Here is a 50,328-nt window from a genome sequence, read left to right on the forward strand (position 1 = left end):
CTGTGCTGTGGTGCGGGTGGGGCACGGATGTGGATGGAGGAACGGGTCGGCAAACGCATCAACCTGGAACGGGTGGACGAGGCGTTGGGCACCGGCCCGTCCAAGATCGCCACGGGGTGCCCGTTCTGCCGGGTCATGATGACCGACGGACTCACCACACGACAGAACGAACGCGTGGCGCCCGGCCACGTCGAGATCCTGGACGTCGCGCAGGTGCTGCTCCGGGCGGTGCGCCGGAGCGGTGACGGGCGGGTTCCGGCGTCCGGGTGATCCCTCGCCCGAGGACGTGACGTCCCACGAAAGGGCTAGGGTGCCCGCGTGGCGCGCGCGGAGGTCGGGGCACGAGGCCGGGGCACCGGCCGCCGGCAGATGAGCGCCCGCCGCGTCGTCGACGCGGCCGAGCGGCTCACCGCGGACCGGGGGCTCCAGGGCTGGACCATCCGCCAGCTCGCCGCGGAGCTCGACGTGTGGCCGACGGTGATCTACCACCACGTGGGCGACCGCGAGGCGGTCATGGACGCCGTCACCGAGCGGGTCGTCGGCCGCATCCCCTGCCCGGACGTCGACACGCCGTGGCGGGACTGGTTCCGGACCGTGCTCGTCGAGGGCCGCCGGGTCGCCCGGTGCTTCCCCGGCGTGGCGAACCGCCTGGTCCGCCGGGGCCCGGTCGTCGCGTCCGCGCTGCACTTCATCGACCGCGGGGTGGAGGTGCTGCGCCGCGCAGGGTTCGGCGCCGACGCCCCCGCCGTCTTCAGCCTCCTGCTGAACGGCGGGTTCTTCCTCGTGGCCTGGGAGGACGAGAACCACCGGGACCCGGCGTCCTACTTCCGGGTCATGGAGGTCCTGTGCTCCTTCCGCGGCGACCTCGCCCGACCGGGGCTGGCCGCGATGGGGGAGTACGCCCGGCACGCGCTGCCCGAGGAGCTGGCCGCCTTCCACGGCCCCTACCACGACCTGTTCGTCGAGCTCCTCCTCGACGGCGCCGCCGCCCGGCTCGCCGGCAGGGACCGTGGGTAGGACCCCCGTTCAGGGGATGGTCCGCAGCGGCCACAGCTCGCCCGTCGCGCTGTTGATCAGCGCCGCCCGCACGACCTCGGTGTGCAGCGGGAGGATGTCGTACACCGACGCCGCGACCACCGGGAGCTGCCCGAGCCGCGCGCGGGGAGCCAGCGAGCAGTGCGGGAGCCACCGGCCCGGCTCGTAGTGCTGGTGCACGAACGCGCCGGTGCCGCGCACGGCCTCCACGACCGCCTGCTGTCGTGCCACCAGGTCCTGGGGCACCGCGGGCACCAGCGAGATCCGGCCCCGGCGGAACGCGCCCATGGCGTCGAACGTGATCGCGAACGGGCCCCGGTCGGGAAGCGCCTCGACCGCGGCCCGCACCTCGTCGACGTCCCACTCCAGCAGCACCACGTAGGACATGTGCGGGTGGTGCTGGCCGTGCGTGTGGGTGCGCAGCGTCGGCACACCCCGGCTCTCCAACCGGTCCCACAGCCCCCGCAGGGCGCGCTCGGCCCGTCGGTCGAACAGCAGGCAGACCCCGAGCGCCACGCCCCGACGGTAACCGGCTTCCCGGCCGTCCTCAGCGCGACCGCTCCACCGCCCCGACGTGCCTGAGGTACTCGTGGTACCGCACCTCCAGGGCCTCCCGGTTGGGCCGGTCGCGCGGCGAGCGAGGAACCGTCAACCGCGTGTCGTGCAGGTCGCGAAGCCCGTACCGAGCCATCAGGTTGTCGCTCCGGTCCGCCCGTACCCAGGGCGCGACTTCGATCCGGAGGTCCGGGCGAATCCCGATGAGCTTCCGGTCGAACGCGGCGTGGTGGAGCTTGCAGAGAGCGATTCCGTTCGGGACGACCGGGCGGCCGTCCGGGTGCCCGTCGGGAAGGATGTGCGCGCCGTCGAGCAGGTCGGGGTAGTGGAGGCCGCAGACCGCGCAGGCGGCTCCGTAGGCCAGCAACACCCGTGCGCTGAAGACCTTCTGGTGAAGCCTGGACCTGACGAGCCGCTCCCCGTAGCGGCGTTCGTCGCTGTCGTTCTCTTCGGGGCTCTCGCCGGAGAGCGCGAGGACGACCCGTCGCTCGGCCGGTTCGTCGGCGACCACCCGGACCGGGAAATGAGGCAGGTAAAGGTCCTGGTCGACCTCCACGAACCAGACGAGCGGCGCGTTCCGCTCCAGGGCGCGGCGAATCGCCTCCTCCGCCGAAGGCTCCTCTCCGTCGTACCCGAAGCGCGCCAAGCCGTCGTCGGCTTCTGACTCGGGAACTGGGCCGCGAATCGACAGGGCCGCGTCGAGCGGGGGCGGTGCCCAGACCCTCCTGCCGTCTCCGACGAGTGGGATCCGCTGGCCCTCGAACCGGAACTCGGTGAGTTGCTTGGCGGTGACTGTCTCCTGTCCCTGGTCGGCGAGCTCCTGGAGCCATTCCATGGCGGCGGTACGCAGTCTGCGGTCGAAGTCTTCGCCGCGGTGGCGCTTTTCCGGGTGGTGAGTCCCGGTGTACTCCAGCGACGCGGCAGGGGTGCGCCCGCCGATGTCGATGACGACCCGTTCCGCGGTGTCGGGGTCGAAGTGAGTCAGGAGAGTCTTCTGCGCGGCGGCGTGGATCTCGGGGTCGCGCAGCAGGTGTTCCACGCTGTCGTGGAGCCGACCGTGGGCCTCGCGTTCGCGGAGCCACGAACCGCGCTCGGGCACGCTCGTGTCGATCGGCTCGTCCGCGCCGTCCCGAACGTCCCACAGCTCCCGCTCCAGGTGGACGAAGGGCATCGCGGCGCGGTCCGGCAGCGGCTTCACCGTCGGCTTGCCGTACCGGTCGATGAGCTCACCGACCGGTTTCTCCACGTCGGCGTAGCGCACCCAGGTGGAACCGGTTGTGGTGAACCGCCGCAACAGCCACAGCAGAAGCAGCGGCTTGTGGGGCGCCGTGTTGTTCGCCTTGCGCAGTGTCCGCAGGTGCTCGAGGAGCTGGGTCTCGTCCATGCCTCTCCGCCACAGGAATGACGTGCCGGCTCCGGGCCCTTCCGGGGGGAGTCGGCGTCCGGGTCGGGTTCTCGCCGCTGATCATGCCCTCGGGGGGTGACAGGTCCGGGGGTCAGGCCGGCGCGTTGTCGCCGCGCAGGAGGTGCCGGAGCTGGGTGAGGAGCTCGCTGCGGTTCGCGCAGCCGAGGCGGGTGCGGATGCGGGCCATGTGGTGCTCGACCGTCTTGGCGGAGATGAACAGGCGGTCGGCGACCTGCTTGTAGGTCAGGCCGGACAGCACGAGGGTGGCGACCTCGCGCTCCCGGTCGCTGAGCTGCGCCCCGTCGCCGCGCCCGGCGCCGCCCCGGTGCGGGACGGCCTGGCCGGCGACGGTCCGGGCGCCGGCGGCCCTGCCCTGGAGCATCCGCGCGCACTCCAGCAGGCCCACCATGGCCTTGCGGTCGGAGGTCCGGATCGCGGCCTGGCCGGCGAGCCGGGCCCCGTCCCAGCACAGCCCGGCGTCCCGCAGCCCGCGGGCGGCGGCCTCGGTCCTCGCCGGGTCGATCACGCCGGAGGCGACGCCCAACCAGCACTCGGCGGCGGCGGCGAGCACCGCGCAGTACCGGTTGTGGTGGCGGTTGGCCACCAACGCGGTGGCGTGCTCCTCCGCGACCGCGTGCTGGTCCGCCACCAGCGCGGCGTGCAGGCCGGCCCAGTGCAGCGGCGTCACCCACAGCGGCGGGTCGCCGAGCCGCCGGGCCAGCGCGGCGGCCTCCCGCAGGTGCGGGATGATCCGGTCCTGCTCCCGCAGCCGGGCGGCGGCCACGGCCAGCTCGCCCATGGGCAGGAACGTGAACAGGTCGACCGGGTGGCGCAGCACGGCCTCGCCGGCGTGCGACCAGGTCTCCCGCAGCGCGGGCAGGTCGCTGCCCCGTCGGGCCAGCCCCACGTCGAGCGCGACCGCGAACAACCAGTCCCGGGGTTCGAGCGCCCGGGTGTCCTTGCGGATCTGGCCCAACCGCTCCGCCGCGAGCGCGGTCTTCCCCCTGGCCATGAGGATCCACGCCTGGAGCAGCCGGTGCCGGGGGGTCATGAGGGCGCCGCCCATGCCGGCGGCGAGGGCGCGGGCGAGCACGGAGTCGGCGACGTCCAGTTCGCCGCAGTGCAGCGCGACGAGCGCCGCCAGCGCGGCCGGGCTGTCCGGCAGGGGCACCGCCCGGCCGGCCGGCTCCAACAGGGAGGAGGCCCGGACCAGGGTGGCCAGCGCGCCGGTCCAGCAGCCGGTCACCGACTCGTGGACGCCGAGCGCCATCAGCGACGCGGCCCCGGCGAGCAGGGTGGGCGGCTCGCCGGACGGGGTCTCGGCGAGCAGCGGCTCGGCCGGCCCGAGCTGGCCGGTCCCGACCAGGCCGACGGCCGCGAAGGCCGGCGCCGAGCCGGAGCCGGCCCACCGGTACAGCTCCGCGCTGCGGCCGAGCTGACCGCGGTGGGCCAGGGCGGCGGCGGCCACCCGCGCGGCGTCCGCGCGGTCCGCCGAGTCGTCCGCCCCGATCACCTGGTCCGCCAGGCGCAGCGCCGGGTCGAGGTCACCGGCCAACGCCGCCGCGCGCGCCCAGCCGGTGGCCAGCGCGGAGACCGGTCGCCCGGCCGCGGCCGCCGCCGCGAACAGCTGCGCCGACAGCGCGGGCTCGGCGGTCAGCGCCTCCCCCGCGGCGGCCTCGAACGCGGCGGCGACGCTCTCCCCGCCGATGCCGGTGCCCAGCAGCGACCGGGCCAGCGGCAGGACCGGGCCGCCCCGCGCCAACTGGAGCTCGGCCAACCGCTGGCGCACTCCCACCCGCTGCTCGGCGGGCAGCAGCGACCGGACGGCGGCGCGGCTGATCGGCAGCAGCGCGCCGTCCGCGGCCAGCAGGCCGGTCGCGCGCGCAGCGGCCATGACCTCGCCGACCTCGTCGGCCGCCCGGCCCAACAGGGCGCCCAGCAGGTCCATCCGCAGTCCGACCCCCGCCTCCAGGGCGAGCAGGAGCCGGCGCACGTCGGGGTCCAGCCGGTCCAGGTCGTGCCGGAAGCGGGCCACCGCCGCCGGGGGGACCTCGGCCGGGAGGTCCCGGTCGCCCCGGCGGCGCTGGTCGGCCAGCGCCTCGGCCACCCGCCGCACGAACCGGGGAACCCCCCCGGTCTGGGCGTGGACGTGCTCGACCAGGCCGGGCGGCGGGGTGGCGTCGAGGGACTCGGCGAGCAGCCCGGCGGTCCGCTCGTGGTCCAGCGGGCCCAGCGTCAGCGGGGGAGTGCCCAGGTCGAGCGTCTCCAGCAGGTCGGTGAGCGCCGTGGGTCTCGGCCAGGGACGGCAGGCGACGACGACGCCCTGCCGCCCGCGTTCCACGCGGCGGCGTAGGTCGCGCAGCTGCGGGTCGCTCAGGTGGTGCGCGTCGTCGACGAGCAGCACGGGGTCGTCCCCGGTGTCGGGCAGGTCCCGCCGCTGGGGCGCCACGTCGACGCCCGCGCGGCGGCACGCCTCGGCCAGCGCGCGCAGGAGCGTGGTCTTCCCGTGGCCGCCGGGGGCGACGACCGCGAGGCGCGGTGTGGGGTCGGGGACGGAGGCGAACGTGTCGAGGAGGTGTCTGGTCCGCGGGTCCAGGAGGGGCTGGGGGCGGGTCACGGGGTGAGTCAACGGCCGTCCTTGGCGGGCTGGGGCTTGCTCGACGGGGGGCGGGACGAGGGACTCGGAGCGGTGGGGGTGCCGGTGGCGGTGGAGGTGGCGGGGCCGACGGAGGCGGCGGGGCCGGCCCCCGCTCCCGGCGGGGGAGTGGCGTCGCCGGGGAAGCCGAAGGTCAGGGCCGCGCCGCCCATGAGCAGCAGGACCACGGCCGCCGCGACCACGCCGGGTTTGCCGATGCGGTCGGCGCGGACTCCGGGCACGCGCTCCAGCAGGGAGCGGCGCCGGGGCAGCTCGATCGGGATGACCGCCACCGGGGGCCGGGGAGGTGGCTCGCCGAGGTCGTCGAGCCGGTCGTCGACGGGGTGGAGGACCACCGGCGCGCTGACCGCCGGTTCGAGGACCGAGGTCCGCTCCGCGGGGGGCGCCGGGGGGGCCACCGGGGGACGTGCGGGCGGGCGGGGCCGGCCGTCCACCAGCCACCGCGCGGCGACCGCGGCGCCCCTGGCGAGGACCGTCCCGGGGTCCTGGTCGACCGCGACCCGGCACCGGAGCGCCGACCCGACCAGGCTCGCGACCCGTGGCGCCCGCGCGGCCTCGCCGGCGAGTACCGCGGCCTCGGGGGGACGGGCGTCCGCCGTGGACCGGGCGACGCGGGCCAGGGCGTCGGCGACGTGCTCCCACGCGGGGCGGGCCAGGTCCTCCACGGCCGCGCGCGACACCCGGACGTGGGTGGCCACGGTGGGCAACCGCACGGGGACCACCGCCTCGGGCGCCCCGGCCAGCGCCTCCGCCGCGTGGGCGCAGTCGGCGCGCAGTCGCCACAGCGCGTGGCGGATCCGGGGATCACCGTGGTCGAGGCCGTCCAGGTGGCGGCCCAACTCGGCGCGCACCCGGCCGAGGACCAGGTCCGCGAGGTGGTCGCCGCCCACCCCGGGGAGGCGGTCCGCCCGTCCGGCGAGGTCGAACCCGCCGTCCTCGGTCCGGCGGACCAGCGCGCAGTCCACGTCGTCGCTGTTCACGACCAGGACGGCGAGTGCGGCCGCGCCCGGGTCCCTGACGGCGTGCTGCTCGGCGACGGCGACGGGCCGGGGGACCAGGGTGACCTCGGTCAGCCCGGCCGCCCGCAACTCGCCGAGCACCACCTGGCGGCGGTGCGCCCCCCAGTCGCCGGGGTGGGTGAGGGCGACGTGTCGGGCTGGGCCGCCCTCCTGCTCCGCGACCTGGTCGGCGACCCACCGGACGAGCACCGCCGTGAGCACCTCCGCCAGGTAGGGCTCGCCCCCCACGACCATGGGCTCGGGGTCACCCACCCGACGGGGGAAACCCCGGGCGATGAGCGCGGGTTCGGCGGGGGCGCGCTCCTCGGCGTCCTCACCCACCAGGGCCGTCCCGTCGGGGGACAGGTGCAGCGCCGTGGGGACGGCCGTCGCCGCGGCGCCGAGGCGGACCGGCTGGCCGCCCCCGTCCGGCGGGCTGTCGAGGCGACAGACCGCGGCCGTGGTCCGGGCCGTGCCCACGTCGACGCCCAGGACGTAGGGCATGCGTGTCGCCTCCTCCGTCGGCGGTGCGGGGCGCCGGGCCGCCGCTCCGCTCGGCTCACCTGTTCGTATCAAGGGGGACTCCCCCGGGTGGCAGCCCCGATCCGTCACAACGGCAACCCCCGAATCCCCTAAAAGGTGACGGCCGAGGTGGGTGCACCCGGGGCCAACATCTAACCAGGAGTGATCCCCGATGTGCACAGGGTGATGGCGGGCCTAGCGTCGTCCACACCGCCCTGGCCGGCTGTCCGGCCGTGTCCTGGCTGGTCAACTGATGGTCGCCGATGGTTTTCACGGAGAGAGACTCCCGATGACGCACTCGCAGACGCTGCACGACTTCGTCCTCGACCTGCTGAGCGATCCGCAGGCGCGGGCCGCCTTCGAGCACGACCCGGAGGGCGTCCTGCGGGACGCGGGCCTGAGTGACATCCGCGCCGAGGACGTGCAGGAGGTCGTGCCGCTGGTGCTCGACTACGCCCCCGCCCGGCTCGCCGGGATGGACCCGACCGACGCGGCCGCCGCCGAGGGCTCCGCCGGCGCGATCCAGCAGCTCCAGGCCGTGACCCAGCAGTTCACGGCCACCGAGCCCGCGGTCGACCCGGCGGTCGCGACCGGTGCCGGTGCCGGTGCCGGTGCCGGCCTCGGCGTGGGCGCTGGTGCCGGGGTCGCGGGCGACTTCACCGCCTGCGGCGACGTCGATGGCTCGCTGGACGTGGTGGGCGGTGTCGGCGCCGGTCTCGGTGTGGTGGCCGGCGTCGGAGCCGGCCTCGGTCTGGGTGCCGGTGTTGGCCTGGGTGCTGGTGTTGGTGCCGGAGTCGGCGTTGGTGCCGGCGTGGGCGCGGGTGTCGGTGCCGGGGTTGGCGCCGGCGTCGGTGCCGGTGTCGGGGCTGGCGTGGGTGCTGGTGTTGGCGCTGGAGTCGGCGTTGGTGCCGGCGTGGGCACGGGTGTCGGTGCCGGGGTTGGCACTGGCGTGGGTGTCGGCGCGGGCATCGGTGCCGGCGTTGGCGTCGACGCCGGCCTCGGCCTCGGTGCCGGTGTTGGCCTGGGTGCTGGCGCGGGTCTCGGTGTGGGTGCCGGTGTCGGTGCTGGGGTTGGCGCCGGTGTCGGGGCTGGTGTGGGCATCGGTGCGGACGCCGGCGCGGGTGTTGGCGCTGGGATTGGTGTCGGGATCGGCGCTGACGCTGGTGTGGGTGCTGGAGTCGGCGTTGGTGCCGGCGTGGGCGCGGGTGTCGGTGCCGGGGTTGGCGCCGGCGTCGGTGTTGACGCTGGTGTGGGCGTCGGCGCTGGTGTCGGGGTCGGCGCGGGAGTTGGCGTCGACGCCGGTGCCGGTGTGGGTGTCGGAGCCGGCGTGGGCGCTGGAGTCGGTGTCGGGGCTGGCGTGGGTGCCGGTGTTGACGCTGGTGTGGGCGTCGGTGCCGGGGTTGGCGCTGGGGTCGGCGTGGGTGTGGGTGCTGACGCCGGCGTGGGCGCTGGGGTTGGTGCCGGTGTCGGGGCTGGCGTGGGCGCTGGTGTGGGCGCGGGCGTCGGCGTCGACGCGGGTCTCGGTGTGGGTGCCGGTGTGGGTGCGGGCGTCGGGGTCGGTGCTGGGGTTGGCGCCGGCCTCGGGGTCGACGCGGGTGTCGGTGCCGGCGTCGGCGCCGGCGTGGGTGTGGGCACCCAGCACCCCGCCACCGCCGACCTGGCCGGCGGCGCGGACACGCACTCCCACCACCAGGTCAGCGCTTCGCACACGGGGCTGGGCGACACCGTGGGCGGCCTGACCCAGCCGGTGGGCGGGCTGTCCGACGCCGTGGGCGCGGGCGACCTGGGACACCACGACCTGGGCGTCGGTCTCTGAGACCCGGGGAGTTGGCCGGACCCGTCGCCTCGACGGGTCCGGCCCTGCGCGCCGCCGACCCGCCGGCCACGACACCGGCCGCCGGGTCGGCGTCTCCGTGGCTCGCGGTGCTCGACGAGACGATCGGGGTCTGCGAGGCCCACCGCCGCCAGGACCTCGCCCACGGCCTGCGCCGCCGGCGGGCCGGGCTGCTCGCCCCCCACCTGCGGGTGGTGGTCGTCGGGATGGCCAAGCAGGGCAAGAGCCAGTTGGTGAACGCGCTGGTCAACGCGCCGGTCTGCGCCGTGGGCGACGACGTCTCCCCCTCGGCGGCCACCGTCGTCCAGCACGCCGAGACACCGTCGGCGGTCCTCGTCGCGCGTCCCGCTGCGGCCGGCGCGCCCCCGGCACGGGTGCCGGTCCCGGTCGACCAGGTCGCCAGGGAGGTTGGCGCGCGGGCCGGTCTGCTCCGCGCCGAGGTGGGCATCCCGCGCGCGCTGCTCGCGTCCGGTCTGTCCTTTGTGGACACTCCACCGCTCGGGGACCCGACCACCGAGCGCGGCGGCGCCGTCCACGCCGCGCTGGCCGACGCCGACGCCGTGGTGCTGGTCTCCGACGCGACCGGCGAGCTCACCGGGGCCGAGCTCGACCTGCTGCGCCAGGTCGCGGCGTCCTGCCCGGCCGTGCTCGTCGCCCTCACCAAGATCGACCTGGTCACGGGGTGGCGGCAGGTGCTGGAGCGGAACCGGGCGCGGCTGGCCGGGGCCGGGCTGGCGGTGCCCCAGCTCCCGGTCTCGGCGGCCCTCCGGCTGCGCGCGGCCGACGCCGGGGACCGGGCGCTCAACGGCGAGTCCGGGTTCCCCGAGCTGCTCGACCACCTGCGGCGGTCGGTGGTCGCCCGCCGCGACCAGCTCGCCAGGTGGACCGTGGCCGTGGCGACCACCGCCGCCCTGGAGCCGGTCGTCGCCAGGGTGCGGGCCGAGGTCGCGCTGCCCAGCCGGACGGGCGTCGCGGCGTCCCGCCTGGAGGAGGCGCAGCGGCAACTGGAGGAGCTGCGCCGTCGGTCGGGCCGCTGCCACCAGGTCCTCGCGGACGAGATGGCGGACCTGACCGCCGACATCGACCACGACCTGCGGGAGCGGACCCGCGGCGTGCTCCGCGAGGTGGACCGGGTCCTCGACGAGGCCGACCCGCTCGCGGTGTGGGAGATCCTGGAGGACTGGCTCGGCCGCAACCTGTCCGAGGTGGCGGAGGCCAGCTCCACCTGGCTCGTCGAGCGCTGTGAGTGGATCGCGGAGAAGGTGGCGCTGGGCTTCCCGGCCGCGGACGCGCGGGCGCCGGCGCCGCTGACCGCGCTCGGGCTGCCCGCCGACGAGGTGTCCGCGGTGGACATGCCGAAGATCGAGCGGTTCACCGCGGCGCAGAAGGCGTTCATCGGCCTGAAGGGCTCCTACGGCGGGGTGCTGATGTTCGGCCTGGTCACCAGCCTGGCCGGGCTGCCGATGATCAACCCGCTCTCGCTCGGCGCGGGCGCGGCCTTCGCCGGCAAGAGCGTGCGCGACGAGTCCAGGAACCGGCTGCAACGCCGGCAGACGGTCGCGAAGGCCGCGGTGCAGCGCCACGTCGACGACTTCTTCCTGCGGTTCGGCAAGGAGTGCCGGGACGCGGCCCGCCACGTGCACCGCGTGCTCCGGGACCACCTCACCGCCCTCACCGAGGAGCTGCAGGAGCGCATCGTCGAGGGGGTGCGCCGGACCAAGGAGGCGGCCAACGCCGAGGCCGTCGAGCGGGACCGCAGGAACCAGGAGCTGCAACGGCTCCTCGCCCTGGACCGGCGGGCCCGGGCGTTGGCCGTCGCCACCAGGGCAACCCCGTTGGAGATCACCGCGTGAGCACCGACCTCGCCACCGCCGTCCGCGCCCTCTTCGGCGGCGCCTTCTCGGTCTACCGGGACAACCCCCGCGCCGGCCGCTGGCTCCAGGACCACCTGCGCCGACTGGACGAGCCGCTGCGGATCGCCGTCGTGGGGCCGCCCGGTTCGGGGAAGTCCACAGTGGTCAGTGCCGTCACCGGGCGGGGGCTGCGCGACGCGACGCTCGTGGAGCGGTCGCTGTCCGAGGCGGCAGGGGAGGGCGGGGGCGTCGGTCTGTCCGACGTCGACGCCGCCCTCCACCTCACCCGCCACCCCGACGAGGGCGACCTGCGGCTGCTCCGGTCCACTCAGGACAGTCCGGTGGCGTCGGCCCTGCCGGCGAACGCGGTCGTGGTGCTCTCGCGCGCGGACGAGACCAACGCCGGCCGGATCGACGCCCTCACCACCGCCCGGCAGATCGCCCGCCGGCACCGGACCGACGTCCGGCTGCGCGCGGTGTGCGCGAACGTCGTCGCGCTGTCCGGGCTGCTGGCCCACGCCGGACGCACCCTGCGGGAACCGGAGTTCGCCGACCTCGCGGCGCTGGCCGCCGTGCCCAGGCCCGACCTGGAGGGCTTCCTGCTGTCCGTGGACCGGTTCGCCGGCGCGGCCGTCCCCGTCCTGGGACAGCGCGAGCGGCACGCGCTTCTCGACCGGTTCGGGCTCTTCGGGGTCCGCCTCACCGTCACCCTGATCCGGACCGGCTGCGACACGCGGACCAAGTTGTCCACGCAGCTCGTGCGGCGCAGCGGATTGGCCGAACTGCGGGAGACGGTGACGCGGTGCCTCACCGACCGGCACCACGTCCTCAAGGCGCGCTCCGCCCTGCTCGCCCTGGACCTGGTGCTCCGCAGGGAACCGCGCCCCACCGCCGGACGCCTCGCCGCCGACCTGGAGCGCCTTCTGGTCTCCACACACGACTTCCGCGAACTCCGCGCCCTGGCGGCGCTGACCTCGGGCCGCACCACCCTGCCCGGAGACCTCGCCACCGAGGCCGAGCGGTTGCTCGGCGGCCAGGGCCTCGACCCGGCCGCGAGGCTCGGAACGCCCGACGAGCTGCCCGACCGGGAACTCCACTCGGCGACGACCGACGCCCTGCTCCGGTGGCAGGTCCAGACCGAGAATCCCCTGCTGGACCAACACCAACGCGACCTCGCCCGCACTGTCGTCCGCACCTGCGAGGGACTTCTCACCCAGCTCCCCGGATAACCCGCGACTCGACGGGATCTCGCCGGTGAACTGGGAAACCAGCGCCTTCGGCAGAGCGAGCCCGGCGGTCGGGGTGGCGTGGCGTAGATTGGTCGTCACCGTCCGCAGCGCTGGCCGGGTGGACGGCGCGGGTCGGACGCGGGCGGGGAGCGGCGCATGGACGGCGAGAAGCACCAGGACCCACCGCACGACGCGCCGGCGCACGCCAACGTCGTCCACGACGTCTCGGGCACCGTGGTGCAGATCGGCCGCGTGGACCGGGCCTCCTTCCAGATCTCCGAGCCGCCGCCCGAGGTCGTGCCACGACAACTCCCGCCGAAGCCGGTCTGGTTCGTGAACCGCGACGCCGAGCTGGCAGTGTTGGGCGCCGGCCTGGAGCGCGGGCGGACCCGGGGGCGGCCGGCGGTGGCCGTGCTCAGCGGACCCGAGGGCATCGGCCGGACGAGGCTCGGGCTGCACTGGGCGCACCAGGTGCGCGACCGGTTCGCCGACGGCCAGCTGTGGACCGACCTGGGCTCGGTCCGGCGCCGGGGCGGCAGCGGGATCAGCGACGTCGTCGGCGACTTCCTCCGGGCGCTGGGCACCGACGAGAAGTGGATTCCCCCGGACCTGGCGGGCCGGGTCAACCTGTTCCGGACCAGGACGGCCAACCGGAGCGTCCTCGTCGTGATCGACAACGCCGCCAACTCGGCGGAGATCACGCCGTTGCTGCCGAGTTCGGGGAACAGCGCCGTCGTCGTCACCACCCACTGGGAGCTGGACGAGCTGGTGGCCGACGGCGCCGAGGCGTTGCGCCTCGCGCCCTTGGGCGACGAGGACGGCGTGCGGTTGCTCGCCAAGTTCGTCGGCGAGGATCGGACGTCGGCCGAACGCGAGGCGGCGGCGGATCTGGTGCGGCTGTGCGGCGGCCTTCCCCTGGCGCTCCGCGTGATCGGCGCGCGGTTGCGCCGTCGCCGCACCCAGTCCATCGCGGCGCTGGTGCGGGAACTCCGCGCCGATCCCTCGTTGCTGGACCGGCTGTCGATGGAGGGCAAAGCGGTGGTCAGCGCTGCCTGCGACACCTCCTACCGAGACCTGCCCGAGCCCGCGCGGCGGCTGTACCGGGTGCTCGGTCTCCATCCAGGACCGCGTTTCTGCCGCGAAGTCGTCGTCGCGGCGGTGGACCTGCCGGCGGAGACGGTCGACGAACTCCTGGACACCCTCTACCGCAGCCACCTCGTTGAGGAGGACCGGTCCGGCCGCTTTCGCTTCCACCACGAGCTGATCCGGGTTCACGCGGCGGGACGCGCCCGCGACGAGGAATCACTCGACGAGCGGAATCGGATCACCGAACGCATCGTGCGGTGGTACCTCCGTGCCGCCGCGGCAGCGGATCTGCTGGTGATGAAGAAGCGGATGCGGCGCGCCGACCACAGTTCGCTCGTCGCCGACTGGATGCCACCGTTCGACTCCGCCACCGCGCTCCAGTGGATGGACGACGAGCGGGCCAACCTGGTGGACGCCGTGCGGGTCGCCGCGAAGCAGGGCTGGGACGAACTGGTCTGGCAGCTCACCGAGGCGTTGTGGGTGTTGTTCCTGCACCGCAAGCACTACCACGACTGGGAGGAGACGCACCGACTGGCCATCGAGGCCGCAAGCCGCTGCGGAAACCGCTGGGCGGAGGCCCGGATGCGCAGCCAACTCGCCCGGGCGTTGCGAGAGCAGAAGAAGTGGGCGAAGGCCCACGAGGAGCTGTCGCAGGCGCGGAGCGCCGCGGAGGAGGCGGGAGATCGCCAACTCCTCGCCTCCGTCGTGGAGTTCATCGGGCTGACCCACTACGACCAGGGCGACTACCCGAGCGCCCTCGCCGCGTTCGAGTGGTCCCTCGCGGTGAACGAGGAGCTGGTGCGGGAAAAGCTGACGAACGCACGCGGCGTCGCCTTGCAGACCCAGTTCATCGGACGAACGCTGAACCAGCTCGGCGAGTACGCCGCGGCGGTGGAGAAGTTCGAGCGCGCCAGGGACCTGCTGACGGAGCTGCGTGACGACCGAACCCGGGCCCGGGTCCTCACCGGACTCGGCGAGGTCTACCGGAACCTCGGCCGCGACAGGGACGCGCGGGTCGTGCTGTCCGAGGCGGCGGAGACCATGCGTCGACTCGGGGCGTGGGGCTACGAGTCGGAAGCCCTGGAACTCCTGGTGGACCTGCCAGGAGACGACGAGGGGCGTGTGGACAACCTGCGCCGACTGGTGGAAATCCACGCGAGTACGGGAAGCCCTCGAACCGAGGAGTACCAGGCGCGGCTGGCGAAGATCACGGGTTAGGGCAGGCGGGCTCAGGGAGAAGAGGCCAGGACCACGCTGACTTCCGCCGGGCCCAGCCGCAGGCGGAACTCCGGACCCAGGTCGTTCGGAGATCTCCCACCGGCGACCCAGGCGTGGACCGCCGAGGCAAGAGCCTCGCCGGGAACCGACCAGCTACTCCGTCCATTGTGGATGAATGTCAGCAGGGAAGTGCCGTCCCGCAACCGGAGAAGGCACCGGTGCGCGTCGTCCACTCCCGCGACGACGCGACAGCCGGGATAACGCCGGAAGATCTCCTCCGCATCTGCTCCCCGCGCCCAGTCGCGTTCGTCCACGTCCCGGCGGAACAACACCGAGGCGCTCTCCAGCAACCGCTCGTCCGGCTCGTCGAGGTCGACCGCGAGGTGCTGACGGCGCAGACCCGTGCCGCGATCGGTGTCGTCGTCGAGCACGGCCGCGAAGCGGTGGAGCCGCACCACCGGGGTGGGCGCGTCCTGGACCTCGGTGAAGACCTGGAAAGCCGTCACGGCGGGCAGCCGCGTCGACGGCACGGGCACCGGGTCCGTCCGGGGTGGACGCGAGGGCGGGGTCAGGTCCATCAGGTGGTACATGAGGTCGCGCAGCAAGTGCGCCGAGCGACCGGGTTCGGCGAACGCCGCCGCTGCCAGACCGGCGTAGCGGGCGGGTTGTGGTTCGTCCGCCGCCTCCGCGAGTTGGGCGCGCAGACCACGGCCGAGATCCAGGCGCGGCGCGAGGGACTGGAGCGCGGCCAGGGGCGTGTCCGGCACGACCTGGCCGCCCCCGTCACTGGCCAACAGCACCGGGACACCCAGAGTGGCGGCGTAGAACGTGACCGATCCGTGGTCGCCGATCACGCAGTCCGCGGCCACGAGCGCCGCGCGCCAGCCCTCCGTCGGTGGGACCAGGATCAGCCCGGCCTCCTGCGCCGTCGCCAGCCAGGACCGCGTCTGCCACCGGCTGTGCCCGTGCCAGACGTTCGGGTGCAGGACCGCCGCCACGGCGTACTCGTCCACCGGCAGCTCCGCGAGCAACCGCTCGGGAAGCCGGGGATGCCGCCCGAGCAACGACTCTGTGCTCCAGGTCGAGGTCAGCACCACGAGCTTGCGGTCCCCGACGCCGAACGCCCGCCGATACCGCTCGCGCAGCCGACGGCTCGCGGTGATCCGGTCGTAACAGGGGTCCCCGGCGACCACGGCGCGCGGCGCGACCTCCGGGCACACCTGCTCCAGCAACGCGAGCTGGTCCGGGTGCGACAGGGCCAGCGCCGAGGGCACCGCGCGTCCGCGCCGCACCAGCTGTTTCCTCGCCAGCCCGGAGATCGCCGGACCACTGTCCGAACCGGACATGACGAACTTGTGGAACCCGGCGCCGTGCGGGAGGAGCAGCAGCGGTGCCCTGATCTGGTGCAGGGCCCCGTTCTCGCTCGCCGAGATCGCCAGGTCGAATCGGGTTCTCCTGACCTGGCGCCAGGGCACGAGGCGGGCCTGCATCGCCGCGAGGAACTCGTGGACGCCGTCGTCGAACGCGGACCGGCCGGCGACCGTGAACAACACCTCGACCCGGAAGTCGTCCCGCAGGACCGGCAGCACGTCCAGCAGTCGGCCGGTCGAGGTCACCGTGCGCGCGACCGCCAGGACCCTACGCCGCGCGGGAACCGTGACCCACCGGTCGGCCGAGGGGCCGATCGGCGTCTCCAACCACCTCTCACCACGCATCGTGGCTCCGGGGGAGCGGGTCGCGGCCGATCCGGGAGGGGCCGCGGACCGCCGGCTGTCCGGCTACGGCGCCCGGTTTCCGGTTTCCGGTTTCCGGTTTCCGGTTTCCGGTTTCCGGTTTCCGGTTTCCGGTTTCCGGTTTCCGGTTATCCAGTGATTCTATCCCGCGACGGTGGGCGTGGCGGGCGCGTTTCACCCGAAAGTGACGGGCTCGTCTACCGCGGGGACTCGTCTCCCCGTCCGCCGTCCGTGCCGTCACGGTGATCAATCGTACGGCCTGGAACGTGAGCGGTCCGCGTGTCGGCCACCCCGGGCCATCTGTCCATAGTGGACTTGATCTCACGTGCGGAGGTAGGAGGCGCCGTTGACGTCGATGACCGTGCCACTGGCGAACTCGGCCTGGGGCGAGGCCAGGTAGAGCACGGCGTGCGCCACCTCCTCCGCCGTGGCGACCCGGCCGAACGGGCTCTGCGCGCGCACCGAGTCGCCGGCCGGGCCGTTGAGGAGGTCCTCGGCCATCCCCGTGTCGACCACGCCGGGCGCGACGGCGGTGACCGAGATGCCGTGCTCGGCGAGCGTCAGCGCGAGGGTCTGCCCGAAGGCGTGGAGCCCGGCCTTGGTCGCGGCGTAGGCCGGCATCAGCGGGGTGCCCCGGAAAGCGCCCCGGGAGCCCACGTTGACGATCCGCCCGCCCCGGCCGCGCATGTGGCGGACGGCGCAGAAGGTGACGTTGGCCGGGCCGGTCAGGTTGACCGCGACCATGCGCTGCCAGGCCGCCTGCCAGTCCTCGTAGGAGGAGTCGAGGACCGGGTGGTAGGGCTCGGCGACGCCGGCGTTGTTCACCAGGACGTCGAGCCGGCCCACCGCCGCCACCGCGGTCTCCACGAGCCGCCGCGCCTCCTCCGGATCGGCGATGTCCGCGCCGACGGCGTGGTGGCCGTCGCCGGGCAGCGCGGCGAGCAGGTCCTCGGCCCGCTTCCTGCCGCTGGCGTAGTGCAGGACGACCTGGTCGCCGGCGGCGGCGAACGCCGTCGCGATGGCCGTGCCGATGCCGCCCGAGGCGCCGGTGACGAGTACCGCCCGCCGTGTCATCAACGAGGTCCTTTCCCGGTCGGGGTTCTGCTGGGCCGTCCCACGCGCCGTCGCCGCTACGCCACCCGAGCCCTGGCGGCGAAGTCCCGCACGAGCGGGGACCGGTAGGCGCGACTGAGCTGGCGGAGGAACTGGACCTCCGCGTCGAGCTGGGTGCCGCCCTGGCTGGCGAGGTTCGGCGGTTCCGGCTGCGGCTCCTCGCCGCGGCGTCGGCCGTCGAGGGCGGCGGCCAGCCAGCAGGCCGTCACCGTGGCGTCGACCAGCTCCTCGGCGACGCCGCTCGCCACGACGTGCTCCCTGGCCGCCCGCACCGTCGCCGGCGCCACGTAGTTGCGCAGGAACAACAGGCCGTCGCGGATCTCGATGATGGTCCGGTAGACCCGCAGGCTGGGCGCGGTGAGCATGGTGACGCCCCGGTGCGCCTCCACCATCACCACCGTGGGGACCGCGGCCGTGACGTCCCGCCACAGCGGCCGGAGCTCCAGCAACGCCACCAGCGAGAGGAGCGGCCGGAACAACGCCGCCGAGGACGCCACGAGCACGCCGCCGGCCAGGAACAACGCCTCGATCCCGGTGACCGGCGACAGCAGCGCCAGCGCGACCGGTGACTCGGTGGCCAGGTAGAGGAGGAACAGGATCCACAGCAGGCACGCCAGGCCCATGCCGATGCCGAACATGAGCAGCCCGACGCGCAGGGGGCGGTGGTCGGCGCGTCGGCCGTGGTAGCAGCACACCACCGCGCACACGAAGTCCGCGACGAAGAGGAAGGCGAAGTAGAGGGCCCAGTACGCGGGGGAGGGGCCGGGGTCGGCGTCGACCACGTTGCGGACGTGCGGCGGGGACGTCGCGTCGATCCACAGCAGCGCCACGAGCACACTCCCGCCGATGACCAGCACCGGGGGAATCATCCGCGGCCGGCCGGCGGCGAGGAGGACGAAGCAGAGCAGCGCGGCGGCGTCGGCCGTCGCGAAGACCTGCCGGGCCAGGTCGATCGTGTGCGGGTCGCGGACCAGGCCGTGCAGGACGCGGTCGATGCCGTCCAGGCGCAACGTCATTGCCGCCGCGATCGTGGTGATCGCCAGCCACAGGGCGCGCTGCTGGGGGTGCCGCATCGCCTGGGGCGCCTTGACGAACGCCACCAGCCACATGCTGGCGACGCCGACGAGTTCCAGCACCATGCCGGCTACTCCGCGCTGCGGTGGTAGCCGATACCGGCCTCCAGGCCGGCGATGAAGCCCGTCAGCGGCGACGGCGCCGGGATCCGTCCGATGTCCTCCAGGATCAGGGTCGCGATCATCTCGGCCTGCTGCTCCTCGTACTGGTTGTACCGGATGCGCGGCAGGAGACTCCTGACCCGCGCCGGGTCCACGGAACCGATGGCGCGGAACGCGGTCCGCGCCTCGTCCAACGCGAGCTGGTTGTGCTCGCAGAGCATGTGGCCGACCTCGTGCAGGATGATGTGGTCGTGGTGGAGCGGGCTGGTGTCCTGCTCGAAGAAGATGTGGTCCGCCGTGTCGGTGGCCAGCCACATCCCGCTGGGCGCGCCCGGCGACGTGAGGCCGCTGATCGGCTGGAGGTGCAGCGGCCGGCCGCGCTGCCTGGCCAGGTCGGCGCAGAAGACCCCGATGTCGAACGGCAGGGGGATGTTCAGGTCGCGGATGCGGGACCGGCAGTCTCGGCGGAGCCTGCGGAGCCGCACGGCGACCTCCTCCCGATCCTCGACCAGCCGGGCGCGTGGGGGCGTGCTCATTCTCTCAGCCGCCCTCCCCGGAGGGAATGCTGTTCGCTGTTCCCCGACCACTCCCCGTGACTCTCCCCTCGGGCCGACGCCGGCCCCGTGCGCACGGGAAACGGACTGACCGACACCCGTCCTGCCTCGCCACCCTTGGCTCACAGTCGGATGCTGCCCGCTGCTGATCGCCCGGCTCGACCCCCAGTCGAGTGGTTGCGTGCAGGCGCAGCGGAGCGAGCCGTCAGTAGGTGAAGTAGGGAGTGGGCCGGTCCTGGAAGCCGTGTTCGATCCGGAGGCGGATCGACGGGTGGATGGTCAGCTCGGCCAGGCGTTCTCGTTCCACCCAGTGCACCTGCTTGGACTCGCCGCTGGTGGCGAGCTGGCCTCCGACGGGCGTGGCGCGGAAGCAGAGGGAGAACTCCTGTCGGACCTCGCCGTCGCTGGTGTACTCGATGACGTGCCGTGGGTCGGTGTAGACCCCGATGATCTCGGTCGGTTCGACCTCGATGCCGGTTTCTTCCTGGACCTCGCGCACGACGGTCCGTCCGATGGTCTCGCCGAAGTCCTGTGCTCCGCCGGGGATGGACCAGAGGTTGTTGTCGGTGCGTTGGATCATGAGCAGGCGGTCGTGCTCGTCCTGGACGAACGCGGTGACCGCGACGACGATGCTGTTGGGGGCTGGGGCGTTGGGGTCGTTGTAGTAGTCGTTCCGCGCCATGCCCCATCCCTACCGTCCGATGTCTTCCCCGCATGGGGAAGGGCACGCCGGTCAGCGCGGTAGTTGCGGTAGGTAGCCACCGCCGCCCATGTGGTGGCGGTTTCCGTCACCCTGTCCCTCACGAGGAAGGGGGCGGACCAAGCATCCGCCCCTTCTCTACTCAAGATCTGGTGTCACCAGCTCGGCCATGCTCACCACGACAGCGTCAGCCCCCGCTTGACGAAGTCGTTCACCCTTACCCGGCTTGTCGGCGTAGCCGATGGCGGGCACACCCGCGGTGTGGGCGGCCTGAACGTCCGTCGCGGAATCCCCAACGAGCACGCAGTCGCCTGACTCGACCCGAAGGCGTTGGCACGCTTGGTGGACGAGGTGCGGATTCGGCTTCAGGCGCGCTTCGTCGCCTGGCTCGCGAGCGGAGACGACGTCGACCAGACGGAGCAGGTCGTGGTGTCGCAGGTAGGCCACGACGGCTGCCGCCGAGTTGTTGCTGACGACGGCGACTTTCCGGCCGGTGTCCCCGCAACACCGCATGACCTCAGCAGCGTGAGGCGTCGGCGCGGCGGACATGACGGCTTCCACCTCGACAACGCGCAGTGCTTCCTCAACCTCGCGTGCGAGGGCCGGAAGTTCGTCGGTGACGTGGCGGAGCACGTCGAAGGGGTCGCGGGTGCGCGCCAGGTCGCCGGGCACCTGCTCGCTGTGACGGGCAAGAACCGCGACGAGGCGCTGCGCCGCTTCGCGGTCGCTGAGCCCGGTGAAGACACCGCAGATGGGTCCGTCGAAGTCGAGCAGAACGGCGACAGCCCGGCCGAAGACGCCCCGAAGGCCGCCAGCGGGCGAAGGAAGCGCTGACATCGCTGACTCCGCTACGTCGGTGGAAGTGCGCGGCGGGCGATCTTGCCGTGCCGTTGACGAAGTTCGGAAGCCACCTCCCCGATCAACACGGCGAGATGCATGACGGAACCCCAGCCAGCGCTCAACGCGACCTCGGCGTCATGCGCCGCTTGCTGCTCTGAGCCGGCGAAACTGGGAACGGAACCGCAACCGGCCCTGCGCGAGCGCGAACCAAACGCTCAACTCATGGACCACGCCACAATCTCGCCACGCCCGATTTCACGACCGAGCTGGAAGATGCGTTGCGGCTGATCTCGACTGGTCACTTGAGCCCATGTCGTACTCCAGGCCGCCAATCAGAAGCGCGAGCCAGCCGGCGGCCACCAACAGCTCGCGGTCATACGACTGCCGAGCAGCTCGGCCGTGTCCTCGGAGCTGTTCCAGGCTTTGCGACCCGATGTCGCTGACAACCCACGGCTCGTCGCCGGGCAGAACCAGGTCAGGTGCTCGCTCCGCCAGCTTGAGCGACACGCGCACGCCACGGCGTGTTGTTGCCTTGGCCTCCGGAGCGCCTGACCAAAGGTCTCCATGCAGCGCATCACCCGAACTCATGGCTCATGCGCGCCCATGGGGCCGCCTAGTTCGTCACCGCCAGGCGGGTGCTCTTGCCCATGGAGGACACCACCGGCGTCATTGAGCGTCACGAGTGGTGCGGCCGAAATGGCCGGGCTGGTTGTGGGAGATCGTGGCCACACGCCGTGTTGATGACGGCGTGGGTTTCCCCTTCCACCAGAAGCTCGAACCCAACAGGGTTGTTGATCGACAGTTCGTCACGGTGAAGGCGAGAAGCACGTCGGCTTCCTGGCAGGCTCCGCGACGCCCGTGGAAAGGGGCTTGAGCGTGGTCAGCATCAGCCGCGCGTTGTGACAGGCGGGTGGTGATGTAGCTCAAGCAAAGTGGCGTCGGTGTGAGGGGCGGGGCGTCTCTCCGGTGATGCCCGAAAGGCCGCGCCGGCGTCAGCCGTGCGCGGTGAAGAGAGTGGTGTGGCTGCCGCGAAGCGGCGTCGGTGTGAAGGGCGTGATGCCTCTGCGGGGTGATGCCCTGGAGGGGGAGCGCCGGCGTCAGCCGCGCGGTGTGATGCGGCGCCGGCGGAGCAAGGCGCCCCCAGCGGGGGTCCGGGGGCGTGCCCCCGGGGTGGGGTGTGGGGGCTCCGCCCCCACAAAACACGACGAGCGAGGCACGTTCGCGCTCTCCGCGAACATACCTCGCCCATCGAGTGAGTGCGCCGCCAGGGACTCGAACCCCGAACCCGCTGATTAAGAGTCAGCTGCTCTGCCAGTTGAGCTAGCGGCGCTCGCTCCGTCCGGTGTGTTTCCGTCCGGCGCGACGGGAGAAAAGTTAGCACAGGGTTCGTGTGGACAACGAATCGCCTGGTCAAGCGGGGTGTTGTAGGCCGATCGGGTGGTGGTGGAGGGGTGGTGAGGGCCCTGGGCGGCGAGGGATCGGGTGAGGGTGTGTCATCGGACGGTGGGCAAGGTCACATGCGCAGCACTGACGGTGGTCCTGGTCGCGCTCGCCGGCTGCTCCGGACCGGACGCGCCGGCGCCGACCAGCTCGGCGCCCCCGCCGGTGTCGTTCGCCTTCGACCCGGCGGACAGGGCGGCGGACGTGCCGCCGCTCCAGCCCGTGAGCGTCACGGCCAGCAACGGGCGTCTCCTCCGCGTGGTGATGACGAACGAGGCGGGCCACCAGGTGTCCGGCGAGCTCGCCCCGGACGGACGGAGCTGGCGGGTGACCGAGCCGCTGGGCTTCGGGCGGAACTACACCCTGTCCGCGACCGGTGAGGGGAGCGACAACCGGCAGGTGACCGGCGAGGCGCGGTTCACCACGGTCCGGCCGGCGTCGATGCTCACGGTGGAGACGGACCCCGCCGAGGGGGAGGTCGTGGGGATCGGCCAGCCGATCGTGTTGGTGTTCGACGGGCCGGTGGCGCGCAAGGACGTGGTCGAGCAGTCCGTGCGGATCACCACCACCCCGGCGGTCGACGGGGCGTTCCACTGGTTCGCCGACAACCAGCTCCACTGGCGTCCCCGCGAGTTCTGGGCGCCGGGCACCCGGGTCGCCGTCGAGGCGCGGGTGTACGGCAGAGACTTCGGCAACGGCGCCTACGGGGCGGAGGACCGCCGGACGAGCTTCGTCGTGGGCAACGCGTTCGTGGCCAGGGCGGACGGCGCTGCCCACCAGATGACGGTCACGATCAACGGCGAGGTCGCGAACACGATGGCGATCTCCATGGGGAGCCCGGAGTTCCCGTCGAACAACGGGGTCCACGTGGTCACCGAGCGCCATCCGCAGTTCCTGATGGACTCGACCACCTACGGCCTGCCGCTGGAGCGGGGCGGCTACCGGCTCCTGGTCGACTGGGCGACGCGGATCTCCAACGGCGGCGAGTTCGTGCACTCCGCGCCCTGGTCGGTCGGCGACCAGGGGGTGCGCAACGTCAGCCACGGCTGCATCAACCTCGCGCCGGGCAACGCCAAGTGGTTCCACGACACCGTGAAGAAGGGCGACGTGGTCATCGTCACCAGCAGCGGGGGGCCGCAGCTCCAGTGGTGGGACGGCTACGGCGACTGGCAGATCCCGTGGGAGACCTGGGTGCTGGGCGGCCAGCGGTAGCAGCCGGAGCCGGGCGCGGGAACGGAGCCGGGGGCAGTCGAGGGGGATGGCGGGGAGGAGCGGACAAAGCGAAAGGGCCCCGGAAAACCGGGGCCCTTTCGCCGTTGGGGTGAGTGACGGGATTTGAACCCGCGACACCTGGGACCACAACCCAGTGCTCTACCGACTGAGCTACACCCACCACGCTCTCCGCGGCTCCTCGCCGTGGCGCCGGCATATCGTAGCGCGTCGGGTCGCGAGATCAGAAATCGCCCCGCCGCTCAGGCCGTCGTGGCGGCCTCACCAGGCGTTTCCCGCTCCCGGGCGCGGTCGCGCTCCAGCAGCTCGGCCGCCACCGCCTGGGCCTCGTCGCTGGACGGGCCGGGCTGCGGGACGAACGCGGTGCGCCGGTAGTAGGCCAGCTCCCGGATGGACTCCTTGATGTCGGCCAGCGCGCGGTGCGCCAGCCCCTTCTCCGGCTGCGCGTAGTAGATGCGCGGGTACCAGCGCCGGCACAGCTCCTTGATCGAGGAGACGTCCACCATGCGGTAGTGCAGGTGGGCGTCCAGCTTCGGCATGTCGCGGGCGATGAACCCGCGGTCGGTCGCGATCGAGTTGCCTGCCAGCGGCGCGGTGCGGGAGTCGGGGACGTGTCGCCGGATGTAGTCGAGGACGAGTCGCTCGGCCTCGGCGAGGGTCACCGAGGAGCGGCGCACCTCCTCGGTCAGGCCCGAGCGGGCGTGCATGTCGCGCACCACGTCCGGCATGGTGCCCAGCACCGCGTCGTCGGCGTGGATCACGACGTCGACCCCGTCTCCCAGGACGTTGAGGTCCGCGTCGGTCACCAGCGCGGCGATCTCGATCAGGGCGTCCTTGGTCAGGTCCAGCCCCGTCATCTCGCAGTCGATCCACACCAGACGGTCGTTCACCCGCGCGAGCCTAGCCCGCCATCCTGGTGCGGGCTTCGGGCACGTTGTCAGTTGGTGTGCCCGGCGTCACGGTTCACTGTGCCCGGGCGAGGCGCGCCGGCCGTTCGGAAGGCCGGGCCGGGCGCGTCCTCCCGGGCGCCTACCAGGTCACGGGCAGCGACCGCACGCTGTAGAACGGCGTCTCGAAGTGGAACGGGAGTTCGTCGAGCGGCACCGTCGCCCGCAGGTCGGGCGCCCGCCGCGCCAGCGCGCGCAGCGCCAGGGTCATCTCCAGCCGGGCCAGGTGCTGGCCGATGCACTGGTGCACACCCCACCCGAACGTGAGGTGCCCCTTCGCCGCCCGGCAGACGTCCAGCCGGTCGGCGTCGGCGAACCGGTCGGCGTCCCGGTTCGCCGACGACAGCGCGACGACCACGCCCTCGCCCGCCCTGATCGTCCGCCCGCCCAGCTCCACGTCCTCGGTGACCGCGCGCACCAACCCGTGCTGGATGAGCCCGAGGTAGCGGAGCAGCTCCTCCACCACGTCGTCGACCCGGTCGGGGTCGGTGACCAGCGCCACCCACTCGTCCCGGTGCTCCAGCAGCGCCAGCACGGACAACGCGATGGCGTTCGCGGTCGTCTCGTACCCGCCCACCAGCAGCAGCAGCGTCATGCCGACCAGCTCGTCCCGCGTCACCCCGCCCGACCGCAGGTGCCGCACGACCATCCGGCTGATCAGGTCGTCGCCCGGGTCCCGGTCCTTGGCGTCGACCAGCCCGGCCAGGTAGGACTCCAGCTCGCCGAGCGCCGCGCCAACCTCCTCCGCCGGCAGCGACCGGTCCAGGTGCCGGCGGCTGCGGCTGGTGAAGAACTCCCGGTCCGCGTAGGGCACGCCGAGCAGCATGGCGGTCACCTGGGTGGGGATCGGCAGCGCGAACCCCTCCACCAGGTCGGCCGGTCGGTCCGAGGCGAGGAACGCCGCCAGGCACTCCTCCACGACGCGCTCCACCCGCGGGCGCAACGCGGCCATCCGGCCCGCGGTGAAGTCGTGGGCCAGCATCCGCCGGTACCGGGTGTGCAGGGGCGGGTCGGTCACCAGGAAGCTGCCCGGCGCCGCCTTCCGGTCGACCACCGGCCGCAGCTGCGGGTAGCCCGGCCGGCTCGGGTCGGAGCTGAACCGGGCCGGGTCGCTGAGCACCCGGCGGACGTCCGCGTAGCGGGTCACCAGCCAGGCGCGCTGGCCGTGGCGCAGCCGGACCGGCGTCACCGGGTCCTCCGCCCGCAACCGCTCGTACTCGCCTGGCGGGTCGAAACCGGGGCAGCGGGTCATCGGGAAGCGGGGCAGGTCGTCGGCGGGGTCAGCCGGCTGGGCCATCGGATCGCCTCTCCCTAGCGTCGCGGGGGCACCCTCACGACGTTTCCAGGAACGGCCGGAGCAGACCAGGGACCGCCTCGTCGGCCAGCGCGACTCCGTCACCGAGATCCACGTCGGTGACCGCGTAGGCGCCCTCGCCGGCCGCGGTCACCGCGCTGACCGTGGCCAGCCCGGCCATCCGCTGGAACGGCGACTGCCGCACCCGCCAGCCGACGATCCCCGTGCGCTGCAACGCCACCGTCTCCCGCACCAGGGAACCCGACCGCACCACCAGGTACCGCTCGGTCAGCGCGTGGCCGAGGTTGCGGTACCGGTCGACGCCCAGCAGCACCGCCAGCGGGAGCAGGGCCACGGACACCCACCACAGCCAGTGCGGCAGCTCGCCCGCGAGCGCGGCAGCGCCGAGGCCGGCGGCCAGCACCAGGACCGGCACGACGGCCCGCACGAGCCGGCGGCGCCGGGCGGACCGGGGGTGCCGGCGCAGCGGCGCGGTCGTCGGGGCGGTGCCCACGGCCAGGACGGTCGCCGCGACCTCGTGGGCCTCGGCGCGGGGCGCGGGCGGGAGCAGGGTGTCGCTGCCGGCGCCGGTGTCCAGCCCGGTCGCGACGGCGCCGCACCGCGCGCCGCCGCCGGCCCGCAGCAACAGCGGCTCGGCGATCCAGACGCCGCGCAGCCGCTCCTCCTCCAGCGAGACCGACCGCGTGGTCAGCAGGCCGCGCCGCACCCGGAGCGTCCCGTCGGCCTCCCTGCTCAGCGTGAACTGCCAGTACTGGACCAGGTAGAGCACGACCGCGCCGGCCGTCATCACGATCAGGAGCACGAGCACCACCGCGGCCAGCACCAGCGGCAACGAGCCGTCCTCCAGCCAGTGGCCCACGTTCCGCAGCGGGCCGAGGTCGGTCGGGTCGAGGTTGAGCTCGTTGGCGACCTGGAAGGCGCCACCGGTCAACGCGCCGATCGCCGCCAGTCCGGACAACGTCAGCGGCGCGTACCGCAGCCAGCTCGTCCGGAACGAGGCCAGCACCTCGCCCGGCTCCGACTCGGCCGGCGTCTCGGGCCGCGGCGCGCCGGCCTCGGCCGTGGCCCCAGTCGCGGTCCCGGTCGTAGTCGCCGCGCCGGTAGCGCGGCGGAGCAGCACCTGACGCAAGTGCTCGGCCTCGGCCGCCGAGACCGCGTCGAGGGACAGCTCGTCCTCCTCCCCGACCTTGTCGTTGCGGCCGGTGCCGACCTTGACCACGCTCAGCCCGAACAGCCGGTGGACCAGGTCGGAGGTGGCGTCGACCGTGCGCAGCCGGTCCCTGGGCACCGAGCGCTGCTTCCGGAAGATCAGCCCCGAGTGCAGTTCGACGTGCGTGTCGCTGATCCGGTACCGCGTGGTGGCCCAGCGGACCACCCCCGCGACGACCAGCAGCCCGCCGCCGGCGAGCGCGCCCCACAGCTTCCACCAGTCGGTGCCGCCGACGAAGAGCACCACGACCAGCGGGAGCAGCAGCTTGCCGGCCTCGCTGATCGGCTTGACGGCGAGCATCCGCGCGTCGAGGCGGCGCCAGTCCTGCTCGAAGGGGACCGCCGGCGCCTCGGCGGCCGGCGGCATGGGTGGCAGGTCCAGCGGCGGGACGCCGGGGGTCGGGTCGGGCGCGGTCACGTCGCGTCACCCCGCGTCGCCTGGGTGACGGCCGTCAGCTCCTCGACCAGGCGCTGCGCCACGTCGACGTCCAGTCCCGGGATCTCCAGCGGGCCGGCGGCGGACGCGGTCGTGACCGTCACCGTGGCCAGCCCCAGCATCTGCTGCACCGGTCCGCGCTGGGTGTCCACCGTCTGGATGCGGGAGAGCGGAGCCACCCGCCAGTCCTGCACGAACCAGCCCGTCCGCGTGTAGACGGCCTCCCCCGTGGCCTCCCACCGGTGCACGCGGTACCGCCACCGCGGGATCACCAGGCACGCGACCGCGCCGAGGACCACCGTCGCGATCGAGGTCCCCACCAGCCACGGGCGTCCCGCGTCCCAGAAGAACGCCGCCACGAGCTGGGGAACCAGCAGCATGACCACCCCCATCAGCTCCTCGAGCGTCCACCAGGTGATCGCCTTGCGGCTCACCCGGTGGCGCGGTGCGCGCAGGCGCGGCCGTCCGTCCCCCGTCTCCCCGTTCTGCTTCACACGATCAGGGTGGCAGCGCGGGCGCCCGCACGCGCAATCAGGTGCAGCGCGGGCGTCCGCACGCGCAATCAGGTAACGACTGGCCGGGCGACACGGAGCGGGGTGACGGAGGTGACAATAATGCCGGAAGACTTGTCAACCTCTCCTGCGATGGGCTGCCGGTGGCACGCGAAACAACTGACAACAGAGGCCCGGGGAAGTCATCCACGATGACCGCACGGCCGGCCGCCGGGTTCGGCGAACGCCTGCGCGCCCTCCGGCTGCGGCGCGGCCTCGCCCAGAAGGACCTGGCGGGGCCGGGCGTCTCCACCAGCTACGTCTCCCGGCTGGAGTCCGGGGAGCGGGCGCCGTCCCCGCAGGTGGTGGCCCATCTGGCCGCCACGCTGGGGGTCGAGCCGGCGGAGCTCGTCGGCCGCGCCCCCGCGGTCGAGCAACGGCAGGCGCTGCTGTGGTGCGAGGCGGTGCTGGCGCACCGCGACGGCGAGACGTCCCGCGCCGTGACCCTGCTCGACGAGCTCGGCTCCGTGGCCGAGGAGCCGATGTTCGGCTGGAGCGTGCGGTGGACGCGGGCGGCGCTGCTGGCCAGGGGGCAGGAGCCGGAACAACTGATCGTCGCCACCGAGGAGCTGCTCGACGCGTGGTCGCCCGGCGCGGCCGTCGACGCGCTGGTCGAGGTCATGCGGGCGGCGGCGTTGCGGCAGCTCGGCAGGACGGCCGAGGCGGTGCACGCGGTGCGCACCGCCGTCGCCCTGACCGAGGACCCGCAGGACGCGCTGACGGCCGCCACGCACCTGCGGTGCCTGGTGGCGCTGTGCAGCGAGCTGGCGAGGGCGGCCCGGCTGGCGGAGGCCGAGGAGGCCGTGCAGCAGCTCGGGGCCGCCCTGCGCGACGCCGAGCCCGACCGGGTCGCCGTGTCGGGCTGGTGGGTCAAGGCCCAGGTGGAGGACCGGCTCGGGCGGCGCGCCGAGGCCAGCCGCTCGATCGTCACCGCGCAGCGACTGCTGGACGCCGTCGACGTCGAACCCCAGTTCCGGCACCGGGTCAGCCTGGCCGCGGTGGCGATCGGCCTGCGCGCCGAGCACCCGGAGGTGGCCGAGCTGACCGCGGTGCTCAACAACGTCGCCGCGACCGTCGCGCCCCGTTCCCAGCTCGCGGCGCAGGTCGACGCGCTGCGCGGCGAGCTGGCGCTGCGCGTGGGCGACGCGCGGGCGGCGTGGGAGCTGGCCGAGCGCGCCCTGGCGATGGGCGCGCTCGACCACGAGGACGAGCTGCGGTGCCGCGTCCTGCTGGTGCGCGCGGCGGTGGAGCTGGCCGACGCCGAACGGCTGCTCGCCGCCCGCTCCCAGCTGGCCGACCTGTTGGAGCGACTGGGGTCGGTCAGCATCGACCCGGCCTTGTGGCGCAACGTCGCCCAACTCGCGCTGCGCGCGGTCGTGCCCGGCAGGAGGGACTGAGGTCGTGCGGGTCAGGCGTGGCCGAGGACGGGGTAGTGGTCGGAGAAGTCCGTGTAGGTGTACTCCCGGAACCAGGACTTGACCGTCCACTTCGGACTGTGCACGGCGGTGGTCCGGTTCGTCCAGGTGGCGGCGACCGGGTGGCCGTTGAGCGGCAGCACGTAGTCGAGGTGCTGCGGGGCCTGACCCGGGTACTGGGCGGCGGTCACGGAGTTGGTCCCCGGGTCCCAGGAGAAGGGGTGGCCGGCGAACGTGGGGCGACGGGCGTCGAGCCGGGCCAGCGCGCGGTCGAACTCCGCGCTGCCGGCGACCACGTTCAGGTCGCCGACGACGAACACCGGCTCGGCGGCGGGGACGCGCCGCTCGTCGACGAACCGGCGGATCTCGTCGAGCTGGCTCGCGCGCACGGCCGCCGCGTCGTCGCACCCGCCGTCCTCGGCCTGGAGGTGGGTGCCGATCACGTGCACCGCCCCCGAGGGCGCGGCCAACCGGACGTAGGCGAACCCCTTCTGCGCGAAGGTCTCGGCCCCGCACTTCTGGGTGAAGACGTGCTGCCGGCGCTCGCGGATCGGCCAGCGGCTGACCACGCTCACGCCGCCGTCCTCCACGGCGAGGTCCGAGAACGGTCCGGTGGTCGCGTCCCAGCCCTCCCGGGACCGGCCGAGCACCGGGGTCTGGTGCGGGTACTCGGCGGCGAGGTTGGCGAGCAGCCTGGCCGACGCCTCGTTGTCGAACGCCTCCTGGAGCACCACGACGTCCTGACCGGAGAGCACGCCCTGGCGGGCGATGAGGTCGGCGCGCTGGTCCTGCCCCCAGTTCGGGTACAGGTTCCTGGACAGCATGAAGACGTTGTGGCTGGCCACGCGCGGTGCGCCTGCGACCGGTGCGCGGTCCGCCGCGGTAGTCGATGCGCGGCTCGCCGCGGTGTCTGAGACGCGGCTCGCCGCGGTGGCCGGCGGGGCGGTGAGCGCCGCCAGCCCCACGCCGAGCGCGGCGAGCAGGGAAGTGAGGGAACCTCGTCTTCGCATGTCGCGGATGCTCGCGCCCGGCGGGGGCCGGTGCGTCACCGGTGTTCGTCGATCAAGTGAACGCGCGGTGACCGGGTGACGCGTTACGGGTCGGGCCACTCGATGCCGCAGGGCTGGTCACCGAGGGCGTGTGAGCCGGGCGGCGGGCAGTGCGGGACGCCGGCGACGGGCGTCGCGGCCGGCTCGGCGGCAGCGGCGGCGGCGGGCGCCACCGTCGTCAGGACGCCGAGCGCGAGCGCGGCGACCGCCAGCAGGGGGGCAGCGGGATGTCGGCGCATCTGCAGTTCCGTTCCGTCGGGGGTGTGCAGGGATGGGGTCGCGCGCGGGGCGCGGAGTGGCGTCGAGGGGTGCGGCCCCGCTCCGCCCTGCGTCCGTCGGCCAGGGGCAGGCCGGAACGCATTGACACTGGCGTGTCGATTTACTGACACATAACTGTCATGATGAAGTGGAGGGGAAGGCGTTGTCCGCGACCCTCGCGGCCTCTCGGACATGCCCACCTCGCGGTCACCCCGTGCCCTTACGCGTATGCAGAAGGTAGTTGAAGCCCCTTCTGGTGCCAAGCCGTCGGGGAGGCGCTTATCCCACGGACGGGGTGGGCGTGACCGGGTCCACGCGGCCATGACCTGCCTGGCCGAGCTGGGTGCGGGGCGGGAGGGCACCCGCTTTGTCAATTGCCCCGGTGACGTTCGGCCCTCACACGGGTGACACCCGTCCCGGCCCCTGTCCGGGAGCCGGGAAGAGCACCTTTCCGACAACTGATGAGCACGGTGGCGCAGCGGGTTGGACAATTCTTTGTCAAGTCTTGTTGTCCTGCCGGGGCCGGTGATAGCTTTCGTTCGGCAAGGTTGGTCAAGAAGATGACAACCGAGCTGGATGACCGAGACACCAAGCTCCCGGTCGCGGTGGCGGGGTGGCGACCCCGACCCGTCGGCCGGGCACCAGACCTGCTCCGGTGGCGCTGCCGCTGGCGGCGGCCGGCAGCGCCACCGGGGTGGGCTCTGACTCGTCCGGTCCCGTCCCGTCGCGGCGACACGCGTCGCCGCCCACCCGCCCCCGCCGTCCGGCCCCACCGGCCCCAGGGCCGCTGACGGTGGCGCCGAGCGCCCGGTTGGGAGCCTGCCCCTCCCAACCTCCCGCTCCCACCGGGCGCTCTTCATCTCGCACGTCCGCGCGTCCCGGGCGCTTCCGGCCCGGTCGACGCCGACCGCGGTTCCGCGGCGCACTGCTGTTCGCGGCGCACTGTCCCGCACTGGCTCCTCCAGAACTCGGCTCGAATCCGGAACTCGGCTCGCCCCGGGGCGGCCGGCATCCCGCCGAAGCGGGACGCCGGCCGCGGTGACGGTCAGCGGCGGTCGGGGACGTCAGTCAGGGACGGTTGGTCACGGTCGAGGCAACTCGCGCTTGAGCACCTTGCCGGTGGAGTTGCGCGGCAGCGCGTCGAGGAACACGACGTCCCTGGGCACCGAGAAGCGCGCCAGGTTGGCCCGCACGTGCTCGCGCACCGCGTCCGCGGTGAGGTCGACGCCCTCGGCCGGCACGACGTAGGCCGCCAGGCGCTGCCCGTACTCCTCGTCGGGCACCCCGACCACGGCGGCCTCCCGCACCCCGGCCAGCCCCGCGAGCAGGTCCTCGACCTCCCGCGGGTAGACGTTCTCGCCCCCGGAGACGACCATCTCGTCGTCCCGGCCCACGACGAACAGCAGGCCGGCCTCGTCGAGCTGGCCCACGTCGCCGGTGGCCATCATCCCGGCGCGCACCTCCTTGCCCGCGCCGTTGGTGTAGCCGTCGAACAGCATCTCGTTGGCGACGAAGATCCGGCCGGGCCGGCCGGGCGGCACGGGCGCGCCGTCCGGGTCGAGCACGGCCAGCCGGGTGCCCCTGGGCGGCCGACCGGCGGTGCCAGGGGCGGCCATCAGCTCGTCGGGCGTGGCGATGCTGGCCCACGACACCTCGGTCGAGCCGTAGAGGTTGTAGAGCACCCGCCCGTACTCCCGCTGGAAGCGCACCGCCAGCGGGCCGGGCAGGGCGGAGCCGCTGGAGGCCACGACCGACAGGGAGGCCGTGGACCAGGCGCCGCGGTCGGCCTCCGGCGTCTCCAACAGCCGTTGCAGCATGACCGGCACCACGAACCACGACGTGCAGCGGTGCTCGTGGATCGCCCGCAGCGCCGCCACCGGGTCGAACCGCCGGTGCAGCACCAGGGTCGAGCCGAGCACCAGGGCGAGCTGGAACGCGGCCAGCCCCCAGGTGTGGAACAGCGGCGCGGAGACCAGCATCGGCTCGCCGGCCCGCAGGGGGATGCGGGAGAGCACGGCCGCCGCCGGCGCGAGGCTGGGCGGTTCCGGGCGACGGGCGCCCTTCGGCGTCCCGGTCGTGCCCGAGGTGAGCACGATCATCCGGCTGCGGGGCGGCCGGGGGAGGGCAGCGGCCGGGCTCTCGGCGACGAGCCCCTCCAGCGTCAGGCTGCGGGTGGAGCCCTCGGCCAGCGCGATGATCCGCCGCACGCCGCGCGGCGCCCTGGCGAGCATCGGCCGGAACTCGGCGTCGGCGACGACCACCGACGCGCCCTGGTCGCGCAGCACCGCCGCGGTCTGGGTGGCGGACAACCCGGTGTTCACCAGCACCACGTGCGCGCCGATCTTCGCGCAGGCCACGACTGTCTCCACGAAACCCCGGTGGTTGCGGCACAGCACCGCGACCCGGTCGCCCGCCTTCACACCGGAGCCGAGCAGCCCGTTGGCCAGCCGCGTGGTGCGGTCGTCCAGCTCGGCGAAGGTCACCGCGCCCTGTTCGTCGACGACGGCGGGCCGGTCCGGGTGCCGCGCCGCGCCGATCGCGTACCCGCCGGGCGGGGTCAGGCCCCAGCGCAGGAAACCCCGGGCGACGCCGAGCAGCCGGTCCGGCCGCATCGGCGCGACCACCCGGCACCGGGCCAGCGTCACCAACGCCAACGCCTGGGTGCTCGCCTGGTCCCGCAGCGCGCTCGCCGACGACGTCGAGGGTTCGCGCCACCGCGCCGCGAGGGAGTCCAGCGCGCGTCGTGCCTGCCGCCGCAGCACCACGCCGGTCGCGGCGTCGGCCCACCCCCGGCCCCGCGGCTGGCAGGTGAGGTCGAGGTGGACCTCGGTCCGGCCCTCGCCCACGGCGCGCAACGACCAGCGCGCCCGCACCAGCGGCCCGTCCACCCCGGTCAGGACCAGCTCGGTTCCGGCCGTCGCGTCCGTGACCTCGACCGCGCCCTCGTGGCTGACGCCGCCCCAGCGGAGCTGGTAGGCGTAGCGCCGTTCGCCGGCCGCCGCCACGGTGGCGAGCCCGGGCACGAGACGGGGGTAGGCCGTCGGGTCCGAGAGGACCTCCCAGACCCGCTCCACCGGAGCCGCGATGATCCGACGGGCCGCCACACGCACCGGCGCTCACCTCACTTTCGGTCGGTCCCCCTCGGGGAGCTGTCGGGCAGGGCCCGGAACACCACGTGCAGCACGGCGTCGACCGCCTTCGGGGCGACGGCGTAGGCGGCCTGCGCGACCGTGCCCAGCGGCCGGCTCACCCGCTTCGGGCGCCGCACGAGCGCGTCGACCACCCACCGCGCGGCCTGTTCCGGCGTGGCGGCGGGAAACCGCTCGTAGATCGCGGTGGGCTTGATCATCGGCGTGCGCACCAACGGCATCAGCACGGTCGTGAACGTGACCCCGTCGCCGAGCGACTCGGCGGCGGCCACCCGGCTGAAGGCGTCGAGCGCGGCCTTGGACCCCAGGTAGGCCGCGTACCGGGGCGAGCCCACCTGGAGCCCCTGGGTGGAGATGTTCACGACGTGGCCGAAGCGCCGCGCGGCCATGTGGGGGAGGAGGCCGAGCACGAGCCGCACCGGCGCGAAGTAGTTGATGGCCATCGTCCGCTCGAAGTCGTGCGGCCGGTCCCCGGACTGCCGCAGCGACCGCCGGATGGACCGCCCGGCGTTGTTGACGAGCATGTCGATGCCGCCGCCGTCGGCCGTGTGGTCCGAGACCATGCGCTTCACCAGCGCGTCCACGGCCTCGCCGTCGGTGAGGTCGCAGGGGTAGCAGTGCGCGACGCCACCCGCGGCCGCGATCTCCGCCCGCACCTTCTCCAACTCCTCCGCGCGGCGCGCGACGAGCAGCGGAACGGCGCCGAGCCGGGCCACGGCGAGTGCGGTGGCGCGGCCGATCCCGGACGACGCGCCGGTGATCACGATCCGCCGGCCCACGAGCGCGCCGTCGGGGTGCGGTCGTCGGGCCCGGTGCGGGTCCAGCCGCTCGGCCCAGTACCGCCACAGCACGGCGGCGTACTCGGCCAGCGGCGGCACGCTCAGCCCGGAGCCGGCGAGCGCCCTCCTGGTGGCGGTGTCGTCGAAGACGGCCGGAAATCCCATGTGCCGCACCGCTTCGACGGGGACGTCGACCTCGGCCAGCAGGCGTTTCGCGGTGAGGGCGCGGGGAAGCCGGCCGTTGAGCGCGGCGCCCAGCGACGTGACCGGACGCGCCACCGCGCGGGCCGCCCGCGACAGCGGCCCACCCCACCACGCGGCCGCGGTCGTCACGCGCGGTGCGCCCGCTGCCGCCGCCCACGCGTCGTAGACCTCCGTCAGCGGCTGCGGTTTCGGGTTGACGAGGTGGAAGGTGCTGCCGGCGGGCTGGTCGGCGTGGATCAGGTGGTCCAGCGCGGCGACCACGTAGTCGACCGGGACGATGTTGGTGGCGCCCATGTCCGGCACGGCGAGCGGCACGCTCCTGGTCAGCCGGTGGAGCGGGCGCAGCCGGGCGAGCGCGGCGAACGCGGGGAAGAAGAAGTACGGGCCGTCGATCTTGTCCATCTCGCCGGTGCGCGAGTCGCCGACGACCACCGACGGGCGGTAGACCCGCCAGCGCACGCGGTCCTGCTCCCGCACCAGCCGCTCCGCGGCGAACTTCGTGGCGTGGTAGGGCGTTGGCAGCCGTTGCCCCAGGTCGAAGTCGGTCTCGGCGAACCGGCCGCGGTGGTCGCCGGCCACCGCCACCGACGACACGTGGTGGAACCAGCCGGCCCCGAGCTCGGCGGCCAGGTCGAGCGCGTGCGCCGTTCCGTCCACATTGGACTTCCGGTTCGCGTCGTCGTCGGCCGCGAGGTCGTACAGCGCGCCCAGGTGGACCACGTGGTCGACGCCGAGGAGCGCGTCGCGGTCGTGGTCGGCGAGGCCGAGCCCCGGCCGGGTCAGGTCGCCGACCACCTCGACCAGGCGGTCGGCCGGCCAGTCGACCGCCAGCCTGGCCAGCCGGGCCCGGGAACCCGGTCGGACCAGCACGTGCACCGTCGGCCGTTCGGGCCGCCCGAGCAGCCGACCGACCAGCCGTCGACCGATGAAACCGGTTGCCCCGGTCACGAAGTACGTCGCCACCGCCGCCTCCTCGCCCGGGATACTGCCACTTCCTACTCACGAGTAGGAAGAGCTCGGGGCGAATTACTACTTTTCAGTAGGTAACGGCGGTCGGCGGGCGGGCCGCCGCGCACGGTGGCCCGCCCGCTCTCAGTCCTCGTCGCTGACGGCGGCCACAACGGCCTCGCGCAGCGCGGCCCGTAACCGCCCCACCGCGAGCAGGGTCAGCGCCACCGCCTCGCCCGACGGCGGCACCAGCACCACCTGCCCGTCCCGCACCGACACGACGAGCTCCCGTCGACGGCCCGCGCCGTCCCGGCAGCTCACCGTCCACTCCCCTGGCCACTCCCTGGAGCCGCTCACGTCCCCCGACCTCCCACCTTCTCGTCGGATCCACTCCGTTGGAGCGGGACGACCGACGGTGGCCCCCGTGACGGGCGGCGGGCGCGAAATCCCCCGAATTGGGCCGAGCGGACGACAGGCGCGGGCGCTAGCGTCGGCTGCGCGGGCTCATCCTGATCACGGGAGGACGCGATGGCGCGGCCGGGGCGGATCGTCATCATCGGCGCGGGACTGGCCGGTGCGTCGGCCGCGGGTTCCTTGCGGGACAACGGTTTCACCGGCGAGATCCGGCTGATCGGCCAGGAGGCGCACCCGCCCTACGAGCTCCCCCCGCTGTCCAAGGGACTGCTGCTCGGCCAGGTCGACGAACCCGACTGGGTGCACGAGCCCGACTACTACGCGGCCCACGAGATCGAGCACCGCCGGGGCGTCACCGCCGTCCGGCTGCGCCCCGCCGACCGCGTCGTGGACACCGACGACGGCGAGGAGATCCGCTACGACCTCCTCCTGCTGGCCACCGGCTCCCGCCCGCGCACCCTCGACGTCCCCGGCGCGCACCTGGCCGGCATCCGCACGCTGCGCACGCTGGACGACTCGCTCGCCCTGCGCGAGGACCTGCGCCGACGCCCCCGGGTCGTGGTGGTCGGCGCCGGCTGGATCGGCTGCGAGGTGGCGGCGGCGGCCCGCGCGCACGGCGCCGAGGTCACGGTCGTCGCGCCCGAACCGCTGCCCCTCGTCCGCGTGCTCGGCGAGCGGATGGGCGAGGTGTTCCGCGACCTGCACGCCGAACAGGGCGTGACCTGGCGACTGGGCACGGGCGTCACCGGCTTCGACGGCGACGAGCGGGTGCGGGCGGTCCGGCTCTCGGACGGCGCCTCCCTGCCCGCCGACCTCGTCGTGCTCGGCGTCGGCGCGGCGCCCCGGCTGACCCTGGCCGCCGAGGCGGGGTTGGCGGTGACCGACGAGGTCCCCGGAGGCGGCGTGGCCGTCGACGAGCGCCTGCGGACCTCCGCCCCCGAGATCTACGCCGCCGGCGACGTCGCCGCGCACCACCACCCGCGCTACGGCCGGCGCGTCCGCGTCGAGCACTGGGCCAACGCCAAGGAGCAGGGGCGGCACGTCGGGGAGACCCTCCTCGGCTCGCCGACGCCCTACCAGGCCACGCCGTACTTCTTCACCGACCAGTACGACCTGGGCATGGAGTTCCGCGGCCTGGCCCGCCCCGAGGACGAGGTCGTGGTGCGGGGCGACCTCCGCGCCCGCGAGTTCGTCGCCTTCTGGCTGCGGGAGGGGCACGTGCACGCGGCGATGAACGTCAACACCTGGGACGACGGCGACGCCCTCCAGGCCCTCGTCGACAACCAGGCCCCGGTGGTCGTCGAGGACCTCCAGGAAGCCGACCTCCCCAGCCTCATCCCCTGACGCGGTGGTTTGGGTGCCGTAGGTCCAACACCTACGTTCTTCCCCCGTGACCTACCCCCGCCGCCGGAGCCTCCACGCCACCCGAACCCAGGAGACACCGATCGAGGTCGACGTGGCCTGCGCGCTGTGGGTGGGGGTGGGTGGGCTGACGCTTCTCGTCTGGTGTGTCCTCGGTTTCCTGCGGGACGACGTCCTGTACGAGGCGCGGAAGGGTTTGGACGTCACCAAAGCGGACCTGTCGTGGGTGGAGCTGAAGGTCAACCTCGTCCTCGCGGTCCTTCCGGTGGTGGCGCTCCTGGTCATGTGGCTGGCGGTCAGGATGAAGGCCGGCCGGCGCTGGGCACGGGCGGCGTTGCTGTTGGTCGCAGTCGTCTTCGTGCTGAGATTCCCCTCTCTCCAGGGGAACTGGGTGGCATTCGTGCTGCTCGTCGTTGTGGCGGGCGCGACCGTGCTGATGTATGCCCGGGGTGCGAACAGGTACTTCCACGCCGTGCGGACCGCGACGCGGTGATTCCCCGGTCTCTCAGGGGCCGGAAGTGCCGAGCAGGCGACGGAGCGCTGTCGTGATCATCCACTGTGGAGTGTGGGCGAGCAGGCCGTCGCGGAGGTCGACGGCCCACGGGCGCGGGCGGCGGTGCGGCGAGCCGGCGAGCCAGGAGAGTCGGGCGACGCGGTTCGCTCGTGGCCGTCGCACCTGGTCGTAGCGGTGCAGCGCCTCGGTCAGAGCGGGTTCGGCGCGCAGGGCGAGGCTGAGGACCGCGGCGTCCTCCAGCGCCTGGCCGGCCTCCTGGCCGAGTGCGGGCGGCATGGCGTGGGCGGCGTCGCCGAGCAGGGCGACGCGCCCGCGCACGTAGCGGCGTGGCAGGGGGCGCAGGACCTCGACGGGACGGGCGGTTGGCGGGTTGTCGCCGGTGGCGGCGAGGATGCGGGGGACGGGTTCTGGCCAGTGGCCGAACCGCTCGCGCAGGGCGCGGAGATCGTCGCGCTCACCGGGTTCGGGAGGTGGAGTGACGGCGTACCAGGCAAAACCGCCGTCGGCCAGCGGCGCGATGCCGAATGTCTCGCCGCGCCCCCACATCTCGCCACACCACTCCGGTGGGTCCTGCTCCCGGGAAACCACGCCGTGCCAACGCATTCCGTCCAGCCGTCGGGCTCGCGGGCGGCTGTCCACCTCGGGGCGGAGCGCGCTGACCGGTCCGCCGGCCGCGACGACCAGGTCGGTCAGGTGGTCGACGCCGTCCCCGCGACGCACCACAACGCGGGTGGAGGTCTCCCGGACACCGATCACCTTGGCTGCTGGCAGCACCTGGTCGGCGCCCAGGGCGTGCAGCAGCAGGCGGTGGACTTCCGTGTGGGGCAGGACGATCGGGGCGACGCCCCGCGCCACGAGCGGGTCGAGCCGGATCAGCGGGCGTCCGTCGAGGTCGAACACGCCGGAGTTCGCCGGCCAGGCGGCGCGGCGCGCCTCCCGGAGTCGCCCCGGGCACAGCAACTCCAACGCCCTCAGAGCCCTGGGCCACAGCGCGACGGGCCACAGGGCGACGCCCTCGTTCCGCTCCTCGCCCTCCTCGTGGTCCTCGTCGAGCACCCGGACCCGCCACCCGGCGCGGCGGAGCCCGAGAGCGGCGGCGAGGCCACCGATTCCGGCTCCGATCACCAGGGCGTCCATATCCCGACCGTAGTGACCGTCGGTCGTCGGCGCACCGCCGCGATTCGCCCGATCGTCCGCTGGTGAGGTTGCGCGATGTTGTGCGAATCTGCGTCGTGTTCCCCTCTTTCGCGCAAATTCGCACAGGAGGCCGCATGGACGAGCGTGGGACCGAGCTGTCCCGGCGGACGTTGTTCCGAACCGGCGCGGTGGCAGGCACCGCACTGGGCATGGGTGCGGCGACCGGGGCCGCGTCCGCGTCCGAGCCGCTGGCCGGCGTGGGGGAGGACGAGCGCTCGTGGCCCAGGCCGCAGGGCCGCTCGATGGTCGGCGTGCCGTTCGACCGGCACGACGAGGTGCGCGTCGGCGTGATCGGCCTCGGCAACCGGGGACTGAGCATGATCCCGCTGTTCCTCGCCGTGCCGGGCGCGCGGATCACGGCGGTGTGCGACACCAACGCCGAGGCGGTGCGGCGCGCCGCCAGGAAGGTGTGCGACGGGGGTCAGCCGGAACCCGCCCAGTACGCCGGGGGAGAGCACGACTTCGAGAAGCTCTGCGCCCGCGACGACATCGACCTCGTGTACGTGGCCACCTCGTGGGAGTGGCACGTGCCGATGGCGCTCTCCGCGCTGCGCAACGGCAAGCACGTCGGCATCGAATGCCCGCTGGCCATGACCCTGCGCGAGCTGTGGGAGCTGGTCGACGCCTCTGAGCGCCACCGCCGCCACTGCATCCAACTGGAGAACTGCTGCTACGGGCGCAACGAGCTCCGCGTGCTGCGCATGGCCCACGACGGCAAGTTCGGCGAGCTGCTGCACGGCGCCGGCGCCTACATCCACGACCTGCGGGAACTGATGTTCTCCGACACGTACTACGCGGGCGAGTGGCGCAGGACCTGGCACACCAGGCTCAACGGCGATCTCTACCCCACCCACGGCCTGGGGCCGGTGGCCAACTACATGGACGTCAACCGCGGCGACCGGCTGGTCCGGATGACGGCGATGAGCACCCCGGCGCTCGGCCTCGCCGAGTACCGCCAGCAGCACGAGCAGCCCGGCGACTCCTCCTGGCGGGAGCGCTACGTCAAGGGCGACACCACGATGAGCCTCATCCAGACCGCGAAGGGCCGTGTGATCCGCCTCCAGCACGACGTCTCCAACCCCTACCCGTACAGCCGGCTCAACCAGCTCGCCGGTACGAAGGGCGTGTTCGAGGACTACCCCGCGCGGATCTACCTGGAGCCCGACCACTCCGGCGACCGCTGGGCGCGTTTCGAGGACTACGCCCGCTACGACCACTGGCTGTGGACCGACGTCGGCCCGGGGCCGGGCGGCCACGGCGGCATGGACTACGTGATGCTCTACCGCACCATCCAGACGATGCGGCTGGGCCTCGTCCCCGACATCGACGTCTACGACTCCGCGACGTGGAGCGCGCCGGTGGCGCTCAGCGTCGAGTCGATCCGGCGCGGCGGCGCGCCCGTGCCGTTCCCCGACTTCACCCGGGGGCGCTGGCGCGACGCCCGGCCCGGCATCGACCGCCCCAAACCCGCCTGACGGCTTGCGAACCCGCCTGTCTGACGGAAACCCGACCGGACGGACCCGGCCGCGGCCCTGTCGCCGCGGTCGGACCAGTCCCGCTCGCCGATGTCGATCACTCGCCTTGGTCCGTGCTCGTGGTTTTTCCGGGCCACGCCGGACAATCCGGTGCGTCTGATCACGGAGGACTGCGAGACTGGCGCGGTGACCGGGATCGACGGCGTCCTGCTGCGCGCCGCGGAACTGAACCGCACTGGTCAGCACGCGGAGGCGCTGCGGCTGCTGCGCCCGGTCGTCCGGTCGCACCCGGACCACGCGGTCGCCTGGTGCCACTTCGCCGCCGCGCTCCTGGACGACGGCCAGCACGAGCCGGCGCTCAACGCCGCCCGCCGCGCCGCCGTGGTCGACCCGACCCTGGAGTGGGCGCACCGACTGGCCAGCCTGGCCCTGACCGAGATGGACCGCCCGGCCGAGGCGGTGCTCGCCGCCAGGGAGGCCGCCCGGCTGAAACCGGGGGAGTGGCGGTGCCAGGTCGCGCTGGCCGAGGCGTTGGTGGCCGACGGCCGGGCCGGCTCGACCGAGGCCGTCGAGGCCGCCCGGCACGCGGTCCGGCTCGCGCCGCACGAGGCGCGCCCCCGGGAGGTGCTCGGCGACGTGGCCCTGGCCGGCCGTCGCCTCGACGACGCCGAGCGCGCCTACCGCGACGCGCTGCGGATCGACCCCGGCAGCGAGCACGCCGAGCTGAACCTCACCCTGGTCCGGCGGCTGCGGAGCGGGGGCAACGGCCACGCCCCCGCGCCGCCGCCCCCCGGCGTGGAGACCGTCGCCTGGGGTCTGCTGCGGCAGGTCGCGCTCGTCCAGGGCGTGGGCGGGCTGGCGCTGCTGTTCGCCGGCTACCCCCGGCCGGGGCAGGGCCTGGCCTGGCTCGGGCTCCTGCTCTGCCTCGTCGTCGCCGCGCTCGTGCTGGCCTTCGGCCGTCGCGTGCCCGTTCCGGCGCTGCGCGGACTGCCCCGGACGTTGCCCCGCCGTCCCCTGATGGGCGTGACCGCCGTGTTGCTCGCGATCGGCTTCGTCCTGCTGCTCGTCTGGTCGGCGGTGCACGCCGTGTGGCCGCTGTCCATCCAGGCGGTGGCGATCTCCTGGCTGACCAGCGCCCTGGCCGCGGCGGCCGTCCTCACCCACCGGGCCCTCACCCGTCTGCGGACGGACCAGGAGCGCGGCTGAACCGGCCCGAACCAGCGCTGGACCAGCCCGAACCAGCGCCGGACCAGCCCGCGCCAGACCCGAACCAGCTCCGGCCAGGGGCTACCCTCGGCGTACGAGGACCGAGGGGGCGCCGACCCGGAGGGCGTGTCGTGGCGCGAACGGACCGGGTGGCCCGGTGCCCGCTCGCCCGCTCCCCTCGCCGTGGCGGCCCCGCCTGCCGGGCCCACGAGGACTGGCTGAGCCAGCGGCGGGCCGAGGTCGTCGGCCCGGTCCGCGGCCGGGTGGTCGAACTGGGCGACGGCACCGGGGCGAACCTCCCGCACTACCGGGGGCCGCGCTGGCTGCTGGTGGCCGAGCCCGACGCCGGCGCCAGGACCGTGATCGACCGGCAGGCCGCCGATCTCGGCTTCCCCGCCACTGTCGTCGCGGCCGACCCGGAGCGCCTGCCCCTGCCGGACGGCGGCGTCGACGTCGTGGTGAGCGTTCTCGCGCTCTGCGCGGTCGCCGACCTGGACGCGACTCTGGCCGAGATCGGCCGCGTGCTCGCCCCGTGGGGCCGTCTGGTGTTCCTGGAGCACGTCCGGTCCGCCGGGTTCCCGGGCCGGTGCCAGGACCTGGTCGCGCCCCTGTGGTCCCGGCTCGCGCGGGGCTGCCGGCCGGACCGCCGCACCGTGGCGGCGATGTCCGCCGCCGGGTTCCGGATCACCGAGGCCGAGTTCCGCGCGCCGCCGGGCCGGCTCCCGCTGGCCGGGCCCGTCGTGCGGGGCGTTGCCGCCCGGCCGGAGCGCGGGGCGTGGTGGCGCGAGACGCGGTGGCTGCGCGGCGAACGGACGTGATGTCGGTCACCGGAAGCCCTGGTGAGCAGCCGGTTTCGGCTGATCCGGGGCGGGGCAGGCAACCCCCTGCCCGCCTGCGGCGACCTTACGAGTGGGAGTGTTGGGGTTCGTCGGCGGGTATCGCCGGGACCACGGGGTGGTGTCCGACCACCCGGGCCGTGTCCGGGTTGGTCGTCTGGTGCGCGTGGAAGGGGATGTGCGGACGGTGCGTGTCGCACGGGCGTCGGGGATGGTGAAGCTCCTGGGACTCTGCGTGGTCGCGGGGGTGCTCGTGGCCGCGATGTTGTTCCCGGTCTTCGGCGGGTTGGGCCTGGCGTCCAACCAGGCGGCGGAGACGGTGGACAAGGTCTCGGCCGACCTGGTCAGCGTCGACCCGCCGCTGTTGACCACGATCACGGACAAGGACGGCAACCCCATCGCCCACCTGTACGACCAGGACCGGGTGATCGTCAACGCCGACCAGATCAACGACACCATGAAGGCCGCGATCGTCGCGATCGAGGACAAGCGGTTCTTCGACCACAACGGCGTCGACTGGCAGGGCACCATGCGCGCCATGGTGAAGAACGCCGCCTCCGACTCGATCACCGGCGGCGGCTCCTCGCTCACCCAGCAGTACGTCAAGAACTACCTGGCGTTCGTCGTGGCGAAGAACGCCAAGGACCCGCAGTACAAGAAGGCGATCGAGCAGACCCCGGCGCGCAAGCTCAAGGAGATCCGGATCGCCCTCGACCTGGAGCGCAAGCTCTCCAAGGACGAGATCCTCACCCGGTACCTGAACATCGTCCCGTTCCCGTACCAGATCTACGGCGTCGCCGAGGCGGCCCGCGCGTTCTTCAACACCACGCCCGACAAGCTGGAGATCCACCAGGCCGCCCTGCTGGCCGCCATCGTCAACATGCCCGGCGCGCTGAACCCGGTCACGAACCCCGAGGACGCGAAGAAGCGGCGGGACATCGTGATCGACAAGATGGCCGAGAACAAGATGCTCAGCAGGGACGCCGACGAGAACAAGCGGCTGGCCGAGGAGTACAAGGCCAAGGCGCTGGGCGTCCTGCCCGAGCTGAACCTGCGCACCAGCGGCTGCGTCGGGGCCGGCCCCACCGACGGCTTCTTCTGCGAGTACGCCCTGAGCTACCTGAAGAAGGCCGGTCTGGACATGGACCAGATCAAGCGCGGCGGCTACACGATCCGGACCACGCTGGACCCGAAGGCGAGCACGGAGGCCAAGAAGGCCGCCGAGGCGACCGTGCCCAAGAACACCCGGGGTGTCGCCAACACCATGGCGATCATCGAGCCGGGCCAGGACCGGCACAAGGTCCGGGCCCTGGTCGCCAACCGCGACTTCGGCAACAACGCGGAGAAGGGCCAGAGCTCCTACGAGCTGCCCAGCCAGGTCACGCCGTTCGGCGCCGGGTCGATCTTCAAGGTCTTCACGGCGGCCGCGTACATGCAGCAGAAGAACGCCGGGATCAGCCGGCCGGTGGCGGTTCCCGAGACCTACACCTCCCCCGTCTTCAAGGACGGCGGCCGGGGGTGGACGGTCAAGAACGCGGGCAAGTACGACGGCAGCTCGACGGTGCAGGGCGCGCTCGCGCTCTCCCCGAACACCCCCTTCATCAAGATGGAGGAGGAGGCCGGCCTCAAGAACGTGCTCGACATGGCCTACAAGCTCGGCATGCGGGAGAGCATGAAGGGCGTCAACAAGGCCGGTGAGCACAAGAAGGGCGACTCCTGGTCGAGCGTGTACGACCAGATGCTGAGGGAGAACAGCGGCTCCTTCACGCTGGGCGTGACGCCGGCGAGCGCGCTGGAGGTGTCCAACGTCGGCGCCACGATCATGAGCGAGGGCAGGTGGTGCCCGCCGTCGCCCATCGAGCAGATCCTGGACCGCAACGGCAAACCGGTGCCGGTCAGGGAGGAGCCGTGCGAGCAGGTGGTCGACCCGGCCCTGGCCAACTCGCTGGCCCAGGGACTGAGCAAGGACTCGGTGTCCGGCACCGCCAAGACGGCTGCCTCGGCGAACGGTTGGAGCCGGCCGATGATCGGCAAGACCGGCACCACCGAGGACCACAAGTCCTCCGGCTTTCTCGGCGCGACCCGCGACTACGCCGGCGCCGTCCTGGTCTTCACCGACGGTGTCGCGCCCCAGGTGATCTGCCACACCCCCGTGCGGCTCTGCGGCTTCTCGGGCACCGGCGCGTACGGCGGTGACATCGCGGCTCCGACCTGGTTCAAGGCGATGGGGCCGTTGCACGCGGACAAGCCGGACCGCGGGCTGCCCGAGGCGGACCCCCGCTACCGGTAGGGCCCCTCGGCTGACGTTCGGCGCCGCACTCCCGCTGGAGTGCGGCGCCGTCCCTTTTGGACCCTGGTTTGAGAAGGCCCTGGTCGGCCCGGTCACTCGCAGTTGGCCTCGTCGAGCAGTTCCAGCACCTCGTCGTCGGTGGTCTGCCCGAAGTCCCGGTACCAGCGCCCGACGGCCCGGAAGTCAACCGGTTCGGCGGCGCACAGCACCAGGTCGGCCTCCGAGCGCAACACCTCCGCCGAGTCCGGCGCGCACACCGGCGCGGTGAACACCAGCCGCAGGGGGCGTTCCTCCCGCAACGCCCGCAGGGTCGCCCTGGCCGTCACCCCGGTGGCCAGGCCGTCGTCCACGACGATCACGTCTCGGCCGGCCAGCGGCACCCCGGGCCGGCCCGCCCGGTACAGCTCCACCCGGCGACGGGCCTCGGCCCGCTCCCGCTCGCAGACGTCGCTGAGGTCCTCGGCGCGCAGCCGGAGCATGGCCAGGCTGCCGCTGTCGTAGATGGGCGGCCCGCCGACGGTCACCGCGCCGACGCCGAACTCCGGCTGGAACGGCGCGCCGATCTTGCGGGCCACCGCCACGTCCAGCGGCGCGCCCAACGCGCGGGCGATCTCGAAGGCGACCGGCACCCCGCCCCTGGCCAGCCCGAGCACGACCGGGTCCGTCCACTCCATCCGCACGAGCTGCGCGGCCAGGTGACGGCCGCCCTCCCTGCGGTCCTCGAACCGCACGGTGGCCAGCGGTCGCCAGTGCATGGCCCCTCCCTACGCGAACGGCTGCCGACGCACGGGCTCGGGCGGGCGGACGTGGTCGCCCCGGGCTTCGGTCGGGCGCGCCGGGCGGACGTCGGTGTGGCCGCCGGGGTGCTCGCCGGGCTGTCCGCCGAGGTGCTCCCGGAACCAGGCGGCGGCCAACTCGGCCACCTTCGCCAACGCGCCCGGCTCGCCGAACAGGTGCGTCGCGCCCGGCACCACGCTCAGCTCGTGCGGCCCGCCCAGCAGCGCGGCGGCCTGCCGGTTGAGCTGGAGCACCTGGGTGTCGTGGCCGCCCACGACGAGCAGCGTCGGCGCCCGCACCGCGGGCAGCGCGTCGCCGGCGAGGTCGGGCCGCCCGCCCCGGGACACGACGGCGGCGACGCGGTCCGGTCGGCGCGCGGCGGCGACGAGCGCGGCGGCCGCCCCGGTGCTCGCCCCGAACAGCCCGACCGGCAGGTCCCGGGTGCCGGGCCACTCCGCGGCCTGGTCGACGGCCGCGGTCAGCCGGTCGGTCAGCAACCCGATGTCGAAGCGGAGCTCCGTCGTGCGCGCGTCGACCTCCTCCTCACCCCGGGTGAGCAGGTCGAGCAGCAACGTGGCGAACCCGCTGTCGCGCAGCGTCCCGGCCACCGCCCGGTTGCGCGGGCTGTGCCGGGAGCTGCCGGAGCCGTGCGCGAACACCACCACGCCGGTGGCGTCGGCGGGCACCTCCAGGTCGCCGGCGAGCCGCCCGGGGCCGAGCGGGCCGCTGGTCTCCAGGGTCACCGGCTGGGACATGACGCACCACCTCCCCGCCCACCCCTCCTCACCCGGGTGTACCCCGGGCCGGTGAACGAGCAAACGCCAGCGGGGTCCCGCCGCTCCGGCGGGACCCCGCTGGCAGGCCGGGAGGGGGACCGGGGCCCGGCCCCAGCGGGGTGTCGGGGCCGGTCAGCCGCAGGTCAGCCCCGGTAGGAGCCCTGGGTCTGCACGTTCAGCTCGTCCACCCGCACCAGCTTCGCGCCGAGGGTCCGCGGGTCGGTCAGGTCGAGCACGTCCAGCCCCTTCTGGATGTCACTCGAGTAGATATGGCCGTTGTAGTAGTAGGCCGACCAGGAGCCGCCGGTGATCTTCTTGTCGGTCGTCAGCGGACCGCGCTCCCAGTAGCCGATCTCCTTCGGCCGGGCCGAGTCGGTGAAGTCCCACACCGACACGCCGCCCTGGTACCAGGCCTGGACCATGATGTCGCGGCCGCGGACCGGGATCAGCGACCCGTTGTGCGCCACGCAGTTCTCGGTCTCGGCCTGCGGCCGGGGGATCTTGAAGTAGCTGCGGAACACCAGTTTGCGCTGGTCGCCCTGGCCCACGATGTCGTAGATGCCGTCCGCCCCGCGCTCCGGCCCGGTCTTGGCGTCGCAGGTCGGCGCGCCGCCGCCGCCCAGCTCGTCGGTGAAGACGACCTTCGTGCCGGCGTTGTTGAACGTGGCCGAGTGCCAGAACGCGAAGTTCCGGTCGTCGCGGACCCGCTCGAACACCCGGGGGCGCTCCCGGTCGGAGATGTCCATCAGCACGCCGTCGCCCATGCACGCGCCCGCCGCGAGGTCCTTCTCGGGGTAGACCGTGATGTCGTGGCAGCCGGTGGTCTCGGTGACGTACCGGGCGGGGAACTGCCCCGGCTGGCCGGGGTTGCCGCCGTCGGGGAACAGCACCGGCTCGGCCACCACCGCGGCGCGCTCGGGCTGGCGCAACGGCACCTTGACGATCGAGATCTGGTCGTGCGGCGGCTGGCACTTCGGGAAGTTCGGCCGCGGGCTGTACGAGGAGACGTAGAGGTAGACCGACTCGCCCGTCCGGTCCGGCACGAGCGTGTGCGTGTGCGACCCGCACTTGGTGTCGACGGCCGCGACGTAGCGCGGGTTGCTCTTGTCGCTGATGTCGAAGACCTTGATGCCCTCCCACGCGTCCGCGTCGGCGGCCGTGCGCGCCTCGCTGGCGCAGGTGTTGTTGCTCCTCGGGTAGTCGGTCGACAGGAACAGCAGGTTCCCGTGCACCGAGATGTCGTTCTGCCCACCGGGGCAGTGCACCTGGCTGACGATCTTCGGTCGGCGCGGCCGCGAGACGTCGTACACGACGAACCCGTCGTAGTTGCCGACGAAGGCGTGGTTGTCCGCGAAGGCGATATCGGTTCCGTAGGCGTTGGTGTTGTCGAACGGCGCCTGCTTCGGGATGTTCGCCAGCTGCCGCATGTTCCGGCTGCTCGACACCTGGTCCACGCCGGGGATGTCGGCGTTGTCCTCCGGCCCCGCCGAGGCTGGCGGCGTGAGCAGCGCGACGCCCAGCGCCGCCGCTCCCACGACCGCGAACACCCCGCGCCGACGGCCTGCCCATCTCGTTCTCGACATGACCTGTTCTCCCCTCGTCGCGGGTGAGAAGTCCGGGCGGCGGCGGTACCCGACGAAGCGCAGTGTGTCCGCTCGGTCCCCGCGGTGCCAGGGCCGATCGGCGGTCGTTCGCCGGCCGCCGGTGGGCCGCTCTGGCGGTTCCGGCGGGGCCGCGGCCGTCGGTACGGTCACGCCCGGTCGGGCGACGCGGCGGGAGGTGGTCGCTGATGGGGTGGCGACGCGGGGTGGCTGTCCTGGCGCTCGGGCTGGCGGTGACCGGTTGTTCGGGCGACCCCGGGGAGGGGGCGGTCCGCGAGTCGGCGCCGCCGGTGATCGTCCCCGGTGGGCCGGGGGAGCCGGCGCGCACGCTGTCCGGCGCGCCCTCGTCGGGGGTGCGCCCGTCGGCCGCCCCGAGCGAGGCCGACCGCGCCTACGTCCAGATGATGATCGCCCACCACCAGCAGGCGGTGGAGATGACGGCGTTGGCTCCGGAGCGGGCCGCCGACGCCCAGGTGCGCGGGCTCGCCGCGCGGATCGGCGCCGCGCAGGGCCCGGAGATCACGGCGATGCGCGGCTGGTTGGAGCGCAACGGGCTGGGCTCCGGCTCCGGCGGGCACGACCACGCGGCGATGCCCGGCATGGCCACTCCCGAGCAGATGGCCGCGCTGCGCGCCGCGACCGGCGGCGAGTTCGACCGCCAGTTCCTGCGCCTGATGATCGCCCATCACGAGGGCGCGGTGAGCATGGCGACCGACCTGCTGACCAAGGGCGTGGACGTCTTCGCGCAGGAGATGGCGCAGGACGTCATCGCGACGCAGACCGCGGAGATCAAGCGGATGCGGGCGATGCTCGGCGGCTGAGCCGCCCGTCATCGCGTCGCCGGGCAGCGGCGCCCCTTCGTGATCTTGGTCATCGACAGGGGGCTGCCGGTCGGCGCCCCCGCTGACGAGGGCGAACGCGTTCCGGTCTGTCCGCCCACCTCACCGAGGGGGCGCGGTCCGCGCTGCCCGCGCACCGGGGAGGTTTCACCGGTTCGGCCGGTTGACATCACAACTATCTGGACATGGACATTGTCTAAACTGGGGTCCGTCGATGCCGACCGCACACGGGGGGAGCCTCATGTACCGCCACGAGCGCCGTGTCAGCCAGCGCACCCGGCAGACCGGGACGACGAGCAGGACGGGCACCACCAGCAGGGCGGCGGGCGGGACCGCCGCCGGGACCACGAGCGCGCCCAGCGCACCGACGAGGACGACGACCGGCCACCGCGCCGCCGGGGCCGGCCACGACCTGCGGCCCGAGCTGCTGGTGGGCCACCTCGCCGAGCTGCTGGCGCTCACCCACGCCCTGCTCACGACGACCCGCGGTGCCCTGCGCGGCCAGGACGAGCGACTGCCCCGCAGGGCGTTGACCGACCAGGTCGGCGACCTGGTCGCCGCGCTGCACGACCTCTCCGTCGAGATCCAACGCCTCTGCGAGCGCTACGCCCTGCCCGCGCCGCGCGAGCGACAGGCCAACACGGCCGTGGGCGCCGGCGAGTTCGTGCTGGAGTGGCTGGCCGACGAGCACCACCGCTGCGGGCAGACCGCCCGGCGCGCCCTGCTCACCGCGGCCGCGCTCGGCGAGGCGCACAGCTCCGTAGTCCTGGGCCTGCGCGCGCTGGCCCACGAGCGCGCCGAGCGGCAGGCCCGGTCGGCCGGCGGGGACGCCGCTGGTGACGCCGCCGGCGACCGGGACCGGGACGAGGGCGTCCACCAGGCATGATGCTGGTGGACGTCCCGAGCGGGTCGGAGTCGAGCGAGTACGTGGTGAGCGCCGTGGCAGAGTCGGACACAGGCAGGTCGGGCACAGACAGATCGGGCACAGGCAGGTCGGGCACAGACAGATCGGGCACGGGTGGGTCGGACGCCCCGGACGCGGAGGGGAGCCCCGACCCCACCGGCTGGGCTCCGCGCGTGGCCGACCCGGACCGGACCGCCGAGCTGGTCGAGCGGATGCAGGAGGCCGGGCTGCGGGCCACCGGCCCCCGGGTGGCCGTCGCCGAGGCGCTGCGCGAGATGGGCGGGCACCGCACCGCCGACGACGTGCACGCGCACCTGGTGCGGGCCGGGACCAGGATTCCGCGGGCCAGCGTGTACAACGTGCTCGCCGCGCTCACCGGCGCGGGCATCTGCACGGTCGCCGACATCGGCCACGGCCCCGCGGTCTACGAGCTCGACCGCGGCTGGCACCACCACTTCGTCTGCCGGGTGTGCGGACGGGTCTCCGACGTCGACTGCCTCGTGGGCAGCTCCCCGTGCCTCACCGCGGGGGATTCGGTCGGCGTCATCGAACAGGCGCAGGTCATCTTCCGTGGCGTGTGCGCGGATTGCCAGGAGAACGAGTGAACTACGACGCGTTGTTGTTTCTGTCCTTCGGTGGGCCGGAGGGCCCGGAGGACGTGCGGCCGTTCCTGGAGAACGTGACCCGGGGTCGGGGGGTGC

41 protein-coding genes, 2 tRNA genes and 1 pseudogene are annotated in these 50,328 nt (G+C 73.6%); 19 read left to right on the forward strand and 25 right to left on the reverse strand.

Going from position 1 to position 50,328, the window contains the following annotated elements; translation table 11 throughout:
- Together BUE43_RS31915 and BUE43_RS31920 are read left to right on the forward strand one after the other, a co-directional pair.
- Positions 1–270: heterodisulfide reductase-related iron-sulfur binding cluster (locus tag BUE43_RS31915; RefSeq protein ID WP_143174526.1), on the forward strand; the 270-nt coding region annotated here is incomplete at its 5' end.
- A gap of 48 nt (positions 271–318) precedes the next feature.
- On the forward strand, positions 319–1,017 hold the full coding sequence (locus tag BUE43_RS31920) for a TetR/AcrR family transcriptional regulator (RefSeq protein WP_200797752.1): 699 nt from the start codon (positions 319–321) through the stop codon (positions 1,015–1,017).
- Between the two features lie 9 nt (positions 1,018–1,026).
- On the opposite strand, the gene BUE43_RS31925 is transcribed toward BUE43_RS31920, so the two are convergent.
- From BUE43_RS31925 to BUE43_RS31940, 4 genes are all read right to left on the reverse strand, one after another.
- The gene (locus BUE43_RS31925) at positions 1,027–1,551 is read right to left on the reverse strand and encodes a 2'-5' RNA ligase family protein (RefSeq protein ID WP_073490090.1); all 525 of its coding nucleotides are present in this window, start codon (positions 1,549–1,551) and stop codon (positions 1,027–1,029) included.
- Positions 1,552–1,582: 31 nt separating this feature from the next.
- Positions 1,583–2,974, reverse strand: a complete 1,392-nt coding sequence (locus tag BUE43_RS31930) for an HNH endonuclease (RefSeq protein ID WP_073490091.1) — start codon at positions 2,972–2,974, stop codon at positions 1,583–1,585.
- Between the two features lie 112 nt (positions 2,975–3,086).
- On the reverse strand, positions 3,087–5,612 hold the full coding sequence (locus BUE43_RS31935) for a helix-turn-helix transcriptional regulator (protein WP_083960394.1): 2,526 nt from the start codon (positions 5,610–5,612) through the stop codon (positions 3,087–3,089).
- 8 nt (positions 5,613–5,620) lie between these two features.
- On the reverse strand, positions 5,621–7,153 hold the full coding sequence (locus tag BUE43_RS31940) for an Hsp70 family protein (protein WP_073490093.1): 1,533 nt from the start codon (positions 7,151–7,153) through the stop codon (positions 5,621–5,623).
- 307 nt (positions 7,154–7,460) lie between these two features.
- Between BUE43_RS31940 and BUE43_RS35520 the strand changes: the two are divergent.
- The 5 genes and pseudogenes from BUE43_RS35520 to BUE43_RS31960 form a co-directional block, all read left to right on the forward strand.
- Positions 7,461–7,562 (forward strand): annotated as a pseudogene (locus BUE43_RS35520) (IniB N-terminal domain-containing protein); the annotation flags it as partial.
- A 1,236-nt stretch (positions 7,563–8,798) separates the two neighbouring features.
- Positions 8,799–8,987, forward strand: coding sequence for a hypothetical protein (locus tag BUE43_RS33950; protein WP_143174527.1), 189 nt, complete (start codon positions 8,799–8,801; stop codon positions 8,985–8,987).
- Positions 8,988–8,998: 11 nt separating this feature from the next.
- On the forward strand, positions 8,999–10,858 hold the full coding sequence (locus BUE43_RS31950; protein WP_234996035.1) for a dynamin family protein: 1,860 nt from the start codon (positions 8,999–9,001) through the stop codon (positions 10,856–10,858).
- Complete coding sequence (locus BUE43_RS31955) at positions 10,855–12,087, forward strand: P-loop NTPase family protein (RefSeq protein ID WP_073490094.1); 1,233 nt, start codon at positions 10,855–10,857, stop codon at positions 12,085–12,087. Before BUE43_RS31950 ends, BUE43_RS31955 begins: the two co-directional genes overlap by 4 nt.
- A gap of 156 nt (positions 12,088–12,243) precedes the next feature.
- Entirely contained in the window at positions 12,244–14,391 is a 2,148-nt protein-coding gene (locus BUE43_RS31960; RefSeq protein ID WP_083960395.1) for a tetratricopeptide repeat protein, read from the forward strand.
- Positions 14,392–14,402: 11 nt separating this feature from the next.
- On the opposite strand, the gene BUE43_RS31965 is transcribed toward BUE43_RS31960, so the two are convergent.
- The 7 genes from BUE43_RS31965 to BUE43_RS31995 form a co-directional block, all read right to left on the reverse strand.
- Entirely contained in the window at positions 14,403–16,106 is a 1,704-nt protein-coding gene (locus BUE43_RS31965; protein ID WP_073490095.1) for a hypothetical protein, read from the reverse strand.
- Positions 16,107–16,445: 339 nt separating this feature from the next.
- A complete protein-coding gene (locus tag BUE43_RS31970; protein ID WP_073490096.1) occupies positions 16,446–17,198 on the reverse strand; it encodes an SDR family NAD(P)-dependent oxidoreductase in 753 nt (250 codons plus the stop codon).
- A gap of 56 nt (positions 17,199–17,254) precedes the next feature.
- Complete coding sequence (locus tag BUE43_RS31975; protein ID WP_073490097.1) at positions 17,255–18,376, reverse strand: MAB_1171c family putative transporter; 1,122 nt, start codon at positions 18,374–18,376, stop codon at positions 17,255–17,257.
- A 5-nt stretch (positions 18,377–18,381) separates the two neighbouring features.
- Positions 18,382–18,948, reverse strand: coding sequence for a hypothetical protein (locus BUE43_RS31980; RefSeq protein ID WP_083960396.1), 567 nt, complete (start codon positions 18,946–18,948; stop codon positions 18,382–18,384).
- Between the two features lie 223 nt (positions 18,949–19,171).
- The gene (locus tag BUE43_RS31985) at positions 19,172–19,648 is read right to left on the reverse strand and encodes an NUDIX hydrolase (protein ID WP_073490098.1); all 477 of its coding nucleotides are present in this window, start codon (positions 19,646–19,648) and stop codon (positions 19,172–19,174) included.
- A 156-nt stretch (positions 19,649–19,804) separates the two neighbouring features.
- Positions 19,805–20,503: an HAD family hydrolase gene (locus tag BUE43_RS36090; protein WP_073490099.1), complete on the reverse strand. Its 699-nt coding sequence runs from the start codon at positions 20,501–20,503 to the stop codon at positions 19,805–19,807.
- A 1,260-nt stretch (positions 20,504–21,763) separates the two neighbouring features.
- A tRNA-Lys gene (locus BUE43_RS31995) sits at positions 21,764–21,836 on the reverse strand.
- A gap of 173 nt (positions 21,837–22,009) precedes the next feature.
- Between BUE43_RS31995 and BUE43_RS32000 the strand changes: the two genes are divergently transcribed.
- Complete coding sequence (locus tag BUE43_RS32000) at positions 22,010–23,158, forward strand: L,D-transpeptidase (RefSeq protein WP_073490100.1); 1,149 nt, start codon at positions 22,010–22,012, stop codon at positions 23,156–23,158.
- A 105-nt stretch (positions 23,159–23,263) separates the two neighbouring features.
- Here BUE43_RS32000 and BUE43_RS32005 read toward each other — a convergent pair.
- The 5 genes from BUE43_RS32005 to BUE43_RS32025 all read right to left on the reverse strand — a co-directional run bounded on the left by BUE43_RS32005 (position 23,264) and on the right by BUE43_RS32025 (position 27,577).
- Positions 23,264–23,339 (reverse strand) — tRNA-His (locus tag BUE43_RS32005).
- 79 nt (positions 23,340–23,418) lie between these two features.
- Positions 23,419–24,066 (reverse strand): oligoribonuclease, encoded by a 648-nt coding sequence (gene orn / locus BUE43_RS32010; RefSeq protein ID WP_073490101.1) that lies wholly within the window; start codon positions 24,064–24,066, stop codon positions 23,419–23,421.
- Positions 24,067–24,205: 139 nt separating this feature from the next.
- A complete protein-coding gene (locus BUE43_RS32015) occupies positions 24,206–25,420 on the reverse strand; it encodes a cytochrome P450 (protein WP_073490102.1) in 1,215 nt (404 codons plus the stop codon).
- A 34-nt stretch (positions 25,421–25,454) separates the two neighbouring features.
- Positions 25,455–27,065 carry a PH domain-containing protein gene (locus tag BUE43_RS32020; protein ID WP_234996038.1) on the reverse strand — a complete coding sequence of 537 codons (1,611 nt, stop codon included), beginning with the start codon at positions 27,063–27,065 and terminating at the stop codon, positions 25,455–25,457.
- Positions 27,062–27,577 (reverse strand): PH domain-containing protein, encoded by a 516-nt coding sequence (locus tag BUE43_RS32025; protein WP_073490103.1) that lies wholly within the window; start codon positions 27,575–27,577, stop codon positions 27,062–27,064. Before BUE43_RS32025 ends, BUE43_RS32020 begins: the two co-directional genes overlap by 4 nt.
- A 209-nt stretch (positions 27,578–27,786) precedes the next feature.
- Between BUE43_RS32025 and BUE43_RS32030 the strand changes: the two genes are divergently transcribed.
- Positions 27,787–29,031, forward strand: coding sequence for a helix-turn-helix domain-containing protein (locus BUE43_RS32030; protein ID WP_073490104.1), 1,245 nt, complete (start codon positions 27,787–27,789; stop codon positions 29,029–29,031).
- Between the two features lie 11 nt (positions 29,032–29,042).
- Here BUE43_RS32030 and sph read toward each other — a convergent pair whose 3' ends face one another.
- The 5 genes from sph to BUE43_RS32055 all read right to left on the reverse strand — a co-directional run bounded on the left by sph (position 29,043) and on the right by BUE43_RS32055 (position 35,793).
- Positions 29,043–29,894, reverse strand: coding sequence for a sphingomyelin phosphodiesterase (gene sph / locus BUE43_RS32035; RefSeq protein WP_234996039.1), 852 nt, complete (start codon positions 29,892–29,894; stop codon positions 29,043–29,045).
- A gap of 248 nt (positions 29,895–30,142) precedes the next feature.
- Positions 30,143–30,337, reverse strand: coding sequence for a hypothetical protein (locus BUE43_RS32040; protein WP_073490105.1), 195 nt, complete (start codon positions 30,335–30,337; stop codon positions 30,143–30,145).
- Positions 30,338–31,438: 1,101 nt separating this feature from the next.
- A complete protein-coding gene (locus tag BUE43_RS32045; RefSeq protein WP_073490106.1) occupies positions 31,439–33,466 on the reverse strand; it encodes an AMP-binding protein in 2,028 nt (675 codons plus the stop codon).
- 11 nt (positions 33,467–33,477) lie between these two features.
- Positions 33,478–35,451: an SDR family oxidoreductase gene (locus BUE43_RS32050; RefSeq protein ID WP_073490107.1), complete on the reverse strand. Its 1,974-nt coding sequence runs from the start codon at positions 35,449–35,451 to the stop codon at positions 33,478–33,480.
- Positions 35,452–35,580: 129 nt separating this feature from the next.
- Positions 35,581–35,793 (reverse strand): hypothetical protein, encoded by a 213-nt coding sequence (locus BUE43_RS32055; protein ID WP_073490108.1) that lies wholly within the window; start codon positions 35,791–35,793, stop codon positions 35,581–35,583.
- 171 nt (positions 35,794–35,964) lie between these two features.
- On the opposite strand from BUE43_RS32055, the gene BUE43_RS32060 reads away from it, so the two are divergent.
- Both BUE43_RS32060 and BUE43_RS32065 read left to right on the forward strand, forming a co-directional pair.
- Positions 35,965–37,194 (forward strand): NAD(P)/FAD-dependent oxidoreductase, encoded by a 1,230-nt coding sequence (locus tag BUE43_RS32060; protein WP_073490109.1) that lies wholly within the window; start codon positions 35,965–35,967, stop codon positions 37,192–37,194.
- A gap of 46 nt (positions 37,195–37,240) precedes the next feature.
- Positions 37,241–37,705 (forward strand): hypothetical protein, encoded by a 465-nt coding sequence (locus BUE43_RS32065; protein ID WP_073490110.1) that lies wholly within the window; start codon positions 37,241–37,243, stop codon positions 37,703–37,705.
- 12 nt (positions 37,706–37,717) lie between these two features.
- Here BUE43_RS32065 and BUE43_RS32070 read toward each other — a convergent pair whose 3' ends face one another.
- Entirely contained in the window at positions 37,718–38,863 is a 1,146-nt protein-coding gene (locus BUE43_RS32070) for an FAD-dependent monooxygenase (protein ID WP_073490111.1), read from the reverse strand.
- A 134-nt stretch (positions 38,864–38,997) separates the two neighbouring features.
- Here BUE43_RS32070 and BUE43_RS32075 point away from each other — a divergent pair, with 134 nt between their 5' ends.
- From BUE43_RS32075 to BUE43_RS32090, 4 genes are all read left to right on the forward strand, one after another.
- Positions 38,998–40,398 (forward strand): Gfo/Idh/MocA family protein, encoded by a 1,401-nt coding sequence (locus BUE43_RS32075; protein WP_073490112.1) that lies wholly within the window; start codon positions 38,998–39,000, stop codon positions 40,396–40,398.
- A gap of 186 nt (positions 40,399–40,584) precedes the next feature.
- Positions 40,585–41,604, forward strand: coding sequence for a tetratricopeptide repeat protein (locus BUE43_RS34560; protein ID WP_073490124.1), 1,020 nt, complete (start codon positions 40,585–40,587; stop codon positions 41,602–41,604).
- A gap of 131 nt (positions 41,605–41,735) precedes the next feature.
- On the forward strand, positions 41,736–42,422 hold the full coding sequence (locus BUE43_RS34565; protein ID WP_159447829.1) for a class I SAM-dependent methyltransferase: 687 nt from the start codon (positions 41,736–41,738) through the stop codon (positions 42,420–42,422).
- 205 nt (positions 42,423–42,627) lie between these two features.
- Positions 42,628–44,730, forward strand: a complete 2,103-nt coding sequence (locus tag BUE43_RS32090; RefSeq protein WP_234996040.1) for a transglycosylase domain-containing protein — start codon at positions 42,628–42,630, stop codon at positions 44,728–44,730.
- Between the two features lie 92 nt (positions 44,731–44,822).
- On the opposite strand, the gene BUE43_RS32095 is transcribed toward BUE43_RS32090, so the two are convergent.
- The 3 genes from BUE43_RS32095 to BUE43_RS32105 form a co-directional block, all read right to left on the reverse strand.
- Entirely contained in the window at positions 44,823–45,485 is a 663-nt protein-coding gene (locus tag BUE43_RS32095; protein WP_083960399.1) for a phosphoribosyltransferase, read from the reverse strand.
- A 9-nt stretch (positions 45,486–45,494) separates the two neighbouring features.
- Complete coding sequence (locus BUE43_RS32100; protein WP_073490114.1) at positions 45,495–46,262, reverse strand: dienelactone hydrolase family protein; 768 nt, start codon at positions 46,260–46,262, stop codon at positions 45,495–45,497.
- A 164-nt stretch (positions 46,263–46,426) separates the two neighbouring features.
- Positions 46,427–47,866: an LVIVD repeat-containing protein gene (locus BUE43_RS32105; protein ID WP_073490115.1), complete on the reverse strand. Its 1,440-nt coding sequence runs from the start codon at positions 47,864–47,866 to the stop codon at positions 46,427–46,429.
- Between the two features lie 206 nt (positions 47,867–48,072).
- Between BUE43_RS32105 and BUE43_RS32110 the strand changes: the two genes are divergently transcribed.
- The 4 genes from BUE43_RS32110 to BUE43_RS33970 form a co-directional block, all read left to right on the forward strand.
- Positions 48,073–48,705: a DUF305 domain-containing protein gene (locus BUE43_RS32110; RefSeq protein WP_073490116.1), complete on the forward strand. Its 633-nt coding sequence runs from the start codon at positions 48,073–48,075 to the stop codon at positions 48,703–48,705.
- A gap of 259 nt (positions 48,706–48,964) precedes the next feature.
- A complete protein-coding gene (locus tag BUE43_RS32115) occupies positions 48,965–49,609 on the forward strand; it encodes a hypothetical protein (RefSeq protein WP_073490117.1) in 645 nt (214 codons plus the stop codon).
- Between the two features lie 191 nt (positions 49,610–49,800).
- Positions 49,801–50,232 carry a Fur family transcriptional regulator gene (locus BUE43_RS32120; RefSeq protein WP_234996041.1) on the forward strand — a complete coding sequence of 144 codons (432 nt, stop codon included), beginning with the start codon at positions 49,801–49,803 and terminating at the stop codon, positions 50,230–50,232.
- A partial coding sequence (locus BUE43_RS33970; RefSeq protein WP_143174531.1) for a ferrochelatase occupies positions 50,229–50,328 on the forward strand: 100 nt, incomplete at its 3' end. The genes BUE43_RS32120 and BUE43_RS33970, both read left to right, overlap by 4 nt.

Origin of the sequence: Streptoalloteichus hindustanus, from assembly GCF_900129375.1 — a bacterium.
In the GTDB taxonomy this organism is placed as follows: Bacteria; Actinomycetota; Actinomycetes; order Mycobacteriales; family Pseudonocardiaceae; genus Streptoalloteichus; species Streptoalloteichus hindustanus.

Excerpts from the sequence above, each read along its gene's own strand:
- BUE43_RS32075 (WP_073490112.1), top strand. The coding sequence starts at position 38,998 with ATGGACGAGCGTGGGACCGAGCTGTCCCGGCGGACGTTGTTCCGAACC.
- BUE43_RS31940 (WP_073490093.1), bottom strand. The coding sequence starts at position 7,153 with ATGCCCTACGTCCTGGGCGTCGACGTGGGCACGGCCCGGACCACGGCC.
- BUE43_RS31975 (WP_073490097.1), bottom strand. The coding sequence starts at position 18,376 with ATGGTGCTGGAACTCGTCGGCGTCGCCAGCATGTGGCTGGTGGCGTTC.
- BUE43_RS31985 (WP_073490098.1), bottom strand. The coding sequence starts at position 19,648 with ATGGCGCGGAACGACTACTACAACGACCCCAACGCCCCAGCCCCCAAC.
- BUE43_RS31960 (WP_083960395.1), top strand. The coding sequence starts at position 12,244 with ATGGACGGCGAGAAGCACCAGGACCCACCGCACGACGCGCCGGCGCAC.
- BUE43_RS36090 (WP_073490099.1), bottom strand. The coding sequence starts at position 20,503 with ATGTCAGCGCTTCCTTCGCCCGCTGGCGGCCTTCGGGGCGTCTTCGGC.
- BUE43_RS32115 (WP_073490117.1), top strand. The coding sequence starts at position 48,965 with ATGTACCGCCACGAGCGCCGTGTCAGCCAGCGCACCCGGCAGACCGGG.
- BUE43_RS32100 (WP_073490114.1), bottom strand. The coding sequence starts at position 46,262 with ATGTCCCAGCCGGTGACCCTGGAGACCAGCGGCCCGCTCGGCCCCGGG.
- BUE43_RS32030 (WP_073490104.1), top strand. The coding sequence starts at position 27,787 with ATGACCGCACGGCCGGCCGCCGGGTTCGGCGAACGCCTGCGCGCCCTC.
- BUE43_RS32095 (WP_083960399.1), bottom strand. The coding sequence starts at position 45,485 with ATGCACTGGCGACCGCTGGCCACCGTGCGGTTCGAGGACCGCAGGGAG.
- BUE43_RS32015 (WP_073490102.1), bottom strand. The coding sequence starts at position 25,420 with ATGGCCCAGCCGGCTGACCCCGCCGACGACCTGCCCCGCTTCCCGATG.
- BUE43_RS31970 (WP_073490096.1), bottom strand. The coding sequence starts at position 17,198 with ATGACACGGCGGGCGGTACTCGTCACCGGCGCCTCGGGCGGCATCGGC.
- BUE43_RS31930 (WP_073490091.1), bottom strand. The coding sequence starts at position 2,974 with ATGGACGAGACCCAGCTCCTCGAGCACCTGCGGACACTGCGCAAGGCG.
- BUE43_RS32070 (WP_073490111.1), bottom strand. The coding sequence starts at position 38,863 with ATGGACGCCCTGGTGATCGGAGCCGGAATCGGTGGCCTCGCCGCCGCT.
- BUE43_RS31980 (WP_083960396.1), bottom strand. The coding sequence starts at position 18,948 with ATGAGCACGCCCCCACGCGCCCGGCTGGTCGAGGATCGGGAGGAGGTC.
- BUE43_RS32040 (WP_073490105.1), bottom strand. The coding sequence starts at position 30,337 with ATGCGCCGACATCCCGCTGCCCCCCTGCTGGCGGTCGCCGCGCTCGCG.
- BUE43_RS32105 (WP_073490115.1), bottom strand. The coding sequence starts at position 47,866 with ATGTCGAGAACGAGATGGGCAGGCCGTCGGCGCGGGGTGTTCGCGGTC.
- BUE43_RS31965 (WP_073490095.1), bottom strand. The coding sequence starts at position 16,106 with ATGCGTGGTGAGAGGTGGTTGGAGACGCCGATCGGCCCCTCGGCCGAC.
- BUE43_RS32110 (WP_073490116.1), top strand. The coding sequence starts at position 48,073 with ATGGGGTGGCGACGCGGGGTGGCTGTCCTGGCGCTCGGGCTGGCGGTG.
- BUE43_RS32060 (WP_073490109.1), top strand. The coding sequence starts at position 35,965 with ATGGCGCGGCCGGGGCGGATCGTCATCATCGGCGCGGGACTGGCCGGT.